The organism is Pseudomonas psychrophila (assembly GCF_001043005.1).
Taxonomy (GTDB): domain Bacteria; phylum Pseudomonadota; class Gammaproteobacteria; order Pseudomonadales; family Pseudomonadaceae; genus Aquipseudomonas; species Aquipseudomonas psychrophila.
This window is the reverse complement of record NZ_JYKZ01000005.1, coordinates 230,685-288,355: the sequence shown is the minus strand read 5'-3', so window position 1 is coordinate 288,355 and position 57,671 is coordinate 230,685. Positions and strand designations below refer to the sequence as shown.

Below are 57,671 nucleotides of genomic sequence, written 5' to 3'. Positions count from 1 at the left end.
CCCATATTCGCCTGGCCAACCCGCGCACCGCGCAAACGCGCAACAGCCTGATCTTGCGCCGCCCCTTCAACTATTCCAATGGCGTCAACAAGAACGGCCAGCTGGACATGGGGCTGCTGTTTATCTGCTACCAACGGGATCTGGAACAGGGCTTCATCGCCGTGCAAACCCGCCTCAACGGTGAGCCGCTGGAGGAGTACCTCAAGCCAGTAGGCGGCGGTTATTTCTTTACCTTGCCGGGGGTGCGCGACGATCAGGATTTCATTGGCCGCTCGCTGCTCGATGCAGCCACACCCCTTACCCGCACCTGAACCTCAATCAACCGGATAAAGTCCCATGAAGAAGACGCCGCTCGCACTGTTACTGGCCATAGGCTTGCTCCACACCCCGCTCTCGGTACTGGCTGCAACCGCGCCACTGGATTTGGTGCAGCCTGTTTCGGACTACAAGATCTACGTCACCGAGCAACTGGACGAGTTGGCCAGCAACACGCAAAAGTTCACAGACGCGGTCAAGAAAGGTGACCTGGCAACGGCCAAAAAACTCTATGCCCCCACCCGGGTGTACTACGAGTCCATCGAGCCCATTGCCGAGCTGTTCAGCGACCTTGACGCGTCGATCGACTCCCGGGTCGACGACCACGAAAAAGGTGTGAAGGCCCCTGATTTCACGGGATTCCACCGCATCGAATACAGCCTGTTCTCCGAAAACAGCACACAGGGCCTGGATCAATTGGCCGACGGCCTGAACAAAGACGTAAAAGACCTGCAAAACCGTGTCGAAAGCCTGACCTTCCCGCCCGAAAAAGTTGTCGGCGGCGCAGCAGCGCTGATGGAAGAAGTGGCTGCCACAAAGATTTCCGGCGAAGAAGATCGTTACAGCCACACCGACCTCTATGACTTTCAGGGCAACGTAGACGGCGCGAAGAAGATATTCGACTTGTTCCGCGCGCAGATAGAACAGAACGACAAAGCCTTTGCCGCCAAAGTCGACAAAAACTTCGCCACGGTGAACTCCATTCTGGCCAGATACAAAACCGCCGACGGTGGTTTTGAAACCTACGACAAGGTCAAAGACAACGATCGCAAGGCACTGATTGGGCCGGTTAATACGCTGGCAGAAGACTTGTCGACCCTGCGCGGCAAGCTGGGATTGAACTAAAAGGCCATTATTCAGCGCCAACCGGTGTGACCTATGTCACACACCCGCAGGTTGGTGCTGTGGCATTTTTGCCATCAACAGTGCACAAAATGCCATTACGGCAGGGCACTGTTACTAAATGTCATACAGCTCTTGATATAAACCACTAACAAGCAATAAGCCCCCAAAACCTTCAAAGATAACGTGAAGACCCTGTAAAACCGTTCCTGAATAGCACCTGTCTACCAATTAGAAACATCCCCTGTTGATCTAACTTTCATAGGTTTTTCACAATTCTGCGTTTACCGTATGTACTTCCTAGCAGACAAAAGATCAGCTAGTTTGTAAGAAAAATCATGCAGATAACGCAGTTCAACAACTTTACCTTTGCCAGTATTGAGCTTTACTCGTGGTGGGCGCAGGTTTCTTGAAGTGCGCCTGAGTGAGGCCGACCAAGACATGTCGTCTTGTACCATTGAAACTGACTGGAACGAATATTTTGAAACCCTACCCAATCCAGTGTGTGTCGATCGTCATCCCGGTCTACAACGAAGAACAGAGCCTGCCTGAACTGTTGCGCCGCACTGAAGCGGCCTGCGCACAGTTGACCCAGGCTTACGAAATCGTGCTGGTCGATGACGGCAGTCGGGATAATTCGGCGCAAATCCTGCAAGACGCCGCCGAGCGCGAAGGCAGCCCGGTAGTCGCTGTTATCCTCAACCGCAACTATGGGCAGCATGCCGCCATCATGGCCGGCTTTGAGCATTCCAAAGGCGACGTGGTGATTACCCTCGACGCCGATCTGCAAAACCCGCCCGAAGAAATCCCGCGCCTGGTCGCACAAGCTGCATTGGGTTACGACGTGGTCGGCACCGTGCGTAACAACCGTCAGGACTCCGCCTGGCGTCGCTGGCCTTCGCGTGTGATCAACCTGGCCGTGCAGCGCTCCACCGGGGTTGCCATGAGCGATTACGGTTGCATGCTGCGCGCTTACCGACGCAGCATCGTCGACGCCATGCTCGCTTGCCGCGAGCGCAGCACCTTCATTCCCATTCTGGCAAACAGTTTTGCCCGCCATACCACGGAAGTAGTGGTCGAGCACGCCGAGCGCGAACACGGCGACTCCAAGTACAGCCCGATGCGCCTGATCAACCTGATGTTTGACCTGATCACCTGCATGACCACAACACCTTTACGCCTGTTGAGCATCATCGGTTTCAGCATGGCGGTACTGGGTGTGCTGTTTGCAATCGCGCTGGTCATGCTGCGCCTGATCTTCGGCGCATCCTGGGCTGGCCACGGTACTTTCGTGCTGTTTGCGGTGCTGTTTGTTTTCACCGGCGGGCAATTTATCGGCATGGGGCTACTGGGTGAATACTTGGGCCGCATGTACAGCGATGTGCGGGCACGGCCACGGTTTTTCATTGAAAAAATCGTTCGCGCCGAACCTGCAACTACTTCCGTTCCAACTAGCAACCCGACTTCTACTACTTCGACACAGGTCCAATCATGAGTTTGAAAGCCGTTGTTTTCGCCTATCACGATATTGGCTGCACAGGCATTGAAGCCTTGCTCAATGCAGGTTACGAAATTGCTGCTGTGTTTACCCATGCTGACGACCCTAAGGAAAATAACTTTTACGGTTCGGTCGCCCAACTGTGCGCCCGTAAAGGTATTCCGGTACATGCACCCGAAGACGCCAACCACCCGTTGTGGATTGAGCGCATCCGCAAGCTGAACGCCGATTACATTTTCTCGTTCTACTATCGCAACCTGCTGGGTGAAGAGCTGCTGGCCAGCGTCAGCAAAGGTGCTTTCAACCTGCATGGCTCGCTGCTGCCGCGCTATCGTGGTCGCGCACCGGCCAACTGGGTTCTGGTCAACGGTGAAACCGAAACCGGCGTCACCCTGCACCGCATGGTCAAGCGTGCCGATGCGGGCGACATCCTGGCCCAGCAACGCATCAGCATCGAGCGTTCGGATACCGCACTGAGCCTGCACGCCAAGCTGCGTGAAACCGCCGCCCAACTGCTGGCCGATGCGTTGCCGCTGTTGCCTCAGGGCAAGCTCACCGAAACCCCGCAAGACGAATCCAAGGCCACCTATTTTGGTCGTCGCACCCCGGCTGACGGCCTGTTGCAGTGGAATCGCCCGGCTGAAGAACTGTTCAACCTGGTGCGTGCCGTGACCCAGCCTTACCCGGGTGCCTTCTGCGCCGTGGGCGAGCACAAACTGATTGTCTGGGGCGCCGAAGTGGTTGCTGGCAATCAGGGCCATGCTCCGGGGCAGGTGATCAGCTGCGAGCCGCTGCGCATTGCCTGCGGCCAGGACTCGCTGGTCATCACTGCCGGTCAGCGCAATGACAACGGCCTGTACCTGAGCGGCCCGCAACTGGCTCGCGAACTGGGTCTGGTTGAAGGCTCACGCTTGCGTGGCAGCGAATCCGGTCGCCCTGCACGTCGCACCCGCGTCCTGATTCTGGGGGTTAACGGCTTTATCGGTAACCATTTGTCCGAGCGCCTGCTGCAAGACGACCGTTATGAAGTGTATGGCCTGGACATTGGCTCCGACGCCATCGACCGCCTGCGCAGCCATCCCAACTTCCACTTTGTGGAAGGTGATATCAGCATCCACACCGAGTGGATCGAATACCACATCAAGAAATGCGACGTGGTCCTGCCGCTGGTGGCCATCGCCACGCCGATCGAATACACCCGCAACCCGTTGCGCGTGTTCGAACTGGACTTCGAGGAAAACCTCAAGCTGGTGCGCTACTGCGTCAAATACAACAAGCGCGTGATCTTCCCGTCCACGTCTGAAGTGTATGGCATGTGCCAGGACAAGAACTTCGACGAAGACACCTCCAACCTGGTTGTAGGCCCCATCAACAAACAGCGCTGGATCTACTCCGTCTCCAAGCAGCTGCTGGACCGCGTCATCTGGGCCTACGGCACCAAAGGCCTGAAATTCACCCTGTTCCGTCCGTTCAACTGGATGGGCCCGCGTCTTGACCGTCTGGACTCGGCACGTGTTGGCAGCTCGCGAGCGATCACTCAACTGATCCTGCACCTGGTGGAAGGCACCCCGATCCGCCTGGTCGACGGCGGTGAACAAAAACGCTGCTTCACTGACGTTGCCGACGGTATCGAGGCCCTGGCCCGCATCATCGACAACAAGGGCGGCAAGTGCGACGGCCAGATCATCAACATCGGCAACCCGGACAACGAAGCCAGCATTCGTCAGCTGGGCGAAGAACTGTTGCGTCAGTTCGAAGCGCACCCACTGCGTGACAACTTCCCTCCGTTCGCAGGCTTCCGAGACGTTGAAAGCCAGTCGTTCTACGGCACTGGTTACCAGGACGTCAGCCATCGCAAGCCAAGTGTTGAAAACGCCCGTCGCCTTATCGACTGGACGCCGACCACCGAGCTGAGCGAAACCATTGGCAAGACCCTGGACTTCTTCCTGCGTGAAGCCATGGTAGAAATCGCGGAAAAACGCTGATGCAAGCAGGACTGCGTATCGATGTCGACACGTACCGTGGAACCCGTGAGGGGGTTCCACAGCTACTCGAACTGCTCGATGAAGCCCAGATCAAGGCCACGTTTTTTTTCAGCGTGGGGCCCGACAACATGGGCCGCCATTTATGGCGGCTTATCAAGCCCCAGTTTTTCTGGAAAATGATGCGCTCCAAAGCGGCCAGCCTGTATGGCTGGGATATTTTGCTGGCCGGCACCGCCTGGCCGGGCAAACCTATCGGTAAGGATCTGGGGCACTTGATGCGCCAGACCCTGGCCGCTGGCCATGAAGTTGGCTTGCATGCCTGGGATCACCATGGCTGGCAAGCCAACACTGCGCGTTGGAGCGAAACACAACTGATCGAGCAAATCCGCCGTGGTGTCGAGACCCTGAGCGACATCACCGGACAAGCTGTCGAGTGTTCTGCCGCAGCAGGCTGGCGTGCCGATGAGCGCGTAGTCCAGGCCAAGGAAACCTTTGGCTTTCGCTACAACAGTGATTGCCGCGGGCACAGTCTGTTCAGGCCCAGATTGGCTGACGGCAGACTGGGTGCGCCGCAAATCCCTGTGGATCTACCCACTTTCGATGAAGTAGTCGGCCCGCATCTGAATGCGGCCGACTTCAATTCATTCATTCTTGATCGCTTCAGCCCACAAAAGCTGAATGCGTACACCATCCATGCTGAAGTAGAAGGGATTCTTATGGCTAACGACTTCCGTCAATTGCTGGCGCAGGCCCGTGCCCGTGATATTCATTTCCATCCCTTGCGGGACTTGCTTCCCGAGGATATTGACAGCCTGCCTGCCGGGCAGCTGAGCCGGGGCGTACTCGAAGGCCGTGAAGGCTGGTTGGGAGTACAGAAGCCATGACTCAGCGCTGGACGATACCACTGCTGGTTTTAGCCTTTATTGCGTTTTACCTGTTGCCATTGGGCACCCACGGCCTGTGGATTCCTGATGAAACGCGCTACGCACAAATCGGCCAGCAAATTCTGGTCGACGGTAATTGGATCACGCCGCACTTCATGGATTTGCGCTACTTCGAGAAGCCGATTGCCGGCTACTGGATGATTGCCATTGGCCAGGCCATTTTTGGTGAAAACCTGTTTGGCGTGCGCATTGCCTCGGCCATCGCCACCGGCCTGAGCGTGTTCCTTGCCTATGCCGTGGCTCGCCGCCTGTGGAATGACCCGCGCAAGAGTTTTGCCTGCGCCCTGGTGTACATGACGTTTGGCCTGATCGCTGGCCAGGCAGGTTATTCAAACCTTGATCCGCAGTTCACCCTCTGGGTCAACCTGAGCCTGGTTGCCTTGTGGTTCGCTGTCGACAGCCGCACCACCCGTGATCGCCTGATCAGTTGGGCCGTGCTGGGCTTTGCCTGTGGCATGGGCTTCATGACCAAAGGCTTTTTGGCCCTGCTGCTGCCGGTGCTGATCGCCCTGCCCTACATGGTCTGGCAAAAGCGTTTCCTGGAACTGGTCAAATACGGTCTGGTGGCCATGCTGGTCGCAGCCTTGGTTTCACTGCCGTGGATTCTCGCGGTTCACGCCCAGGAACCCGATTACTGGAATTTTTTCTTCTGGCATGAGCACATCCGCCGCTTTGCCGGTGAAGACGCCCAGCACGGTCGCCCATGGTGGTTTTACCTGCCGCTGATGGTAGTCGCCAGCTTGCCGTGGGTCGCGTTGCTGCCGGCAACCTTCAAAGATGCCTGGCAGAACAAGCGTCATGCCAGCGTGGTTTTCCTGCTGATGTGGCTGTTGCTGCCACTGGCCCTGTTCAGTTTGAGCAAAGGCAAGCTGCCCACTTACATCATGCCGTGCATGTTGCCACTGGCCCTGCTGCTGGGCCACGCGATGATGCAGCGTGTCGAGCAGGCCAAGACCGGCTCCTTGCGCTTGAACGGTCTGCTCAATCTGCTGGTCGGCGGCGTGGCATTGTTGGCCCTGATCTATTTCCAGATCAAAAAGCCGTTCTATGACAACGAGCCGCAACACATGGCGCTGTTGGTCATGGTTCTGTTGACCTGGATCGTGACCGGCCTGCTCACGTTGTCCAGACCGCTAAAAATGTGGGCAGCCCCTGCCGTGGCAATGGGTGTTCTGGTACTTGCACTGCCAGCGGCCATGCCGACCAGCGTGATTCACAACAAAATGCCCGATCAATTCATCCTTGAGCACATGGACGAACTGTCCCAGGCCAAGACATTGCTCAGCAACGACCTGGGCGCGGCATCGGCCTTGTCCTGGCGTCTTCGCCGCCCTGACGTAACGCTTTACAACACCCAGGGTGAAGTCAAATACGGGCTGACCTATGACGATGCCAAAGGCAAAACCATCAGCCTGGCCGATATTGGCCAGTGGATGACCGACGCCCGTCGTCATGGCCCGGTAGGCGTGGTCATGCGGGTCAAGGACAGCGATGAAAGCGATGAAATGGACCACTTGCCTAAAGATGCCAAGCGCTATGACGAAGGCAACATGGTGATTCTGATTTTCCCGCAGATCACTCCATGACCTTGGCATTACTCCTGTTGGCCTGCTTGCTGACCTGCGCCGGCCAGATCGCCCAGAAGTACGCGGTCGAAGGCTGGCGAGGAGCAGACACCGGGGTGGCGCACAAGCTGCGCTCACCCTGGCTGTGGCTGGCCTTGCTGTGCCTTGGCCTGGGTTTGCTGGTGTGGTTGCTGGTGCTGCAACGGCTTGAGGTGGGGATTGCTTACCCGATGCTCAGCCTCAACTTTGTGCTGATCACCCTGGTGGCCCGCTATCTGTTTAAAGAGTCCATCGACCGGCGTCATTGGATGGGAGTGGGACTGGTGATTGCCGGTGTGATTTTGCTGGGGCAACAAGCATGAGCCTGCGCCGAGGATTAGCTTTTGCTTCAGGCAGCGTGTTGCTGGTCAGCGGTGCCCAATTGGGCATGCGCTGGAGCATGACCCGCCTGCCGGAGCCGGCTCAATGGCTGAACGCAATCAGTCACGGCGATGTATCACTGTCGGCTTTGGCCGTGGTGAGTGCCGCGATCGCCGCGTACGCGCTGTCGATGCTTTTCTGGCTACTGGCCTTGCGGGACCTGCCACTGGGCCGCGCCTATTCGCTGTTGAGCGTCAGTTACGCGCTGGTCTACCTGCTGGCAGCGAGCCTGCCGATTTTCGATGAACGATTCACTTTGTCAAAAACCCTTGGTGTGACGCTCGTCATCCTGGGGGTGCTTACGATCAACTCTCGACGTACCAGGAACTGCGCATGAAAATCAGTGTATTTGGTAGTGGCTATGTAGGCCTGGTGCAGGCGACGGTCCTGGCTGAAGTCGGCCACGATGTGATCTGCATGGACATTGATCAGAAAAAGGTCGAACTGTTGCAGCAGGGCCACGTCAGCATTTTCGAACCCGGGCTTTCCAGCCTGGTGCGTGAAAACATTGAAAGCAAACGCCTGCGCTTTACCAGCGATGAAAAGCTCGCCGTAGAGCACGGTCAGGTGCTGTTTATCGCCGTGGGCACTCCCCCAAGCGAAGATGGCTCGGCTGACCTGGGCCAGGTGTTTTCAGTCGGTGATGCGGTTGCCCGCCACCGTGAAGAACCGCTGATACTGGTCGAAAAGTCTACCGTCCCCGTGGGCACCGGTGACGCACTGACCGCGCATATCAACAAGGCCCTGAGCCTGTCCGGTCGCTCGTTGCAATTTGACGTAGTGTCCAACCCTGAATTCCTCAAAGAAGGTTCGGCAGTCACCGATTGCCGCCGTCCGGACCGCATCATCATTGGCTGCGCCCGTGAAGAAGTTCGCGAGGTCATGCGTGACCTTTATGCGCCGTTCAACCGCAACCATGACCGCATCATTTTCATGGACCTGCGCAGCGCCGAACTGACCAAGTACGCCGCCAACTGCATGCTTGCGACCAAGATCAGCTTTATCAACCAGATTGCAGAACTGGCCGAGCACCTGGGCGCCGACATCGAAGCCGTGCGCCTGGGCATCGGTGCGGATACCCGTATCGGCTATCACTTTATCTACCCGGGCTGCGGCTACGGCGGTTCGTGCTTTCCCAAGGACATGCGCGCGCTGATCCACAGTGCCCAGCAGGTCAATTGCTCAAGCGATCTGTTGCAAGCGGTTGAAGCCATCAACGAACGCCAGAAGCACAAGCTGTTCGATCGCATCAATGCGTTCTTCAAGGGCGACCTCAAAGGCAAGACCTTTGCCCTGTGGGGCCTGGCGTTCAAACCCAATACCGACGACATGCGCGACGCGCCGAGCCGTGTATTGATGGAAGCCTTGTGGGCGGCCGGTGCCCATGTACGGGCCTTCGATCCCGAAGCCATGCAGGAAACCCAGCGTCTGTACGCCAATGAAGAGCGCCTGAGCCTGATGGGCACGCCGGAATCGACCCTCAGCGGCGCGGACGCGTTGATCGTCTGCACCGAGTGGCAGCAATTCAAGGCGCCTGACTTTGACCTGATCAAGCAGCGCCTGAACACCCCGGTGATTTTTGACGGCCGCAACCTGTACGACGGCGAGCGTCTGGCCAAGACCGGCTTGCAGTACTTCCCGATGGGACGGGGTGAATCGTGCAACTTGCCGGTTTCCCACGGTTCATCAGCCATTTGATGATGTGATCACGCCGCCATTGGTAACAATGGCGGCGTTTTTTTTGCGTGCTCCGAGGAGTCAAGGAGACTCGACATGCCGGCCGATTTCACCCGCACAGACCTGCTGACTCAACGCAGGCACTCCCTGATTCTGGGCGCGTTCGCATTACTGCTGTTTATTCTGGGCAATCATCAAGAGGCGGCGATCGGATTTGATTCGCGCTTTGTCATGTTTGCCAACGAAATGCTGCGCAACGGCCCCGGCTTTTTTCCGACAACCTATGGCCAGCCTTACGCTGACTACAGCGCCACCACGACCCTTTTCACCTGGCTGCTGTCGCTGCCCTTGGGCAAAGTGAACAGCCTCACCGCATGGCTGCCTACGGCCATTGCCAGCGCAACGATTGTGACGTTGATGTATCGCCTGGTTGCGCCCCAATCCACGCAATGGGCACTGGTCAGCGTGGCCTTGTTGTTGCTGAGCATGACCTTCGTGACCGAAACCCGGGCCGTTTCGCTGGATCAAATGCTGGCAGCCGTCAGCCTCAGCGCCTTTTACCTGGCTTACTGTCACGATCACTTCGGTGCGCCACGACGACATGTGTGGCTTCTCGCCTTGCTGGTGCTGGGCTTTGCGATTCGCGGCCCGATCGGCCTGGTGATTCCTACCGGTATCCTGTGCAGCTACTACCTGCTGAACGGCCAATGGCGTCGGCTGATCAGCGTCGGGGGGCAAGCGCTGGGATTGCTGGTGGTGTGCATTGGCACCTTGCTGATGCTGGCCTGGCTCAGTGGTGGCGAGGCGTTTGTCCACGAAGTGATCCGCATGCAAGTCACCGGGCGCATGGACGGCACCGAAGGCGCAAGCAGCGTGCTGTATTACTTCACAAGCTCCGTGGGCAACTACGCCCTGGCTTACCCGCTGGCCGTGGTGGTGCTGGTGGCAATCCTGATTGCCGGGCGTAAACAGTCGGGACCGTCGCTGCAACTGGTCAAATACTGCGTCGCTGCTGCGTTGGTGGTCATGATCGGCCTGTCGATTCCTCAAGCCAAGAAAGCTCGATACCTGCTGCCCATGTTGCCTATGGCCGCGATCATTGCGGCTTATCCGTTTCAAGTCATGAGCGGTCGGGTGTTTGGCGTTTTACGTTGCTTTATTCAAGGGCTGTTCTTGCTCCTGCCGGGCTTGCTGATCATCGGCCTGATCGTTGCAGGCAAGCGTTTTGGCGAGCAGTTGCCGCCCTTGACCGCGACCTTCGTCATCCTGGCGGCTCTCCAGGCTCTGGCACTGGGCCTGTTGTTCAAAGCCCGGTGGCGTACTCAAGGGTTGGCGGCGTGTGCCGTGCTGGCACTGTGGAGCAGCTATATCACCGTCTTTGAACCGGCAGAGCGCACTCTGTATGACACGCGCACCTTTACCCTCAAAGCCCTGCAATTGATCGATCAGGCCCCGGCACCCGTGGTGCTTCACGGCATGGGCAAAGACGCCAAGGCGATCAAATTCATGGTCAACGTGGACCGGGATCTGCTTCCGCTTTTCACCCAGTCACCTGCAGAGCTGACAGCACTGCGCGCACCGGCCTGGATCGTGATGGACAGAAAGGACTATGAGGCCTTGCAGGGCAGCGAGCCGGGCAGCATTGCACCGGCACTGAGCGGGCGCTTCGACAAGAATGATTACGTGCTGCTGCATTTGCGTTGATCGTTATTGTGTGACCGCTGTCAGGACAAATCGCAAAATCTCGTCGCGCTGAGTACGAGCCTGTTTGGGATCTCGACCAGCGCGCAAATCTTTACTAGACACATCTTACGCACCTCTCAGATGCCTCCTACGGCCTATCGGTCTTCTACACAATAGACTGCCAGGCCGACAAGAGGGAGATGCATCTATGGCTAACAACGAGTATGTGACGTGTTGCTTATGGGGTGGTTGACTTGAGTTCGTCAGCCTACGGCATTGGCAGAATGGTATTAAAGCCCGATGCCTGGCGTTTGTTCAGGTATGTGAAAACGGACTATGTGAGAGGGTATAAGGTCGCTACGCGGAGAGGGTTCTTCTTCGATAGATTTTCGGACGTTATAACTGCAAGCACTGTGTATGGCGCGTGTGACAGCCTTAATGAGTAACTTTATTTTTTATCCCGTCTTTATACTTATAACGGTGCTTTTATACTGGCCTTCCTTTTGGGCGTACTACGCGTGGTCAGGTCGTCGTTATTCCGCTTTTAAGTTCTGGGGGGGTTGGGAGCTACAACGTACTGTGTGCGACCACTCACAATTTTTTTATGCGAGACAGCACGTTACCATTTATGGGGCATGTCGATAATGCCGTAATGGGTTGGTTGTCCCTTGTTATGATATTTGTCCATATCTCTACATTTCCGGCTGAATGGGAACGAAAACGCTGGTTTTCACGACAGTAAACGCTGAGGAGTGGAACGAACCTGCGTTCGAGTTGGTGCGCCACTGCGACGCAGCGGTTGCAAAACCGGAATACGCAATATGTCTGTTTAACCATGGAAGCAGACTCTACGACTGCTGCGCAGCCGGACGCAGCCTCACACTGAAGTCCATTAAACCCACAACCATCCCCGCTGCAGGTACAATCCCCGCCCTTCACTCTCATCCAAGGAATCCCAATGTCAGGGCTTGAACTGTTTGCCGCCGCGCTCGGCGTCATCGCCGTCTGGTTAACAGTCAAACAAAACCCCTGGTGCTGGCCCATCGGCCTGGTGATGGTGCTGCTGTACAGCTGGATTTTTTTCGAGATCAAACTGTATTCAGGCATGCTCCTGCAGGTGTTTTTTGCACTGCTACAAGTCTATGGCTGGTGGCAGTGGACCCGCGCAGGCACGCAACACGAAGGCCGGGTGGTCTCGCGGCTCACTGTTTTGCAAGTGCTCTTCGGCCTCGCCATGGGCGCGATTGGCAGTGCTGCGTTGGGTGCAGCAATGGCTCATTGGACAGACTCCGGGTTCCCATGGTCTGACGCCACGCTGACCGCGTTCAGTCTGGTCGCACAGCTGTGGATGGCACAAAAACGCCTTCAGTGCTGGGCCCTGTGGTGTGTGATCGATGTGCTCTACATCGGCTTTTTCGTCTGGCAGGATCTGTACCTCACGGCCGGGCTTTACGCGCTGTTTACCGTGATTGCCATTCAAGGCTGGCGTGACTGGTGCCGCGACCCGGCGCTACGCACATGAAGGTGGTGGTACTGGCCGGGCCGGAATCAAGTGGCAAAAGTTGGCTGGCGGCGCTGCTGCAACAGCGGTTTGGCGGCATTCAGGTGGGTGAATACGTCCGCTACTTTATCGAGCAAAACCCTCGCGATACTTGCCTGGCCGATATCCCAGAGATCGCTCGCGGCCAACTCGAATGGGAAGACCAGGCACGCGCCAAACAACCCGAACTGTTGATTCTGGATACTCATTTGTTGAGCAATATCCTGTGGAGCGAGACGCTGTTTGGCGATTGTCCAGACTGGCTCGAAACCGAGTTGCTAAAGCGTCATTACGACCTGCATTTGCTGCTCTCCCCTGACGACGTGGAGTGGACTGCGGACGGCCAGCGTTGCCAACCTTCGCTTGCAGAACGCCAGACGTTCTTTAAGGCCAGCCATCAGTGGCTGGCAGATCATGACCAACCCTTGGAAATTATCACGGGTGATTGGCAGGCTCGACAACAGCATGCCTGCGCAGCGGTAGAACAATTAATCAACCGCCATGAAACTTATTCAATAAGTATTAGTCAGTAAGTAATAGGCCCATTTAAAGTGCACATCATTAACTGGCAACTTAATGGTTTCAGCACTTTTAATATGTCCACTGCTGTTACATGCACACCCCCGCAACACCGCTAAAACACTAGCCTGCGCCATAAACACGAATAGTGTAACGCTCATGAAACAGGCCCTGTCGGCCTCTAAAAATAGCGCCTGCCCAACAGATAAAGGCGCTGACCGGTTCATTGTTATCTCACGCACGTTACACTTCGGCTTAACCCTAATAGCCGTCACGCTGCCAGCTGTTGTTTTACAACATTAAATCAAAAGCGGCACAGCTCATGCTCTTTCCTTATCACGCTGACTAGGGCCAGCGTCGAAAAGGGAGCACAGTCATGGGGCACTTATACCGCGGTAACCGTTACCTGCTGATGGCATGCAGCCTGACCGCCTTGATGGGTGTGTGCAGCGCAGTACAGGCCGCCGGTAATGGCGAGATAGTGCTTGTGCGTACTGTGCAACCCCAGCCGGTGGGTACCCCCGCCATGCACCCCGATCCCGACCCTCTTACCGCCAATGCCAGTCCTTTGGCACAAGTGATGGGCGGCACCCGTGAACTCAATGATGGCGATTTTGCCGGTGTCAGTACCGGTACATCGATCAGGCATAACCTGATGCCAACTGGCAACAGCCTGCCAGGGCTCAATAACAGCAACGGCCTGCCAGGCATGAGCAGCGGTCATGGCGGCGGTAGCGGCGGCACCCTTTCCAACACCATAGGCAACAGCATCAACCAGGGTATGCGTCCGCTGTCTGCACTGAGCCAGGGGAAATAACATGACTGCCTATAGCCTGCCTGTGCTGATCGCCGCGCTACTAGCCAGCTCAAGTGTGCTGGCGGCTTCTGACAACAACGCCGAGATCAATAATTCGGGCGCCAATTACCACGGCAACGTGACGATCAATCAGGCGGCGGGCGACCAGCAGCAGCAAGTCAACATTCGCGCAATTGCCATCGGCACCGAGGCCAAAGCCTCAACTTCAGTGACTCAAAAACTCAATACGCCAGCCGACGCTTCGCTCGATGCCAGGGCAGCCATTGGCGGCAACTCTTTCAGTAATGGCAGCGGTGTGATCGGTATCAACCAGTCCGCCGGCGCCAACAACCAGATGGTCAATGCCGTGCGAGTAAGCATCAGTGCCCAACCGCAAGGCATGGACGACAGCGCCCTGTCACAACAAAACGTGGCGCTGGTACCAAACTCGGGAACCGCATCCCCCGCCAACGGCAGTCGCCAGATCGTTACCAGCGATCAGGCCTTCACCGGCAGCCGAGGGGTGGTGCAGTTGAACCAGAGTGCAGGGGTGGGGAACCGCATGGCTAACACCCTGAATATACGGGTTGCTGACTAACCCGATAACAACGCAGTGCAATTAGAAAGTGCCAACACTTAACACACTAATGAAGCACGGAGAATCACCATGAAACCTTCAAGCGCTCTGAAACCTCTGGCTTTCGCCATGGCTGCACTCCTGTCTGTGGCAGCAAGTGCCAATGGCCCTAGCAACAACCCACCACCTCCATCGAATCCACCGTCCTACACACTGGACCCTTATGCGGCTGCAGCAGCGGTTGTGATTGATGTGCAAAACAGTAATCACAACAAAGTGACCAACAAAGCGATCAAAAACACCGCAACCGTCAAAGATTCGGTCAAAGGTGCTGAAGGTAACATGGGCGTCAACGCCGCAGCCGGCTCGGGCAACCAGCAAGACAACGCCGTTGCGATTGCAACCTCCGACGAGTCATTCGTCTTTGGCACCGCTGCGTCACTGACCAGCGCAACCCAAACCAACAGTCATAACAACGATCACAACTACGGCACACAAAACAACGCCCTGCTCAAAAGCTCGGGCAATGGCAGCTCAGGCAACGTGGGTATAAACGTCGCTGCGGGCGATTTCAACCAACAGAAAAACAACCTGGCCATCGCCGTATCCAATGGCCGCATCGCTTCGGCAGGCGCTACCGCCAGCCAAACCTCCAATAACCTGTCGGTTATCAACGAGGCCGGTGCGTCTTATCTGAGCAACGTGAATACCTGGTCGCAAGGGCCAAGCTGGAACAACAACCATACGCCTGTAGTTAACAATGCCACCATGGACCACTCGTTCAATGGCATCTCGGGTAATGGTGGTGCCAACATCGCAGCAGGTGTGGGTAACCAACAAAGCAACTCGCTGTCCATCGCTGCAGGTTGCAAAGTCTGCATGTAATAGCGACGTTAAAGGAGGGTCTCGTTTACGGGACCCTTTCTCTTAATCCAAGGCGTATCAATCATGCGTATTGTCGCCCTCGCCCTCATGCTCGGTTTGACCGGGATGAGCGGGATCTCCCAAGCCGCACAGATGCCCATCGCCGCCATGCCAGGCGGCAATCTGGTTTTCAAGCAGGTACAGAGCATTCGCGAGCGGCGCTTTGCGGACATCGTCGAACAAAAAACCGACTTCAGTTGTGGCGCGGCGGCATTGGCCACCGTATTGCGTCAAGCCTACTGGCTGGATGTCAACGAAGACGAGATCATTAAAGGGATGCTGCAAAACGCAGATCAGGAGCTGGTCCGCGTCCAAGGGTTTTCAATGCTCGACATGAAGCGCTACGTCGAAAGTATCGGCATGCGCGCCCGGGGTTACCGGATTCCTGCGCAAAGCCTGGAAAGTGTCAACATCCCTGTTGTCGTCCTCCTGGACATCCGTGGCTACAAGCATTTTGTCGTCCTGCAGCGTACCCAAAAAGACTGGGTTTACATTGGCGACCCTGTACTTGGCCATAAGCGTTATTCCCATGAAGATTTTATAAAAGGCTGGAATGGCATCGTGTTTGCTGTCATCGGCCCCGGCTACGACAAAACCAACGCGCTACTGTCCCCCCCGGCTCCCCTGACAGCTAAAAACCAGCTGGACAGTTTTAGTCCGGTCAAAGATGCAGAGCTCATGGATTTTGGTTTTATTCAAAGTGACTTTTTTTAGGTGCGCCAAGCATGACTACGGAGCTGCGTGCTCCTGGAGCAGCACATGAACACTCCAATCTGGCTGATTGCAGCCTGCCTTGCGGCCAGTGTGCCCGTTCAGGCCGCATCGACCTTTAAACCGGTCGAATTGAAAGACAATGAAATGGCCGAGTTGCGTGGACGTTATGTCATGCCCGGACGGATCATCAGTTTCGGCATTGTGATGAACAGTACCTGGACCAGCAGTAACGGCGGCGTCGTAGGAGCCAGTACCTCCATGTATGTGCAAAACACCATTGAGCCCAAGTTTTATGTATCGACCTACAGTTCTGCCGGAAATGGCCCCACCGGCTCACCCGGCACCGGGTCGGTGACCGGCGGCGTGGGCTTGTCCACGGGCCAGGGCGTCACCCAGAGCGTGCGTGCTGCAGGTGACTACAACAGCGCTTACAACAATGTCGATATCAATGTGACAGAGGCCAATCAGGCACCTGTGGTTAACCAGCAAGGCGTGTTGTTGGCCGCCAACAGTCCGGTTACCCAGGCTGGCAGTGCAGGTAATTTGACCGTTTCAGCCGTTAATGGAGGCATCCAACTAGCGATTCAGGCCTCCAATAATCAAGGCCAGTCATTGCAACAAATAGCTCAAGGGGGCGTGTTGCAGAGCACAACAGTGTTAGGGGGCGGCAACATGGTTAATAACATGACGCAACTTAATGTGGTGTTGCGCAATAACATGCCAAGTCCCGGCGCGCTCGACTGCAATCTCAGTCAGCTAAAAGGTCTTCGCAACATGGGATATTGAACTAGGCTCTGTCCTACGACTTGGCTTATCTGGACGGCTTATTTCATGCACCGATCGTTTACCTTTCGCGCAGTTGTATGCATGAGCACTATTTTCCCATCAGCCCTGCTGTATGCAGCACCTGGTTCGGACGTAGAGCTACTAAAACAAGAACTCATGGAGCTACGCCAACGTTACGATCAGCAGCAAAAAGCTTTGGCTGTACTCGAGCAGCGTGTTCGTCAAGTTGAAGATCAACCCGCAACGCCTGCCCCACGGCGCCTGGCCAAATCACCAGCCGACATGAAGGGCAACCAGAACGTTGCAGCAGCCAGTACCGGAGCCGCCGCCGCGGGGGGCAGTTCTTACGGATCGGCCCTCAAGGATGACTCCGCACCCGCGCAGAGCGTGGTCAACCTGTATGACGAGGCCAGCGGGTTCTTCGGCGGTGGCAAGTTCAGTTTCGAAACGGGCGTGACCTATTCGCGCTATGACACACGCCAGCTTATCCTCAACGGGTTCCTGGCCCTGGACTCGATCTTTCTGGGCAACCTGAACCTGGACCGGATCAAGGCCGACAACTGGACACTTGATCTCACCGGTCGCTACAACCTGGATAACCGCTGGCAGTTCGACGTTAACGTACCCGTGGTTTACCGTGAGTCGACTTACCAGTCGGGTGGTGCCAACGGCGGCTCTGCGCAAGCAACTTCAGAAGAAACGGTCACCCGCGACCCGACCATTGGCGACGTCAACTTTGGCGTGGCTTACAAGTTTCTCGATGAATCGGCAAACACTCCGGACGCGGTGTTCAGCGTGCGAGTCAAGGCACCCACCGGCAAGGACCCGTTCGGGATCAAGCTGGTTCAGTCGGTTGACAACACCAACGTATTCACTCCCGAAGACCTGCCCACCGGTAATGGCGTGTGGTCGATCAGCCCTGCCATCTCGCTGGTCAAAACCTTCGACCCGGCCGTATTGTTCGGTACTCTCTCGTACACCCACAACCTTGAAGAGTCGTTTGACGACATCAGTTCAACGCAAAACCTCAAACAACCAGGCAAAGTCAAACTCGGTGATAGCTTCCAGATTGGTGCGGGTGTGGCCTTCGCACTCAACGAAAAGATGAGCATGTCGTTCTCGGTGTCTGACCTGATTCAGAAAAAGAGCAAGCTCAAGCAGGATGGCGAGGACTGGCAAACAGTCACTACCAGTGATGCCAACGCGGGTTACTTCAACGTCGGCATGACGGTTGCAGCCACCGACAACCTGACTATCGTGCCCAACCTGTCCATTGGTTTGACTGACGATGCACCGGACTTCACCTTCAGCCTGAAATTCCCTTACTACTTTTAGACCCTTGGCTGATAGTGCGTAAAAAAGCCCGCAGCGTTTGACCGCTGCGGGCTTTTTTGTGGTCTAGCGGATCTGATGCTTGTGCAACAACCGATAAAACGTTGGCCGCGAAACCCCCAAGACCTTGGCTGCCACACTCAGGTTATCACTGTGCCTGTGTAACACCTCACACAGGGCCTGGCGTTCGGCGCGGTCCTTGTACTCTTCAAGCGTACTCATTTCCCCTACAAACAGCGGACTTGAGTCCAAACCCAGGTCATGGGCCTCGATCTGACGCCCTTCAGCCAAAACCAGCCCGCGGCGTACACGGTTGGCAAGCTCGCGCACATTGCCGGGCCAACCGTGATTGCCCATGGCAATCAATGCATCATCACTGAAAGTGCGCGGCCGACGCCCCGTTTCCAGGCTGTAGTAACGGGCAAAGTGACTCGCCAGCATGGCCAGATCACCATGACGCTCACGCAGTGGCGCGGTGATCACTTGCAATACATTGAGCCGGTAGTACAAGTCCTCGCGGAAACGCCCCTTCACGATTGCGGCTTCAAGATCGACATGGGTGGCTGCCAGTACCCTCACATCAACCGGGATTGGCTGACTGCCACCGACCCTTTCAATGTGTTTTTCCTGCAAAAAACGCAACAGATTGGCTTGCAGCTCCAGTGGCAGATCGCCGATTTCATCCAGGAAAAGCGTGCCGCCATTGGCCGCTTCGATCCGCCCGATCTTACGCTGATGAGCGCCCGTGAACGCGCCCTTCTCATGACCGAACAGTTCGGACTGGATCAGATGGTCCGGAATGGAACCGCAATTGATCGCGACAAAAGGTTTGCCATTGCGCTGAGATTGACGATGCAAGGTGCGCGCGACCAGCTCCTTGCCGGTACCGCTTTCACCCCGAATCAATATGGGGGACTGGGTGGGCGCAAATTTGCTCAGGATTTTTCGCAAATCCCGCATGGATCGGCTTTCACCCAGTAGCTCATCTTCCTGGGGCAGAATCAGCGGTGCAGTCTGGCCACGTAAGCAGGCCATGCCAAAGGCTCGGCCAAGCGTGACCTGAACCCGCGAGACATCGAAGGGCAATGTGTGGAAGTCAAAAAACCATTCACAGACAAAATCGCCCACATTCTTCATTTTCAGGACGTCTGGTGTCAGCACCGCAATCCACTCGGTGCCGCTACGGCTGATCATGTCTTTAACGGCTTCGGGGCGCTCAAGGTGGGAAGGCTGAAGTCTGAAGAGGCCAACATCGCAAGAACGATCAACGACACTAGCCAGCGTGCAACTGTCCACCGCCCAGCCTATGGTTCGCAAACCGGGGAGTATTTCATGGCAATCTTCACAGGGATCAACGACCAACAGACGTCGGGGAGATGACATCGTGAGCATGACTGTTCCTTGGCGCCAAAAAAATAAAAAATCAATAAAAACAGTCCTTTGTTCGACCCAAGCGTAACGTTAGCAAGGCTGTGGGAGCTTTCAGGATCTTTTCTTTATATCCCTAATAGCCAATTAAGCTGTGTGCACTCAATTGAATAATTAAAAGGCGGTTTGCAGGCGCAAAAAATTGATTTGGATCAGTTGGGTAAAAAAACTTTTAAAAAAGTAGGAAAAGTGTGTGACCTGATGCCGGTCTGAAGTCATCAGTACAAGTAACCAACCGAACGGTAAGCCCAGCCGACGGTTAATCACTTGATGGGCATACTTGAGAGAAAACCCTATGAACGCCCCGCTCCGTTTCAACGAAGCACTTTTGATTGCCGGCCACGCCTTTGAACCTTTTCAATGCGTTGCCTGGGCTGCACAAGACGGTCATGGCGAGTTGAGCCTGACTGTAATTGACCGAACCAACACCCGCATCGGCCGCAAACAAATCCCGCGCAGCGCTTGCGCAGACGCTGCCCAGCTCGAAAGTCTGTTGGCTCAAGCCCGCGCCGAGATCAGCAGTGAAGGCTACGCCTTGCAGCCGTGGGTAATGCCAGCGTAAAGCTGCTTGATTGCCCCCTCCCTTCGGGAAGGGCTTGCTGGCGATGGCCTCAGCGCGTTGTACCTGATACGCCGCGCTGAGGCCATCGCCAGCAACCCCGCCCCCACCGCGGCACTTGGTCTCTAGCCATCAATGTGCAGGTATTGTGCATTCAAATCCGCCGCCAATTGAGGCGCGCGACCGAGACGAATCGGGCCTCGCTCGATATCGATCAACAGCCCCGGGCAATTGAACACGGGCAATACCGGCCAGTCTTTCAAGCGACCATCGGTCAACAGTAGAAAACGCTGTTGCTCCTGCGGGAACTGCTTACGCCGCCGATCAAGCCATTTCTCGACTTCCTGCAAGGCCTGGAGCAACGGTGTACCGCCACCGGCACCCAGCTGTGCCAGCCAGTCATTGAGCGCCGCCGAAGCCTTAACCCCGGTGACCTGCCACACTGGCGAACTACCGCTGGCAGTCATTACGGCCACCCGGGCACGCTGGCGATACGCATCCTCGAACAACTGGGCAAGCAGCCCCTTGGCATCACTCAAGGCCTGATGCCGCCGGGTTGAAGCCGATGCATCCACCACCACCAGCCACAGTTCCTGCGCTGCACTGTGCCGGGTTTTATGAACCAGGTCAGCGCGCTGGCGTGGGCGGCCACGGAGCAAGGTTTGCACCCAGTCGATCATCCCGCTGCGGGCACTGCGGCTAGCACCCTGCTTGCCCGTTGCGAGATGCCCGGCCCGGGGTCTGGCATCCGCCCCCGTATCAGATCGGGGACGAATGCCTAGGGCTTTTTTGGCCAGCTCGGCACTTCACGACGCGCACCCATAGCCTGGGCCTGGGCAGGCAACTCGCCCCACTGGCCCTGGCCAGAACCGGACGAAGCGTGACTGGATTGAGGCTGTGATTGCGGCTGCTCTGGCGTCGGCGCCTGCCCCATCTGCTCGCGACGTCGATGGCGCAAGGCAAACTCGGCCACGGCATCGATATCGTCCAGGCTAATGGCAGTGGCACCGCGCCATGCGGCATGGGCTCGTGCAGCCCGCAGCCAGACCAGATCGGCACGCATGCCGTCCACCGCAGCTGCAAAACAGCGCTCGGCGATCACCGCGAGCGATTGATCATCCAGGGCGATGCCGTTCAGCAACTCCCGGGCATGCTGGCAGCGCTGGCGCAACGCCCTTTGCGCCTCTTCCCACTGCGCGCAAAACCCGTGCGGGTCAGCATCAAAGGCCAGACGACGACGAATGATTTCTCCACGTTCGGACGGTTGCGGCTGGCCGCTCATGGCTACATTAAGCCCAAAACGGTCGAGTAACTGGGGGCGCAACTCGCCTTCTTCCGGGTTCATGGTGCCAATCAGCACAAAGCGGGCAGAGTGGCGATGGGAAATGCCATCGCGCTCGACCAAATTGGTACCGCTTGCGGCCACATCCAGCAGCACATCCACCAGATGGTCTGCGAGTAAATTCACTTCGTCGACATACAGCACGCCACCGTCGGCCTTGGCCAACACACCCGGTGAGAACTGCGCCTTGCCTTGCCCGAGTGCGGCGTCCAGATCGAGGGTGCCGACCAGTCGCTCTTCAGTAGCCCCCAAAGGCAAGGTCACGAACTGGCCGCTGGCGAGCAGATCTGCCAGCCCACGGGCCAGGGTAGATTTAGCCATGCCGCGGGGACCTTCAATCAGCACGCCGCCAATCCTGGGGTCGATGGCCGTGAGGCACAGCGCAAGTTTCAACGAGTCCGCGCCGACCACCGCCGATAACGGGAAATGCGGGGTGTCAGTCATGTTTTCGGATTCCAAATCGTAGAATGTTGATCGACTTCAAAAAGCCCTTCACTCTTCTTCTATATCCAGCAGCAAGTTTTCCAGTGCCGCCTGATATTCCCCGGGCTCACTCCAAAGGCCGCGCTGCTGAGCCTCCAGCAAGCGCTCGGTCATGTCACGCAAAGCGTGCGGGTTGTGCTCGCGAACAAACTCGCGGGTATCAGGGTCCAGCAGGTAGGCATCCGCCAGCAAGGCGTATTGATGGTCGTCGATCAAATGCGTGGTGGCATCGAACGCAAACAGGTTGTCCAGGGTCGCGGCCATTTCGAACGCGCCTTTATAACCGTGGCGCTTGACCCCGTCGATCCATTTCGGATTGGCTGCCCGGGAGCGGATTACCCGGTTCAACTCCTCCTTGAGGGTGCGAATCTTCGGCAAGTCCGGCTGGCTGTGATCGCCGTGATAGCTGGCTGCAGCCTCCCCGCGCAACGTCTCCACAGCGGCCAGCATGCCGCCCTGGAACTGGTAGTAATCATTGGAATCAAGCAGGTCGTGTTCGCGATTGTCCTGGTTTTGTACCACGGCCTGCATCTGCCCTAGACGCTGGGCAAACTGACCGCGGGCCGCCGTGCCTTCATCGGCGACACCATAGGCATAACCGCCCCAGTTGAGGTACACCTGGGCCAGGTCATCTCGGCTTTGCCACACACGACCATCAATCGCGTTCTGCACCCCGGCACCATAGGCGCCTGGCTTGGCGCCAAACACCCGCCAGCCTGCCTGGCGCGCGGCCAGTTCGGGTGACAGTCCATCGCGCTCCAGCTGTTCACGCTCACTGCGTACCTTGGCCGCCAGCGGGTTTAGATCATCCGGCTCATCCAGTGCCGCCACGGCTTGCACGGCGGCATCGAACAGGCGAATCAGATTGGCAAACGCATCGCGGAAAAACCCCGAAACCCGCAAGGTCACGTCAACCCGTGGACGGTCCAGAAGGCTTACCGGCAGAATTTCAAAGTCATCCACTCGCTGGCTGCCGGTGGCCCATACCGGGCGTACGCCCATCAGCGCCATGGCCTGGGCGATATCATCACCGCCCGTACGCATGGTCGCCGTGCCCCATACCGACAAGCCAAGCTGGCGCAGATGGTCGCCGTGATCCTGCAAATGGCGCTCAAGAATAAGGTTTGCCGACTGAAAGCCGATTCGCCAGGCCGTCGTGGTCGGCAGGTTGCGCACATCCACTGAAAAAAAGTTGCGACCCGTGGGCAGCACATCGAGTCGCCCGCGACTCGGCGCACCACTGGGCCCTGCCGGTACAAAGCGTCCCTCAAGGGCATCGAGCAGACCCTGCATCTCGGCGGGGCCGCAGGCATCCAGACGCGGCGCGACGACTTCAAGCAGCGCGTCGAAAATCCCCCTGACCTCGACCCATTGCTCGGTGCCAGGCAATTTCAGCGAGCCCTCCAACGCCTGTTCGATCAACTGCGCCGCATAAAGCTCCAGCCGCTCGCGGGTGTCCCCCGCCGTACGCCAACGCTCATCGGTGACGGCTTGCAACACAGCGGGCTGACGCGCAGTCCAGGGCTCGGCCAGTGCGCAGTCCAGCGGATCGAAGCCCAGCTCGAAAGCCTTGGCCAGCGCCCGCAGAATGCTCGATTGCGCGCCACGACCATCGCCGCGAGGGATGCGCAACAACGCCAGCAAGGTGTCGATGCGCAAGCGCCCGGCCGGCGACTCGCCAAAAATATGCAGCCCATCGCGGATTTGTGACTCTTTGAGATCGCACAGATAGGTGTCCAGCCGGGGTAGCCAGATCGCCGCGTCAGCGTCGCTGTCCAGCTTCTCGTCCAGTTGCAGCTCGCGGTCGATACGGGTTTCACGCACCAGGGCGAGAATGTCCCGTTGCAACTCACGGGCGCGTCGGGGGTCGAGCAACTGCGCTTCGTAATATTCGTCGGCCAGCAACTCCAGATCACGCAGCGGCCCGTAGGTTTCAGCACGGGTCAGCGGCGGCATCAAATGGTCGATGATCACCGCTTGGGTGCGACGCTTGGCCTGGGCGCCTTCGCCTGGGTCATTGACGATAAAGGGGTAGACGTTGGGCATCGGCCCCAGAATTGCATCCGGCCAGCAGTTTTCGGACAGTCCGACGCCCTTGCCGGGCAGCCACTCCAGATTGCCGTGCTTGCCCACATGCACCACAGCGTGGGCACCATAGGTGTTGCGCAGCCAGAAGTAGAACGCCAGATAGCCGTGTGGCGGCACCAGATCCGGATCGTGATACACCGCACTGGCATCGACCTGATAACCTCGCGCCGGCTGGATGCCGACAAAGGTCAGGCCAAAACGCAGACCGGCGATCATCAGCCGCCCACTGCGAAACATCGGATCATTTTGCGGCTCGCCCCAACGCTCAATCACCGCCTGGCGATTGACCTGGGGCAATCCATTGAACATCGCCAGGTACTCATCCAGCCCCAGGCTTTGCATGCAGGGGCGGAGATCGAGAGTGTCCAGGTCATTGCTGACGCCCCCCAACAAAGCCTGTATCAACGCGGTGCCGGTCTCGGGCAGCTCGCAGTCCACGGGATACCCCTGAGCCTGCAAGGCACGCAGAATATTCAATGCCGCCGCCGGAGTATCCAGCCCCACACCGTTGCCGATCCGGCCATCGCGGGTCGGATAGTTGGCCAGAATCAGTGCAATCCTTTTTTGCGGGTTCGCCACACGGCTCAACTCAACCCATCGCCGCGCCAGTTCTGCGACAAAATCCATACGCTCGGGATGGGCGCGATAACACACCACATCCGACTGACTGCGTTCGCTGCGCCATGCCAGATCCTTGAAGCTGATCGCACGGCTGATGATTCGCCCATCCAGTTCAGGCAAGGCGATATGCATCGCCAGGTCACGTGGTCCCAGCCCTTGGTCGCTGGCTTGCCAGCCGGGCTCGTTGTCCTGGGCACAAATGGCCTGGATCACCGGGATATTGCGGCGAAACGGACGCAAGTGCGGGGCTTCAGGGCTCGACTGGGCAAAACCCGTGGTGTTGAGGATCACCCCGGCGTCAACGTCGTCCAGCAGATCCTGAACCACCGCCAGGCAGCCAGGTTCCTTGAGGCTGGCCACGGCAATCGGCAAAGGGTTGAGCCCGGCGGCCTGAAGACGCTGGCAAAACACATCGACAAAACCGGTATTGGCCGCCTGCAAGTGCGAGCGATAGAACAACAGCGCCGCCACGGGTTGCCCCACATGCCATTCGGCCTGCCAGTCCTTGAGTTGAGCGTTGGTGTGCTGCGGATGATAAATCGCGGTGCGCGGCAGGGTCTGCGGCTCATCCCATGCATAATCGCGGCCCAGCCATTGACTGGCCAGGTAGCGATAGAGCTGCTGGGCGTTATGCCGCCCGCCCTGGCGCAAAAAGTGCCACAGACGCTCGCCCTGTTCGGCCGGGACGGTGCTCAGCGCGCTGAGTTCCGGGTCGGGACGGTCGTCGCCGGGTACCAGAATCAGGGTGACACCACGCTCAGCCAACTGCACCAGGCGCTCGATGCCGTAGCGCCAATAGCCGATGCCGCCGTGCAGCGACAGCAAAATCACCTTGGCGTGTTGCAGCACCTGATCGACATACAAGTCGACCGAGCCATGGTTTTGCACCTGCATCGGATTGGCCAGACGCAGGCTTGGATAATCTTCAGGCAACTGCTGTGCCGCTTCGGCAAGCAGTGCCAGGCTTGAATCACCACTGCACAGGATCACCAGCTCGGCGGGGGTCTGCCCCAAGTCGGCAATATTGTCATCCGATACAAAGCCACCGGGCTGGGTCCTGAGCAAATGCATGGCTTATACGCTCAACGCTGTGCGCAGGGTGGATTCGAGCAGTGCTGCGTCGAGGTCCTGACCGATCAGCACCAGCTTGGTGGTACGCGCTTCGTCACGGCCCCAGGCGCGGTCGAAGTGCTTGTCAAAGCGCGTGCCCACACCCTGAATCAGCAGGCGCATCGGCTTGCCCGGGATCGCCGCAAAGCCCTTGACCCGCAGAATGCCGTGCTTGACCACCAACTGGGTCAGCGCTTCCATCAGTACACGCTCCTCGCCCTCCGGCAGCTCGATGGAAATCGAGTCGAAAGCGTCGTGGTCGTGATCGTCGTGGTCATCATCGCCGTCGTGGTGATGGTCATGGTGGCTGTGGCGGCCATCGATATGATCTTCAGAGCCTGCGCCCAGACCCAGCAACACGTCCAACGGCAAGCGGCCGCTGCTGGCTTCAATGATCTTGACCGCTGGCGGCAGTTCTTCAGCCACTTCGGCGCGCACTTTTGCCAGGTCTTCAGGGCTGATCAGGTCGGCCTTGTTGAGGATCACCAGATCGGCACTGGCCAGTTGATCAGCGAACAGCTCGTGCAGCGGCGACTCATGGTCCAGGTTCGGATCAAGCTTGCGCTGGGCATCAACCTGGTCCGGGAACGCGGCAAAGGTGCCAGCGGCCACGGCCGGGCTGTCGACCACGGTAATCACCGCATCCACGGTGCAGGCGCTGCGGATTTCTGGCCACTGGAAGGCTTGCACCAACGGTTTTGGCAGAGCCAGACCGGAGGTTTCGATCAGGATATGGTCGATATCGCCACGACGAGCAACCAGTTCACGCATGACCGGGAAGAACTCTTCCTGCACGGTGCAGCACAGGCAGCCGTTGGCCAGCTCGTACACACGACCGTTGGCTTCTTCTTCGGTGCAGCCGATGGTGCACTGCTTGAGGATCTCTCCATCGATGCCCAGCTCGCCGAATTCATTGACGATCACGGCAATGCGACGGCCCTGGGCGTTATCGAGCATGTGGCGCAGCAACGTGGTTTTGCCCGAACCGAGAAACCCGGTAACGATCGTAACGGGGGTTTTGGCCAGTGTTTTCATCGGATGCCCTTGTGCTAAGCGGCGGGCATACGGGACGACGACCGCAGGCAGTGCGCGGTCAGTCTTCGCCACCGGATCACCCCGCCCGGTTGAAGTAAGAATCTGTCACGAGGCAGGTCTCCTGGCTTACGGCTGGGCATCAGTCTGAGCTGAGCCCTACCCTGCGCCTTCCCGCGTATTCAGCAGTGGCGTAGCAAGGTAAATAACCGTTTACAGTTGCGGGGGCAGCCGCGGCATACCGCGTTCCCTTCTTAGCTTCGCGTTGCGAAGAACCTCGAACGCGCAAGGCTACGCAGTGCGTTGTAACAGGTCAACTGACTACTGTGGGAGCCAGCCTGCTGGCGATGGCATCATTGCGGTGTATCTGCAACACCTCACCGCCTGCATCGCTGGCAGGCCAGCTCCCGCAGGAATCGCGCAAAACCTGACTGCAGGGATCGGTGCTGCATGCACTTGTGTTCTAATTGCCACCTTTTTTTAGCCGCCCTGCTTCAAGGATCTGCCCATGCCCTCCACCTGCCCGACCCGCGTCCTGATCATTGGTTACGTGTGGCCCGAACCGCGCTCTTCGGCGGCGGGCGGGCACATGATGCAAATCATCGAGAGTTTCTTGCAGCAAGGCTGGCAGATCACGTTCAGCAGCCCGGCCGGGATTGGCGAGCACAAGGCCGACCTTGCAGCGCTAGGCATCGACGAAGTCACGATCCAGCTCAATAACAGCAGCTTTGATGCCTTTATCACCGAACTGGCCCCGGATATCGTGCTATTCGACCGTTTCATGATGGAAGAGCAATTCGGCTGGCGCGTCGAGAAGCATTGCCCCCAAGCCTTGCGCGTGCTGGAAACCTCCGATCTGCAAAGCCTGCGCGATGCCCGTCACCTGCAACTCAAGGCGCGGCTCAAGCAAAACACCGAGCAGGACGATTTCAGCAGCCTGTTCGCCCCGGCGCAGCGCGACACTTTTGAGCAGATGGCCGACGCCGACCTGGCCCAACGGGAGATTGCCGCGATCTATCGCAGTGACCTGAACCTGATGATTTCAGAATACGAGATCGATCTGCTGGTCGAGCAGTTCAACGTGCCCAAGGCCCTGCTGCACTGGTGCCCGCTGATGGTCGACAGCGTGCCTGAGGCGTTCGTGCCGTATGAACAGCGTCAGCACTTTTTAAGCATCGGCAATTTTCGCCACGCGCCGAACTGGGATGCCGTGCTGTGGATGAAGACCCATGTGTGGCCCTTGATCCGCCAGCAACTGCCCGCCGCCCAACTGCATGTCTACGGCGCCTACACACCGCCCAAGGCCACCGCATTGCATAACCCGGCTCAGGGTTTTCACGTGCTCAACTGGGCAGAAGACGCACTCGAAGTGATGAGCAATGCCCGTGTTTGCATGGCCCCGCTGCGTTTTGGCGCAGGTATCAAGGGCAAAATCGCCGATGCCATGCTGTGCGGTACCCCCAACGTCACCACGCCCGTGGGCGCCGAGGGCATGCACGGTGATCTGCCGTGGGCCGGTGCCATCGAGCAGAGTGCCAGCGCAATCGCGGCGGCTGCGGTCGAGCTGTACCAGAACCCCGAGGCCTGGCATCAGGCCCAACGCAATGGCCAAGCGCTGCTTGAAGCGCGCTACCTGCAAGGGGTACACGGCCCGGCGCTGGTTGCGCGCATCCAGGGGTGCCGCGCTGAACTTGAGCAGCATCGGCGTAACAACTTCACCGGGGCGATGCTGCGACATCACCAGCACAAAAGTACCCAATACATGTCGCAGTGGATCGAAGCCAAGAATCGCCTCTGACTAACTGCGCCTCCAGATACTCAGCAGAACGGCTCTGAAGGACGGCTCAAGCACCCGGTTTCCGTGGCCACTGAGATGGTTCGAGTCAAAAAACAGTGGCAGGCCGTTGGTGTCATAGGCCGAACATACCGCTCCAGGACATAAAAACGGGAACGGGTCCCAGACGGTCAGGCTGGGGTACTCGCGTTGCAACTGGTCAAGCAGCTGCATTTGTGGCGCGCGCAAGCGTTCGAGCTGCCAGCCTTCTACCGTCAGGCCAGCTGCGCACACTGGATTCATTCGATTGAACCAGTCAGAACAGCGATTGGGGGGCGCCCTGAACAGCGGTTTGGGCGCATCCATCAGTATCTGGATTTTGGCGGCTGTCAGCCTGGCCAGCACAACCTCAGCGGACCTTCGGGCCGCATCATGGTTCTCTACTGTCTGCAGGGACAGCGCCTGCTCAAAAGCTACATTTTCCATTTCCGGCATTCTCAAGGATGCCAGAAAGACAATGTCCCCCGGATTGGCTTTGCTCTCGATATCTCGCAAGTCGGCTTCCTGACGAACAGCGCAGCTCGCCGGATCACCAGCCATCAGACTCACCACACTGCACCCGCCCTGCTCGTACTCCACCACCTTGATCCCGAGTTTCAGCGACACGCTGTTAAGCAGCGTTCGGTAGGCCGCCGTATGTGAATCCCCGATCACAAAAAGCTGCCGTCCGTTAACCTGCGGGTCCTCGATCTTTAGCACGTCTTCCCTTGGGTAATGCCTATAGGCATACCAGGTGTAGGTGTCACGGGTTTGGCTCAGGGATAACTGCTCAGTGTTGTCCGCCACCCAAAACGCCGACCACCAGAGCAGGATCACAGCGCTGAAACTGAAGGCGAATGTACTCCAGGCCTGGCGCTGCCACGCTGATTTACCGGTGCGCACGGGGATTTCGATCCAGTGATAGGAGGCTGCCGCCAGCGCCATCACCACCACCGGATACACTAACTGGACGACCAGCAGCTCTGTCCCCGTGGTCCAGCGTAAAAACACCGCAACGGGCCAGTGCCACAAATACAGGGAAAACGACAAACGACCGATGTAGGTCACCCACGGCGCCTGCAGTAGGCGCTGCAACGGCGAGCCGTAACCATCGGCAGGGAGTGCCAGCGCAGCGATCATCAGCACCGCCCCCAGCACCGTCGCTATCGCCCACGGGAAAGGGAAGTCTTGGCCTTCGGCATACACAAACCCTGCCAGTACCAGTGCCAGACCGCTTGCCAGCAGCAGGCTTGCAAGCGGTCTGGAGCGCAGTGAAGCGCGCCGCGTCGCTATCAGTTGGAACAATATGGCGCCCGCGGCCAGCTCCCAGAACCGGCCAGGAAGCAAGTAAAAGGCCGAGAGCTGATCGGTTTTTGTCTCCAGGGCACTGGTCACCAGCGAGGCGATGGCCAATACCGGCAGCACGGCCCACACCAGAGCGCTGTTTTTATTAAAACGAAGCCACAGGAAATACAGCACCGGGAAGACCACGTAATACTGCTCTTCAACCCCTAGCGACCAGGTATGCAAAAACGGGTTGAGCTCGGCGCCCGGAGAAAAGTAGGTATCGGGATTCCAGGCCAGCACGACATTACTGACCCCAAAAAAGGCCGCCAGCCCTGTACGACTGTTCTGTTCACTCAGCCAGGACTGAGGCACAAACAGGGCCGACACCAGGAAAGTAACCACCAGCACAACCAACAGCGCCGGTAAAATACGCAACAGCCGGCGCCTATAAAACGCTTTCAAATAGTCGACAAAACCCGAATGCCCCCGGTCGCAAAGGGACTGGCTGATCACATAACCCGAGATCACGAAGAACAGGTCGACCCCGGTGAAGCCACCGGGGAGCACGTTCAGAAAGTCGGCATGAAAAAGGATTACAGCGATAACGGCGATGGCGCGCAGCCCATCTATTGCCGGGAGGTAAGCCGGGGAAACTTTACGCATCATCGTATTTCCTGCTTTTTGTTTTTCGTCTGAATCGCGAAAGCTACCTCCCACCCAGAATTGACACCGTAATCACGATCCGACTTTGATGTAGGAATCATGTCAATCTACAGGCCGTCTTCTTAGCAGATACGTGTCCATCACCCAGCCTTTGCGCTTTCTGGCCGCGCTGCGGCTCTGCTTGATGTGCTCGCAGACGTCAGCCAGCTTGCCCGCAATCAGGATCTCGTCTGCTGTGCCGATGTAAGCGCCCCAGTAAATGTCGACGTCTTCATCGACGAAGGCCTCGAAGGCACAGTGGGCGTCGAGCATGACCACCACGTTGTCCAGGTCCTGAGCCGTCAGGCGACGCCCCGTGGTGATGCGAATCGGTTGGCCAATATCATTCAGGGGAATCCGATGGCGGGCGGCCAGCGCCTGCACGCTGCTGATGCCCGGGATCACCTGGTAGTCGAAATCGGTGCAACCGTTGGCCCGCACCCGATCCAGGATGCGCAAGGTGCTGTCATACAGCCCCGGTTCGCCCCACAGCAAAAACGCTCCGCACTCGCCGTCGGCCATTTCGTGATCAATCAACTGCGCAAACACGCACGCCCGCTGCTCATGCCAGTCTTCTACGCCCTGGGTATACGAGGGCGTTGAACTGTCGCGCCTGGGGTCGTTAACCTGTACCACCCGATAACGCGGCTCGCGGATGTAGCGCTCGCATATTTCCAGACGCAGACGCACCAGATCGTCAGTGGTCTGGCCCTTGTCCAGAACAAAGAACACGCAGGCCCGGTTCAACGCATTGATCGCCTGCACGGTGATGTGCTCCGGATCGCCTGCCCCCATGCCTATCAACAACAGTGTCTTCATTGCCCTTTATCCTTTGTCTGGCCGTACCGTCGCTGGCAGGAAGTATGAGAAGACGTCATCATCGGCTCAACAAGAACCTTTGAGCAGACAGGCCCATGACTCGACTCGCCAGAGCTACAGACCCGTCTTATGAATTGATGGACGACCACAATGGCTTGTCGATTATTTATCGTCAGCATGGTTTCCCATGCCCTCTGGTTCGCTGGCATTTTCACAAGGAGTACGAGCTGCACCTGATTGTGGCCAGCAGCGGCAAAGTGTTTGTCGGCGACTATATTGGCAATTTCCACCCGGAGTCCTTGTTCCTCACCGGCCCCAACCTGCCCCACAACTGGATCAGCCAGGTGGCCGAAGGCGAAGTGGTTGCCACGCGCGACATGCTGGTGAACTTCACCGATGAGTTGCTCGATAACGCCGCTTCGGTGTTCACCGAACTTAAAACCCTGACGCCGATGCTGGAACGCGCCCACTACGGCATCGAGTTTCGTTGCAAAACCACAATCCGCAAGGCCATGGACCTGATGCAGAGCATTGCCAGCGCCACGGGCGTTACCCGCCTGGGACATTTTTTGATCCTGCTGGAGCTGCTGGCAGAGTGTGATGACTATCAGTTGTTGTCCGGTGTTACCTGCGGGCAGCTGGCAGACGAGCACACCATCGACCGTACCAACCGGGCCGTTGACTACATATTCAGCCACTACGCCCGTGAACTGCCCCTCGAAGAAGTCGCCGAGTACATGGGCATGAAACCCACCTACTTTTCACGGGTGTTCAAGCAGGCCACCGGGCGCTGCTTCATCGAGTTCGTCAATCGCTTGCGAATCAGCAAGTCCTGCGAGCTGCTCGCCGATGGCGAAAAACCCGTCACTGACGTGTGTTTCGAGTCCGGTTTCAACAATATTTCCAACTTCAACCGCCGGTTTCAGCAGCTAAAAGGCATGACTCCATCACACTATCGGCGTCTGGCAGTGCAGCGTTTGACCGAGCAAAACCAGCCGGGACTGACTGAACGTCTGCGCAGTGCAAAATAGTATCGGTTTGAGTGTTGCCAGTGATTTGTCACGACGGTGATTGAGGGCTGTAATCCGCCCAGGCGCTTGCTCCATGCGAGCCGCTATAAAAACAATAACCGTCCTTCAGAAGCCTCAGGCCGATGAAGTGGAGTGCTCAATGAATATTCCTGTCAAAGCGTTATGTGTCGCTACGTGCATGACCCTCAGCGGTTTGAGCCTGGGCGCGCAAACCCTGACCATCGCCACGGTCAACAACAGCGACATGATCCGCATGCAAAAGCTGGCGAAAACCTTCGAGAGCGAGCACCCCGACATCAAGCTCAAGTGGGTGGTGCTGGAAGAAAACGTCTTGCGCCAACGGCTGACTACGGACATTGCCACCCAGGGCGGCCAGTTCGACGTGCTCACCATCGGCATGTACGAAGCCGCACTGTGGGGAGCCAAAGGCTGGCTCGAACCCATGACCGACCTGCCGGCCACCTACGCCATCGAGGATGTCTTCCCTTCGGTACGCGACGGTTTGTCAGTCAAGGGCACGCTCTACGCCCTGCCGTTCTATGCCGAAAGCTCAATGACCTATTACCGCACCGACCTGTTCAAGGACGCGGGCTTGACCATGCCCGAGCACCCTACATGGGAGCAGATCGCCGAGTTCGCCAAAACCCTGAACAAACCGGACCAGGAGCAGTACGGGATTTGCCTGCGCGGCAAAGCGGGCTGGGGCGAAAACATGGCGTTGATCAGCACCATCGCCAACGCCTACGGAGCGCGCTGGTTCAACGAACAGTGGCAACCTGAGTTCACCGGCCCCGAGTGGAAGAACGCCCTCAACTTTTACGTCAATACCATGAAGGCCTCGGGCCCACCGGGCGCTACCAGCAACGGCTTCAACGAAAACCTGGCGCTGTTCAACAGCGGCAAATGTGCAATTTGGGTCGATGCCAGTGTCGCCGGTTCGTTTGTCACCGACAGCAGTCAGAGCAAAGTGTCCGATCACGTCGGCTTCACCTTCGCCCCGCAGGCGGTCACCGACAAAGGCAGTGCCTGGCTCTACTCCTGGGCGCTGGCGATCCCCACCAGTTCCAAAGCCAAGGACGCCGCCAAAACCTTCAGCACCTGGGCCACCTCCAAGGAATATGGCGCGCTGGTTGCCGAAAAAGACGGCATCGCCAATGTTCCGCCGGGCACCCGGTCATCGACCTACAGCGACGCTTACCTCAAGGCAGCGCCGTTTGCCAAAGTCACCCTCGATTCCCTGAAAGTCGCCAACCCCAACGACCCTACGCTCAAGCCTGTGCCCTATGTGGGTATTCAACTGGTGACCATCCCCGAGTTCCAGGCGGTGGGCACCCAGGTCGGCAAACTGTTCAGCGCCGCCCTGATCGGCCAGACCACGGTGGACCAAGCGCTGGCAGCCGCCCAGCAAACCACCGAACGCGAAATGAAACGGGCGGGTTATCCCAAATAGCAGTACCTGCATCCAACCTTGGCTTGCGCAAGGCTCAAGCTCTGTAGGCGCTGAAGTTCCTGTGGGAGCGAGCCTGCTCGCGAATGGCCTTCGCGAGCAGGCTCGCTCCCACTTAAAGCAATTCAGGTGTACTCACGATGACGACTTCAACCGTTATAGCGGCGCGCCGATCGCGGCTGTTCAACCCGGGCTGGTTTCTGGTCACGCCTTCAGTGGCGCTCTTGCTGCTGTGGATGATCGTGCCACTGGGCATGACCCTCTATTTCTCGCTGATCCGCTACAACCTGCTGTACCCCGGTGAAAACCAGTTTGTGGGGCTGGAAAATTTCACCTACTTCCTCACCGACTCCGGTTTCTTGCCCGGAGCGTCCAATACCCTGTTGCTGGTAGGCAGTGTCTTGCTGATCAGCGTGGTGCTCGGCGTATTGATCAGCGCCCTGCTTGAAGCCAGTGAGTTCATGGGCCGCGGCATCGTGCGGGTGCTGTTGATCTCACCGTTCTTCATCATGCCCACGGTGGGCGCGCTGATCTGGAAAAACCTGATTTTCCATCCTGTGTCCGGCGTGCTGGCCGCCGTGTGGAAGCTGTTCGGCGCTCAACCTGTCGACTGGCTCGCGCACTACCCGTTGCTGTCGATCATCATCATTGTGTCGTGGCAATGGCTGCCCTTCGCAATCCTGATTCTCATGACAGCCATGCAGTCGCTGGACCAGGAACAAAAAGAAGCCGCCCGACTGGATGGCGCCGGGCCCATTGCGATTTTCTGGCACCTGACCCTGCCCCATCTGGCGCGCCCCATTGCCGTTGTGGTGATGATTGAAACCATCTTCCTGCTGTCGGTCTTCGCCGAGATCTTTACCACCACCAACGGTGGTCCGGGCTATGCGTCGACCAACCTGGCGTACCTGATCTACAACCAGGCGCTGGTGCAGTTCGATGTGGGCATGGCCTCGGCCGGAGGCTTGATCGCCGTCATCATCGCCAATATCGCGGCCATCATTCTGGTGCGCATGCTCGGCAAAAACCTGACTGACAAGCCGTGAGGGCCCAGTGATGACTCTTCAACAATCCCGCCGCCTGCAAAGCCTGCTGCTCGGCACCCTGGCCTGGGCCATCGCCATCCTGATCTTCTTTCCGATCTTCTGGATGGTGCTGACCAGCTTTAAAACCGAGCTGGATGCATTTGCCACGCCGCCACAGTTCATCTTTACCCCGACTCTGGAAAACTACCTGCACATCGAGGATCGCAGCGGTTACTTCCACTTTGCCTGGAACTCGGTCGTGATCTCGTTCACCGCCACCGCCCTGTGCATGCTGATCGCGATTCCGGCGGCCTATTCGATGGCGTTCTACGAAACCAAGCGCACCAAAGGCACGCTGCTGTGGATGCTCTCCACCAAAATGCTGCCGCCCGTGGGCGTATTGATGCCGATCTACCTCCTGGCCAAGACCTTCGGCCTGCTCGATACCCGCACGGCGCTGATCATCATCTACACCCTGATCAACCTGCCGATCGTGGTGTGGATGATTTACACCTACTTCAAGGACATCCCCAAGGACATCCTCGAAGCCGCCCGCCTTGACGGTGCCACTCTGTGGCAAGAGGTGGTTCGTGTGCTGCTGCCCATCAGCAAGGGCGGTCTGGCCTCAACCCTGCTGTTGTCGTTGATCCTGTGCTGGAACGAGGCCTTCTGGTCGCTGAACCTGACCTCGTCCAGTGCGGCGCCACTGACTGCGCTGATCGCGTCCTACTCAAGCCCCGAAGGCCTGTTCTGGGCCAAGTTGTCAGCGGTGTCGACACTGGCCTGCGCGCCCATCCTGATTTTCGGCTGGATCAGCCAGAAGCAACTGGTACGCGGCTTGTCCTTCGGCGCGGTTAAATAACAATAATGACTGGAGGCTCATCATGGCCAACCTGAAAATCAAGAATCTGCAAAAGGGTTTTGAAGGCTTTTCCATCATCAAGGGCATCGACCTTGAAGTGCATGACCGCGAATTCGTAGTATTTGTCGGGCCATCGGGATGCGGTAAATCAACGTTGCTGCGCCTGATTGCCGGGCTCGAAGAAGTGACTGACGGCACTATCGAGCTGGACGGTCGCGACATCACCCAGGTCAGCCCGGCCAAGCGCGATCTGGCGATGGTGTTCCAGACCTACGCCCTGTACCCGCACATGAGCGTGCGCAAAAACATGTCCTTCGCCCTCGATCTGGCGGGCGTACCTAAAGCCGAAGTCGAGAAAAAAGTCAGCGAGGCGGCACGGATCCTTGAGCTTGCGCCGTTGCTTGAGCGCAAACCCAAACACTTGTCCGGCGGCCAGCGTCAGCGCGTGGCCATTGGACGTGCGATCGTGCGCAACCCGAAAATCTTCCTGTTTGACGAACCACTGTCCAACCTCGATGCCGCCCTGCGGGTGCAAATGCGCCTGGAACTGGCGCGCCTGCACCAGGAGCTGCAAGCCACGATGATTTACGTCACCCACGATCAGGTCGAAGCCATGACCCTGGCCGACAAAGTAGTGGTGCTCAATGCCGGTAAAATCGAGCAGGTCGGCTCGCCCCTGGATCTGTATCACCAGCCGGCCAACCTGTTTGTCGCAGGTTTTCTGGGCACACCTAAAATGGGCTTTTTGAAAGGCAAGATCACTCGCCTCGATAGCCAGGGCTGTGAAGTCGAACTGGACGCCGGCACCCGTATCCAGTTGCCCCTGAGCGGCGCCTCGCTGAGCCTGGGCAGCCCCGTCACTCTGGGCATCCGCCCGGAACACCTGAACCTTGCCAAACCCGGTGAATGTGCCCTCAGCGTCACGGCCGATGTCGGCGAACGCCTGGGTAGCGACACCTACTGCCACGTAATAACCGCCTGCGGCGAACCACTGACTATGCGAATCAGGGGCGATATGGCAAGCCAGTACGGCGAGCAATTGAGCTTGCATCTGGACAGTGAGCATTGCCATCTGTTCGATGCTGACGGGCTGGCTCTCACCCGCCCATTGCGCGCTGCGGCCTGACGCTGACGACCTTTTTTGAGATAGCACCATGAAACTTAATCGCCTGAATCTCGATAACCTCACCGACAAAGTGGCCAAGCCCGCCTATCTTGCAAGCCATACGCAACATGGCATTGCACATATCGGGGTGGGCGGCTTTCATCGCGCCCATCAGGCGTATTACACCGATGCCCTGATGAGCCAGGGCCGTGATCTTGACTGGAGCATCTGCGGCATCGGCCTGCGCGCCGAGGACCGCAAGGTGCGAGACGATCTCGCCAGTCAGGACTACCTCTACACCCTGTTCGAGTTGGGTGATGGCGACGATAACCAAAGCCGGATCATTGGCTCCATCAGTGACATGCTGCTGGCTGAAGACGACATTCGGGCGCTGATCGACAAACTGGCCAGCCCGGCCATTCGCATCGTCTCACTGACCATCACTGAAGGTGGTTATTGCATTGACGACAGCAGTGGAGAGTTCATGGCCTCACTGGCGCCCATCCAGCACGACCTGTCCCATCCCGAAACGCCCACAACGGTCTTTGGCGTGCTCTGTGCTGCCCTCGCCCGACGCAGAGCCAACGGCACCCGGGCATTTACTGTCATGTCCTGCGATAACCTGCCCCACAACGGCGCGGTGGCGCGCAAGGCGCTGCTGGCCTTCGCCGCGCTGAGCAATATGAATTTGCATGACTGGATCGCCGTCAATGTCAGCTTTCCCAATGCAATGGTGGACCGCATTACCCCCATGACCAGCGATGCCCATCGCCAGCAACTGCAGGACCAGTTGGGGATCGAAGATGCCTGGCCAGTGGTGTGCGAACCCTTTATCCAGTGGGTGCTGGAAGACAAGTTCGCCAATGGCCGTCCGGCATGGGAAACCGTAGGTGTTCAGCTCACGGATGACGTCACGCCCTATGAAGAGATGAAAATCAAACTGCTCAACGGCAGTCACCTGGCGCTGACCTACCTGGGGTTTCTCAAAGGCTATCGCTTTGTCCACGAGACCATGAATGACCCCTTGTTCGTAGCCTACATGCGGGCCTACATGGACCTGGACGTGACGCCGCAGCTGGCACCGGTGCCAGGCATCGACCTTGCGGTTTACAAAGACACCCTGGTCCAGCGTTTTTCCAATCAGGCCATTGCCGACCAGTTGGAGCGCGTGTGTTCTGACGGTTCGTCGAAGTTTCCCAAATTCACCATTCCAACCATCAATCGCCTGATCAGCGATGGCGCGCAGCTTAAGCGTGCGGCACTGGTGGTGGCTGCCTGGGCGCTGTACCTCAAGGGTGTGGACGAGAACGGGCAAACCTATGACATTCCCGATCCACGAGCCGTGTTTTGCCAGGCTTTGGTCGCGGAGGATGCGCTGATCGTGCAGCGACTGTTGGGAGTGGAAGAGATTTTTGGCACTGCCATCGCCCAGTCGGCCGAGTTTGTGGCGGCCTTTGAGTGGTGTCTGAACAGCTTGCGTGAAGCGGGCGTGAGCGGGACGCTGGAGAAACTGCTGCATCTTTGAACAGCCCTCACCCCCCCCCCTTTCTCCGAGGCTGGGGGGTGGGTTTTTGATCTGGCCACAAACAGGTTCTGCATGAACACTCGCACCTTATTCCTGGGCATCGACTGCGGCACCCAGGGCACCAAAGCACTGATTCTCGACAGCCACAGCGGCCAGGTGCTGGGGTTGGGCACTGCGCCCCATACACTGACCCAGGGTGAGCACGGCCGCCGCGAGCAGGACACCGAGCAATGGTTGCAGGCATTGACCACAGCCACGCAACGCGCGCTGACCCAGGCCGGTGTCAGCGGCCAGCAGATTCAGGGCATCGGCGTCTCGGGCCAGCAACACGGACTGGTGCTGCTGGACAAGCACGGTGAAGTATTGCGCCCGGCCAAACTCTGGTGCGATACCGAGTCGGCTCCCGAAAACCGCCAGTTGCTGGAATGGCTAGGGGGTGAAACGGGCTCCATGCAGCGACTGGGTCTGGTCATCGCACCGGGCTACACCGTTTCCAAACTGCTATGGACCAAAATCCATCACCCTCAAGTATTTGCGCAGATTGCCCATATCCTGCTGCCCCATGACTACCTGAATTACTGGCTCACCGGCCGCTGTTGCAGCGAGTACGGCGATGCCTCGGGCACCGGCTATTTCGATGTCCGCAGCCGCCAGTGGGACCTCGATATCCTGCGCCATATCGACCCGGATCGCCGTCTTGAACAGGCGCTGCCTGAGTTGATCGAGTCTCACCAGCCAGTGGGCGGCTTGCGCCCGCAGATTGCCCGGTTGCTGGGGCTGAACCCCGACGCCGTGGTGTCCAGCGGTGGTGGCGACAACATGCTCGGTGCCATTGGCACCGGCAATATTGAACCTGGGATCATCACCATGAGCCTGGGCTCATCCGGCACGGTGTACGGCTTTGATCCGCAGCCGCAGGTCAGCCCGGACACCTCGGTGGCCAGCTTCTGCTCGTCAAGCGGTGGTTGGCTGCCCTTGATCTGCACCTTAAACCTGACCAATGTCACAGGCGCCGTGCGCGAGTTGTTCGGGTTGCCACTCGATGCGTTCAATCAACTGGCCAGTCAGGCACCGATTGGCACTGAAGGGGTTAGCCTGCTGCCCTTTCTCAATGGCGAGCGTGTACCGGCCCTGCCCGATGCCAGCGGCAGTTTCCAGGGCCTTACCCTGGCCAACATGACTCAGGCCAATCTGTGCCGGGCCGCCATCGAAGGCACTACCTATGGCCTGCGCTACGGCCTGGACCTGCTGCGCCAAAACGGTTTGCAAAGCCACACCATACGACTGGTGGGTGGCGGCTCGAAAAGCCCGCTGTGGCGCCAGATCGTCGCCGACATCATGAACACCCCGGTGGTCTGCACCGAACAAAGCGAAGCCGCCGCCCTGGGCGCGGCCATCCAGGCTGCCTGGTGTGTGGGTGCAGGTCGTCAAACCCTGGCGCAATTGTGCCAGCGTTGCGTACGCCTCGACCACGCGGGTGAAACCCTTCCCGAGGCGGCGAATTTGCTGGCTTATGAACACTTTTATCTACGCTACCGACAACAGGTCGCGGCCTTAACCGAGTAAACGTTATGTATGTGATTTGCGGAGAAGCACTGTTTGATTTTTTCGCGCAAGCGGACGGCAGCGCGCAAGCGAACAAAGTGGAATTCAAAGCCATTGCCGGTGGGTCGCCGTTCAACGTAGCGGTGGGCCTGCGGCGCCTGGGTATCAACACCGCACTGTTTGCCGGGTTGTCGACGGACTATCTGGGCCAGCGCCTCCAACAAGTCCTCAAGGACGAAGGTGTCAGTGATCAGTACCTGATCCAGATGGACGCCCCTACCACACTGGCCATGGTCGCACTGGATGCCAACGGCTCACCCGCCTACAGCTTTCGCGGCGAAGGCTGCGCCGACCGGCAATTGCATACCCATCATTTACCCGAATTGGGCCCTGAAGTGCGCGGGCTGCATGTCGGGTCTTTTTCATTGGTGGTGCAACCGGTTGCCGATACGTTGCTGGCACTGGTCAAGCGCGAAAGCGGACGTCGCCTGATCAGCCTGGACCCGAATGTGCGCCTTAACCCTGAGCCGGATATTGAGGTATGGCGGCAGCGAATCAATGAACTGATTCCCTATGCCGATGTGATCAAAGTCAGTGATGAAGACCTGGAGCTGCTGTATCCGGGACAAGATCCGCAGCAGATTGCTTGCTCATGGCTGAACCATCGCTGCCAACTGGTGTTTTTGACCCGTGGCAGCCAGGGCGCCAGCGTCTGGAGTCGCGAGCATGGCCAGCGCACGGCTGTGGCCACTCAGGTCAACGTTGCTGACACCGTAGGTGCGGGTGACACCTTCCAGGCAGCAGTGATCGCCTGGCTGACCGAGCATGAGCTGGACTCCGTTGAGGGGCTGCAACAGTTGAGTGCCTCCCAACTCGACACCCTGCTCGACTTCGCCAGCCGCGCCGCCGCCCTCACCTGCAGCAAAACCGGCCCGGACTTGCCGTATCGTGCGCAGCTGATGTAACCGCCGCCTTTATACTTCCACCGTGGGAGCGAGCCTGCTCGCGAAAAGCATTCGCGAGCAGGCTCGCTCCCACTGGGGCCTTGACCTGTAACAGAGTCTTTACGGGCTTGTGTGCGTTGCTTACCAGATCGACAGGTTGTAGCTGACGATCAGCCGCGTTTCATCCACGTCACGGGCGAACTGGGCGTAGTTGGTGCGGTAGGTCGCATTACGCAAGCGCAGGCTGACGTCCTTGAATGTGCCGCTCTGCACGATGTATTTCAGCTCGCTGTCACGCTCCCACTCCTTGCCTTCTTCGGTGCTGCCAAGCACTTTGATGTGGTCGCCGTTCACGTAGCGCGTCAGGAACGACAATCCGTCAATCCCGATGGCCTTGAAGTCATAGTCGTAACGCAGCTGCCAGGAACGCTCCTGGGCGTTGGCAAAGTCATTGACCTGCAAGTAGTTGACCAGATACGGGTTGCTGCCATCCAGATACGGCATCGACGTCTCGCCGTTCATGCGCTGCCAGCCCGCGCTGACTTTATGCCCGCCCACCGAGTAACCGAGCATGGCACCCAGGGCGCGGTTGTCGATGGTCGAAGCCTTGGCAGAACCAGCGTCATCACTTTTCAGTAAGCGCACATCGGCTGAAAACACACCCGGGCCAACGGGCTGGCTGGCCAGCAAACCGACAAATTGCTGCCGGTAGATGTCCTGCAGCTCGGCGTAATGGTACTGCGCGGTCAGACGCTCGTTAACTTTGTAGTCCAGGCCGTACATCGTGAAATGATCGGCAGTCATATTGCATGCGTAACGTTTGTTTTTGCAGTTCAGGCGCAGGTCCTGGCTGTCAGTGGAATCACGGGCGGTATAACGATCAAGGCGCGAAGCCATGAACTTCAGGTCCTTGATTTCCTGTGAGACCAGCATGGCGCCGTTGAACATGTTGGGCAGCAGCCGTCCATCGTTGTACTTGAGCAACGGCAGGTCAGGCAGTAGCGCACCATACTTGAGCACGGTCTGTGACACGCGCATCTTGGCCGTCAGCCCGAACTTGGCATATTGATCCTTGGAACGACGGGGGTCGTTGTCGGTCGAAGGTAGCAGGCCGCTGTTGCTGTCGGCAGGGCTGGAGTCCAGTTTCAGACCCAGCATGCCCAGCGCATCGAGCCCAAAACCGACCGTGCCTTCGGTGTAACCCGATTGCAGGTTGAGGATAAAGCCTTGCGCCGTTTCATCGCGCTTGGACGCGCCTTGGGGATTTGAGCTGCTGCCATCGCGAAAGTCGCGATTGAAATACACCGTACGTGCTTCCAGTTTGGCGCTGCTGTCTTCAATAAAACCGCCGGCTTGTGACTGTGCGGCAAAACCGGCACACACTGCCAGTGCACCCCAGCGAGATACCCGGCTCTGCGCCAACACGGTTAAAGGATGAACCATTTACAAGCTCCAGCAGCCAATCAAGGCAGGATGAAAACGATCGAAGGCGCACTGAGTATCAAGTGAGAAGCTTCAATCCAAAAAAGGGGCGCAATTGTACGAAAGGCTTAGCCTGAGCCTCATTCGACCTTAGTCGCACTGTCAAGAACGGGGCTTGCAGCAACATTGATAGCGTTGAGCCGCTATCCGGCATCCAATAGACTTATCCAGTGATTCACTTCCAGGACTTACCATGGCTACCAAGAGTTCAAGGCGCAACCAACGCTTGCAGGCCAGTGCCACCGAACAGGCATTGCTGGAGCTTAACGAGACCCTTGAGGAACGCGTGGCCGAACGTACCCAGGCGCTGGCCGAGGCCAACCTGCAACTGCAACGCGAGATACTGGAGCGGGCCCGGGCCGAGGAAGCTCTGCGGCATGGGCAAAAAATGGAAGCCGTGGGCCAGTTGACCGGCGGTATCGCCCACGACTTCAACAATATGCTGACCGGAATTATCACCAGCCTGGATCTGATGAAGCGCTACATCGCAGCTGGGCGTATTGACGAAGTCGAACGTTTTGCCGATGCCGCCGTGTCTTCTGCGCATCGGGCAGCCGCGCTGACCAACCGCCTGCTGACGTTCTCCCGTCGCCAGTCACTGGACCGCAAGCCGCTGGATCCCAATCAACTGGTGAGTTCGCTGCAGGCCCTGTTCAGTAACACCACAGGCCCGCACATTGAACTGATTCTGGAGCTTGGGCCAAACATATGGCCCATCAATACAGACACTGGACAACTTGAAAGCGCCCTGCTCAATCTGATGATCAACGCCCGCGATGCGATGCCCGAAGGCGGAACGCTGGTGGTCAAAACAGCCAATCACTATCTCGACGCCAGTGATCTCAGCACCCTGGAGGCGGTCAGTTCAGGTGACTATGTGATGCTTGAGGTGAGTGACGACGGCACGGGCATGACCCCGCAAACCCTCGCCAAGGCTTTCGACCCCTTTTTCACCACCAAACCCGTGGGTCAGGGCACGGGGCTTGGGCTGTCAATGATTTACGGTTTTGCCCAGCAGTCTGGCGGGCATGTCAGCATCAACAGTCAGAGCGGTTGCGGTACCCGTGTGTGCCTGTACCTGCCGCGGTATCACAGCCCAGAAGCGAAAACTCAGGCATAATCCGCGGCCGCGCACTATGCCCTACAGTTTCAAGGTAAAGATCACATGAAAGCTCAAGCCCGCCATATTCTGGTGAAAACCGCCGAAGAAGCCGAATCGCTCAAGCAACGCATCGCCAAGGGCGAAGCCTTCGATGTGCTGGCGAAAAAATTCTCGACCTGCCCGTCGGGCAAACGTGGCGGCGATCTGGGTGAAGTGCGGCCTGGGCAGATGGTGGGCGTTATCGACCAGATCATCTTCAAGAAGCCACTGCGGGTGGTACACGGCCCGGTCAAAAGCAAGTTCGGCTATCACCTTGTGCAGGTGTTTTATCGCGATTGAAACAAGCCCTGTGAGAGCGAGCCGGCTCGTACAAGCGAATCGCGAAGCTTTTGAGAACTTCGCGAGCAGGCTCGCTCCCACACGCATCAGAACATGATGTCAAAGCGCTCAAGCACATTGAACTGCTCATCGACCAGGCAACCCGTGCGCCACTTGTCAAAGGTCAGGCAAGGGTGCGACGTGCCAAAGCTGATGATGTCGCCTATGCGCAACCGGGTATCCGCGGCAACGGTCATAAAGGCATGCTGATCCATCACCGCCGTGATCTTGCACCCGCTGACATCGTCGCCAACCGCCGGTAACACCCCTTCGCGATAACGCTTTAACGGTACCGGCAGGCCAGCGTCAAAGGCCACGTCGCGCTTGCCCAGCGCAATCACTGCAAAGCCCGGCTCGGGCAGCGATTGCACGTGAGCCCAGACTTCCAGCGCTGGACGCAAGCCCTCGTGCAAGTCCTGGCGACGATCCAGTACGCAGCACTGAGCATCCTTGTAGATACCGTGGTCATGAACCACGTAACTCCCAGGGCGCAATACACTGAGAAAACGCCCGCTGGCCGCCTCGGCCTCGAAGCCTTCTGCAATCAGGTCATACCAGGCCGAGCCCGAGGCAGTAATGATCGGTTGATCGAGGGCAAACGCGCCGTCGGCGTGTAATTGCAAGGCCAGACGCACCAGCGAAGCCGCAAACTCGCGAATGCCGTCGACGGCCTGTTCTCCGTGAATCACTCCTTCGTAGCCTTCGATTCCCGTGAGGGCCAATGCGGGCTGTGCCTTGATCGCTGCGGCCAGGGCCATGACTTCCTGCTCGGTGCGGCAACCACAACGCCCGCCTGCTACTCCGTATTCGATCATGACCCTCAGGCGCTGGCCCCGTTCGGCAAAGAAGGCGCCCAGGGCCGCCACGTTGTCCGGGTGGTCGACCATGCAGTGAAATTCGAATGCCGGATCGGTCTGCAAGTCAGCAATCAAGGCCATATTGGCCCGTCCCACCAACTGATTGGCCATCAACACTCGTCGTACGCCACCGGCGTAGGCCGCACAGGTTTGGACCGCAGTCGCCAAGGTCAAACCCCAGGCTCCCTGCTCCAGCTGGCGACGAAACAGTGCCGGTGCCATGCTGGTTTTGCCGTGAGGTGCCAATACCGCGCCGCTACGGGTAACAAAGTCCTGCATCCAGCGAATGTTGTGCTCCAGTGCGTCACGATGAATCACCAGGGCGGGCAGGCTCACGTCATGAACCAGGTTATCGGCGGGGTTGGCTGCACCTTTGAGCACCGGCGGGTTGTTCGAGGTCTTCGACACACTCAACTCCTCAAATTTCAGCGCTTGGCTTTATAGGCGATGCAGTCGATCTCGACCTTGCAATCGACCATCATCATGGCCTGCACGCAGGCCCGGGCCGGTGCATGTTCGCTTTTGAAGTACGAGGCGAACACCTTGTTGAAACTCCAGAAATCACGAGGGTCCTGCAGCCATACGCCAGCGCGGACCACATCTTCAAGGCCATAACCGGCTTCTTCTAGGATGGCGACCAGGTTTTGCAGGGTCTTGTGGGTTTGCTCGACAATCCCGCCGTTGATGATTTCACCGTTTTCCATGGCAACCTGGCCGGACACGTGCAACCAGCCATCAGCCTCTACAGCACGGGCGAAAGGCAATGGCTGGCCACCTGCGCCAACAGCGCCGGTACCGAAACGTTTGATGCTCATAGCAGGGAACTCCGGGGTCAAAAAAGGCGCCTCATGCGCCACAGTCCCAGCAGTTTGCCATAACGTCGGGCCATCAACCCAATTGCCACCAGCGAGGCAAGAGTTGCTGCACCTTGGGCTCGGCAAAACGGTCATCAATCAGATACAGCGTGCCCTGATCACTTTGGGTACGGATCACCCGTCCAGCGGCCTGCACCACTTTTTGCACACCGGGGTACAGGTAGGTGTAGTCATAACCGGCGCCAAACAATGCCGCCATCCGCTGTTTGATCTGTTCATTGACCGGGTTGAACTGCGCCAGCCCCAAGGTCGCGACAAACGCGCCTATCAGCCGGGCGCCTGGCAAATCGATACCCTCGCCAAAGGCTCCGCCCAGCACTGCAAAACCCACGCCCTGGCTCGACAGGGTGAACTGATCGAGAAATCCCTGGCGTGCCGCTTCATCCATACGCCGCGCCTGGGACCATTGGCTGACGTGGGGATAGCGCTCGGCGAGCAATTGGGCAACCTGTTGCAGATAATCAAAGCTGCTGAAAAACGCCAGGTAGTTACCCGGCCGTTGCTCAAACTGACGGGCGATCAGTTCGACAATCGGCTCCAGCGAAGCCTGACGATGGGCAAACCGGGTCGATATCCGGCTGACCACGTTTACGGTGAGTTGCTCAGCCTTGAACGGTGACTCGACGTCCATCCAGACCGTGTCAGCCGGTAACCCCAGCAAGTTGGCGTAATAGGTCTGCGGGCTCAGGGTGGCCGAAAACAGCACATTACTCTGGGCACTCCCCAGGCGCGGGCCGATAAAACCTGCAGGTACGATGTTGCGCAGGTTGAGCTGCGACAGACGCCGCTTGCCGTCTTCACGCAGACTGACGTCGAACAAAAAGTGCGGATCAAACAGTTCGGCCACTCGATTGAACTGCAGAGTTTCAAAGTAGAAGCTTTGCAGATTACCGGTCAGCCCTTGCGGGTGATCATTCAAGTAGTCGCCGATGGCGGTGATGCAAGCCGACAAGGCCGTGAGCCACTTCTCCGGCAGCGTGGGGTAAACCTGATAGGCCCCCGCCTGCTCCTTGTGCAGCGCATTCCATTCACGGTTCAGACGTTTGAAAGGCTTATCGAGCGCGGCCGGTGCCGTGTGACGCACGCTATTGAAAGCCTGCTGGTCCAGACTGGCGCTGTACATCTGCCGCGCACGCTCAACCAGATTGTGGGCTTCGTCCACCAGCGTCGCGACCCGCCACTGGTTTGCCTGGGCCAGGCCATAGAGCAATGCACTGAAGTCGAAGTAATAGTTGTAGTCCGCAACCACCACATCAGCCCAGCGGGCCATTTCCTGACTCAGGTAATACGGGCAAATCCCGTGAGCCAGCGCAACGCTGCGCAAGGTCTGCTGATCGAGGGGGGCCTGGGCGACCGCCGCCAGACGCGCATCAGGCAAACGATCATAAAAACCTCTGGCCAATGGGCATGAATCGCCATTGCACGCGTTCTCGGGGTATTCACAGGCCTTGTCCCGCGCAACCAACTCCAGCACCCGCAACGGCACATTCTGCCCCTTGGGATAGAGCACCTGCGCCGCATCCAGGGCCAGCTTGCGGCCCGGAGTCTTGGCGGTCAGAAACACTACTTTGTCGAGTTGCCGCGCAGGCATGGCCTTGAGCAGCGGAAACAGGGTGCCAATGGTTTTGCCGATCCCGGTCGGCGCCTGAGCCATCAGGCAGCGCCCGGTACTGGCGGTTTTGTACACCGCCTCGGCCAATGCCCGTTGCCCGGTACGAAACTGCTCATGGGGAAAGGCCAGCCTGCGAGCGGCTTCGTCCCGAGCCTGGCGATGGCTCATTTCCTGCTCGGCCCAGGCCAGGAACAACCCGCATTGCTGCTCGAAAAACTGCTGCAAATCCGCAGCCGACCAGGTTTCCTGAAGACGTGTTTCCTTTTCGCTGACAATGTCGAAGTACACCAGCGCCAGATTGACCTGCGGCAATTGCAGACTTTGGCACAGCAGCCAGCCGTAGACGCGGGCTTGTGCCCAATGCAACTGGCGGTGGTTGGCCGCCATTGCGGCGAAATCGCCACGATAGGTTTTCACCTCTTCCAGCACATTGGCCACCGGGTCATAGCCGTCTGCCCGGCCGCGCACGGTCAACGCCCCGTACTGGCCTTCAAGACTCAACTCTGGCTGGTACAGCGCACTGCGCCGCGAGGCCACCGTGCGATGACCGGCAATGCCCTGCTGCGCCGTGGGTGACGGCGTAAAGCGCAGATCCAGATCGCCGACCTTGGCCGTGAACTCGCACAAGGCACGCACCGCAACGCGATAACTCACCCCTGCGGCTCCTGCCATTGCACGTAGCACACAGTTACCGGCATTGCGTGCTCTTCGCAAAAGGCCAGCCAGCGTAACTGGTTATCCTGCAGACGATCACCCGGGCCCTTGACCTCGATCATGCGGTAGGTTTTTTGCGCCGCAAAAAACTGGATCAAGTCAGGCATGCCTGTGCGATTGGCTTTTATATCGAGCAGCAGACGCCGAAACCACAACTTCAAATGTGCGGGCGGCAAGCACAGCAATGCGTCTTCAAGCAGGCTCTGACTCAGATAGCTCCAGGCGACAAAGGGGCTCTGGATACCGAATTTGGCCACGTAAGCTGCACGGATTGTGGCCAGGTAACGCCCGTCATCGAGTTGTGCGAAACAATCCTCGAACATCGCGGCACGCTGCTCGTAGAAGTCATCTTCCAACAAGTCCGCCGGGCCACTCTGATACGGGTGAAAAAACGCGCCCGGCAAGGGCGCAAAAATCGCCGGCCAGCACAGCAAACCGAACAGCCCGTTGATCAAGGTGTTTTCCACGTAATGCACTGGGGCATCAGGGGCCTGCAGATGCGCCACCACCTTGAGTTCAACGCACGTGGTGTCTTCTCGTGGCAGGCTCAGGTCGAGACGGTCAGGGGCTCTTGGCTTTGAAAGGGCGACCGCTGCCAACCCGAGCTTGCGTCGCAGACGCGGGATTATCCGCAGCAAATGCTGGTGTTCGGCATCAGTCAGTGGCGCCTGCAGGGCCGTTTCTGCCAGGCTCAGCGCCCGTTGGTATTGCCCCTGACGCTCCAGCACGCGAATGCCACGCTGCCGCGCTTCGGGGTGCTGGCTGTGCTGATAGACCTGTAGCGCCCGGCTCAAGTCTTCTGTGCGTTCCAGATGCTGACCGATCTGGAACAGCAGGCGTGCGCGTCGTCGTTGCAGCCAGCGGTTATCCGCCTGGTAGTCGAGTACGGGTTGCAGTACATCGTCCACATCCCCAGTGACCTCAAATCGCTCGCGACAGGCATACAGGTGCACATAGCCCTCAATATCGGCACGGGAACGTAGTGCTCGCGATTCATGACTAAAACCGACTTTCTCGTACGTAAACAGGCCCAGATCGGCCAGTACCAGATCTGACCAGCCCTGGCTGAGGTTGCCAAAAAACATCAGGCGCAAACGATCGCACAACGCCCTGTGGTTAAGGGTGTATAGCGGTTCGGCCAGGGCCGGGTGCCACTGGGCCAGGCTCTGCTGCTGGGTAAAGCTGGCCGCCAACTCATCAAGCCATTCCGATTTTTTGGCTTTGGGCCGGCCAATATGCGCGCTGAAGCGAGCAAGAATTTCTGGCTTTTGCAGCACATCAAACACCTCGGGCAGGGCCAAAGGCGCCTGGTCGTCCAGCCATCCCCGTGCAACCAAGGGCTCTGCAGCCAGTGAAGCCTCACCGATTTCCGGATACTTGAGCTTGCTGGCCCTGAAGTGCGCCCCCTTGCGCATCACCATACGTACCCACAACGCTTGTGAAGGGCCGGGCAGTTCAGCGAAACCGGCGATAAACCGCTGCTCCTCGACACTTAGAAGGTCGTCATAACGGGCGGCAATCCAGTCAAGCACATGCTGGAAGTTTTTCAGGTAGTAAAACGGGTCTTCGAGGGGATTGGAAATCACGGGCAGAACGGACCACTGGCTTTTGATACTGGATATGCGTACAGATATCAGTTTGCCCAGTACTCTGGCAAATCCTATTGGATGAGCGGTTTGCAAAGCGCAGGCTCGTCGTCCTGGCTGACGAGCCTTTAATCTGGAGCCTCAATCCCAGGAGCCGTGTGCCAGGCCTGCTTGTTCGGGTCGTGAGCCCATAAGCTGGCAATCAGGGAATTGCATTGCGTGAAGTCGATTTTTTGCATGTGATACAGCGCCTGCAATGACGCCAGGGGTAGCCCGCTAATGGACTCAAGCCAGGCGACATTCGCCTGCAACGGCGCGGGGTTGCCCATTAACACCCGGTGAAAATCCTTAATGCGCTGCACTTTGTCGGGATGGCATTTTTGCAGGAAAGGTTCAAGGCCATCGGCCTGATTGACGAAAGGCGAACAGATCAAACACCCCAGTTGCTCATCGTTAAGCCCATGCAGTTTGCTAAGGTACTGCGCGGCGGCACCGCGTAACTTTTCAAGTTGTTTGGGCGTATCAAACACAGCCCCCAGCTGCTTTATCAGCTGGCCTTTAAACCGGTCATTGCAGGTGTTTTCTCTCGAGGCGCGGCGCAAGTAAGCATCGGCTCCCACACTGTATTCCACACCATATTGGTAAGCCCCGCGCATACCGTGTACGTGGGCCGCCACCAAAACGACTGCAGCTTGGGGCTCTTCAATATTCAGGGCCTTGATATTCCAGGCCCCTTCCATGAACACCAGCACCGGAGAGTGCAACACATCCATTTCGTGGCACAGGCAATCAAATACATTAATCACGTTTATATCGCCCGCCCCCTCGCCGGCGCTGGCTTCACTGCCCGGCGCCGCTGGCAGACGCAACAGCTGTTTATAGTCGTCATCCAGCTGGCTGCACAACTTGACCGCACTTTCAAAACCCTGACGGTGCTCGCCATTGGGACTATGCCCCTGCTGCTTTGCAACCTGCTGAATCCACCTTACGTACTGCCCAAGGTGAGTGGGCGGACGCCGGTCGATCAACGCATCGACTTTGACACCCCAGTTACTGGCTCGTCGGTACAGCTTGGCTCGGGACAACAAGTCGGCATACAAAAATGTCGCCCTGGCATCACCGTGAGTCAGGTGACCCGACATCAATACCTGGGTTCGATTCAGGTCACAAGACAGGCTCTCAAACCCTACCTGCTTATGCAGCCTGGTAGCGGCCTGCTCATCCACCAACAGCAATTCCACACGGCTGTCGTCATACATAAACAACTCACTGCATTGAGCCTGAATACGCTCCATCACATTGGCCGTCATTCGTGGTTGGCGCAGTATCGCAATGCGCAAAATGAAGGTGTGCGGCGAGCGCCCTGAAATACTGAGCTGCGCGGCGCGTAAAAAAGCCAAGGTATACGCGCACTCCTTGCCGCCCTCATGAACCACCATTACCCGGTAACGCTCAATGCGCTCGACTCCCCCCGCGGCCACTAACAAGCGTTGAATCAACAACTGCAAGGCAATGCGCTCGGAACGGCTGAAAAAACCCAGGAGTCGGTGCAACACTTGTTGATAGACAGAGCTCATGGCTTGCTCATGAAAGTTATTCATGGGTTATTCCTCCAGATCGAGACACGCATTATCGGCAGCTCGATTTGACGCGCCCACACTTACCTCAACTCTTCAGGTCAGAACAGACGCGGCGCACGTACGCATAGGAATAGCCCTACAAAAGCACCTCCAAAAAAATACAAATCGTTATAGAGCGCATCCTTATGAATTGATTTAAGGGCTTTTTCCTCTGCTAAAATTCACTTGTCCGCGCCGGGTCATCGCAGTGGTCGCGTCCAAGAGTTTTAGCCAAACAAAAAAAAATGCCCCGGGACGTCGTGTCCAGGGGCATTTTTGGGTACTCGGTGTACCGCGTGACATCAGTCCGTGGTCAGTTGCAGCGCGACTCGTCCGCGGCACGGGCAATCGTCCATGTAGCGATGGGCCTCAACAAAGTTTTCGAAAGGGAAAACCTTTATCTCCAGCGGCAACAGCACACGGTCAGCAGTCAGCTGGTTGATGTCGCGCAAGGCGCGCTTCATGGCCTCCTCGTCCTGGGCGATGCCCAGTTCCGGCTTGCCGGTGAAGTTACCGATGCAATGCACAAAAAACTTGATGTTCTTCTGGAAGCACGCACAACCCGGGAAGCCCGTTTGATTGCCCCCTTGCAAACCGTACAGCACCAGGCTGCCACGGGGCGCCAGAACGTCACCCAGCACAGACATTTGCGGGCCGCCAAGGCCATCGAGCACAACGTCCACGCCTTTGTTGTCAGTGATCTTGTTGACCTGCATCAGCAAGTCCTGCTCTTCGGTGACAATCACTTTGTCAGCGCCCAGGCTCAGCAGGCACTCGCGTTCCGCTGCATCTTTGGTCGCGGCAATGACTTTAAGGCCGAGGGCTTTGCCCAATTGCACAAAGGACGGCCCGGCGCAGTGGCTGGCATCGGTAATCAACACCGTTTGCCCCGGCTTGGCCTGCGCCAGATCGACATAAGCAAAATAGGCAATCAACAACGGTGTGTAATGCACGCTGGCTTCAACCGCAGACAACACGTCCGGGTAACGGGTCAACGTTGAGCGCGGCATCAAGATCAGCTCGCCGTAGGTTGGGTAGTCGTTGGCGCTTTGGCCCGGGAAGCTGGCAACCTTGTCACCAATCGCCAGATCATCCACACCGTCGCCTACAGCGGTGACGATGCCTGCCATTTCATGACCGATACCCGCAGGCAAACGGGCGTGGCTAGGGGCCAGATTTTGCCGCCACAACACGTCATACCAACTGATGCCGATCGCCTGGACACGGACCTGCACTTCGCCAGGCGCAGGCGCGGCGACTTCGTGCTCTTCGCACTTGAGCACCTCGGCCGGGCCAAACTTGTGAAAACGGATCGTGCGCGACATTACAAACCTCGCCTAATTAATCGCTAATACCACGGGACTTTATCCGGGCTTTGTGCGCAAGACTAACAGACAGCATTAATAGTCGACATGCCTGACATTGATCCGCAGACAGGTTGCAAGCAGACGTGCCCCCTGAAAAGCCAGTAAAACCGCAATAAACAGGTGCTAAACATCGCGCACACCAGTAAGAAACAAAATCTACACAGTGACGAAAAAACAATTTTGCCAGTAAGATCCGTTACTTCACTACCTGTTGAACCCCAGCGAAGCCTGCCTGATGAACCGTAACGACTTGCGTCGCGTCGATCTGAATTTGCTGATCGTCTTTGAAACCTTGATGCATGAGCGCAGCGTGACCCGCGCAGCCGAGAAGCTTTTTCTGGGCCAGCCGGCCATCAGTGCGGCCCTTTCGCGCCTGCGCAATTTGTTCGATGACCCGCTTTTCGTGCGCACCGGCCGCAGCATGGAGCCCACCGCCCGGGCGATCGAAATTTTCGCCTTGCTGTCGCCAGCCCTGGACTCGATTTCCACGGCGGTGAGCAGAGCTTCAGAGTTCAACCCGGCCACCAGCACCTCGGTATTCCGTATCGGCTTGTCGGACGATGTCGAGTTCGCCCTGCTGCCCCTGTTACTCAAGCGCTTGCGTGCAGAAGCACCGGGCATTGTATTGGTGGTGCGGCGCGTCAACTACATCCTGATGCCGCCCCTGCTGGCCTCTGGCGAAATTTCAGTGGGTGTCAGTTACACCAGCGACCTGCCCGCCAACGCCAAGCGCAAGGTATTGCGACGCAGCCGTCCCAAACTGTTGCGCGCCGACACCATGCCGGGGGCAATGAGCCTCGACGATTTTTGCGAGCGGCCCCATGCACTGGTGTCATTCGCCGGTGACTTGAGCGGGTTCATTGATACCGAGCTAGAAAAAATGGGCCGCAAGCGTCACGTGGTCCTGGCCGTCCCCCAGTTCAATGGCCTGAGCACCCTGCTGGCGGGGACCGATATCATCGCCACCGTCCCCGACTACACCGCCGAAGCCCTCACTGCAGCAGGCGGCGTGCGGGCCGAAGACCCTCCGCTGGACGTGCAAAGCTTTGAGCTGCACATGGCCTGGCGCGGCGCCCAGGACAACGACCCCGGCGAACGCTGGTTGCGGTCACGGATTCAGATGTTTTTTGGGGATCCGGAGAGTCTTTGACAGAAGCGTCTGGAACCGCTCTGGAATGCCTGCTTCAGAGGGTTTCAAAAGCTCATTTTGATCCACTGCCATCCGTCGAATTCTGCTGAAATCCACTCACTCTGGGGGCATATTTGGGGGCACGTCTACCACTAAAAAAATGGCGTGCCCCCAAATATGAATACCGAACGTGAAACCGTCCCAAGGCGTTAGCTCAGCGACGCGCGTTTGAGGACCTTAACTCAACCCGGTAAATACGCCGATGGCGACGTGCCCGGCCTTTATCTGGAAGTAAAAAAACCGCAGAAGAGTGGCAAGCCTGGCTCGAAGCTTTGGCGGGTTAAATATCGACTTGATGGCAAGGAAAACCGATTTGCAATCGGTGCCTATCCCGCCATCGGGTTGAAGGAGGCCCGGGAGCTGGCGTGGGCGGCCAAACGCGAGATCGCCAACGCGGTCTCACCGAGACAAGCCAAACTTGCCAAAATTGACGCTCAGCACCTCACCCAAGCTCGAACCTTTGAGTACGTGGCCCAGCAATGGCTGCAACTCAAGGCGCCCGACTTGGTTGAAAAGTCCTTGGCCGGCTTCAAAGGCGCACTGGCTAATCATGTTTACCCCGTGATTGGTCAAAGACCTGTCAGTGACATCCGGCTGGAACACATCACTCAAATCATCACTTCGCTCAAAACCCAAGGCAGCATGGCCATGGCCAAGCGCGTACGGACCATAATCCGCTCCGTACTGGGCTTCGCTGAAGGACGCGGCTGGGTTGAACGCAATGTCGCGCTCAGTAACAGCGAAGAACTGAAGATCCGTCATGTGGTGAACAGCAATCCCGCTATCGAAAAACCTGATGATCTGGGTGTGTTCATACGCCGTCTGGACGACCTTAATGACAACAACGTATCGATGGCCCTGCGTTTATTGGTAATGCTACCCGTTCGGCCCGGGGAGCTTGCGGTAATGCGCTGGGAAGACATCGACCTGACCGGTGCCGATTGGCGGTTCATTGTCGGTAAAACCCGACACCTCAGCAAAACCAAGCACATTGTGCCGTTGCCTACGCAAGCTGTTGCAATCCTTAGACGCATGCAAAAGCACGCAGTACTGGATGATCAAGGCAAAGGCTGGGTATTTGTGTCTCCGGTCTACCCTGCCCACCCCATCAACCCCACCTCTTTACTCAAGGCGCTGCAACGTATGTGGCAAGAGCACGACATCACTGCCCATGGGTTTCGTGCAACTTACAGAACCATCGCTCATGAGCGGCTGGGAATAGATCCTGTCGTTCTGGAGTTGTCGCTGTCACACAGAATGCCGGGCGCGCTTGGGGCCGTTTATGCGCGGGCGCAGTTACTGGAGCAACGACGCGAGGCGGCGCAGCAATGGGCTGACTATTTGGATTTACTCAAGCAGAAAGTGCTTGACCGGTATTCAGATCAATTTGCTGGTAACTCGGATTTGGTAACAACTGAATTACCCTCAAACCGCTGATAAAACCGCTCCCCAACCTCAGGCAACTCCCCTCCAGCCACCTCCAGCGAATCAACCAGCCACTCCTGCGACCTCTCCCAGACCAACTTGTAAATATTGCGGCACAGCAATCTAGCCGCCTTACCTTCCCAGTCGGCCGGCAAGAGTTCGTCAGGCAGTTGCGGGTCGCGCAATAACAGCTTGCGGTATTCATGGATCAATAGAAGTCGGGCCAGAAAGCAATGAATCGCCCCGGGTTTCCTAGACACCTCTTTGCCTTAAAATGAGGCCAATCAGGAGGTGCCATGAGCAACCCACGTTATCCCGAAGAATTCAAAATCCAAGCAGTCAATCAAGTGATCGAAAAGAAGCTGCCTGTCGCTGATGTGGCAGCACGTCTCGGTGTATCGACTCACAGCCTTTATGCGTGGGTAAAGCGCTACAGCAAGCCACAGGAAGAACGACAGCAAGGCGATGATCAGCAGGCTGAACTTCGACGTCTTAGGGCGGAGCTCAAGCGGGTCACTGAAGAGCGAGACATATTAAAAAAGGCCGCCGCGTACTTTGCCAAGGAGTGCGGTTGAAGTACGCCTTTATCAAGCAGCAGACTGCCGACTACTCCGTTCGACGGCTTTGCCTGACGCTCAAAATCCACCCCAGTGGCTATTACGCTTGGTTATCCGAACCGCAATCTGCGCGCGCCAAAGACGACCAGCGCCTGTTGGGGCTGATAAAACATTCATGGCTGGAGAGCGGCGGCGTTTATGGCTATCGCAAAATCCATGATGACCTGCGTGAAATCGGTGAGGCTTGCGGTCGCCATCGGGTTGCCAGATTGATGCGTATTGAAGGTCTGCGCTCTCAGACAGGGTACCGCCGACGTCCAGGGAAGTACGGAGGTAAACCTGCGGTGGCCTCACCCAACTTATTGAAGCGTCAGTTTGATGTGGTGGAACCCAACACGGTTTGGGTCACTGACATCACCTACATCCGCACGTACGAAGGCTTGCTGTATTTGGCAGTGGTACTGGACTTGTTTTCTCGCCAAGTAGTTGGCTGGTCAATGAAACCGCAGATGACAAGCGATTTGGCCATTGATGCATTATTGATGGCCGTTTGGAGGCGTAAACCAAAACAAGAGGTGATGGTTCACAGCGACCAAGGCAGCCAGTACAGCAGCTCCGATTGGCGTAGTTTCTTGAAGGCGAACAATTTGGTTGCCAGCATGAGTCGTCGAGGTAACTGCCACGATAATGCTGTCGCAGAAAGTTTTTTCCAGCTTTTGAAGCGAGAACGGATCAAGCGAAAAATCTACATCACACGGGAAGATGCTCGTGGTGATGTATTCGATTACATCGAGATGTTTTACAACGCAAAACGTCGTCATGGTTTCAACAATCAGCTGTCCCCGGTAGAGTTTGAAAAGCGTTACGCAGCGAGCTTGGAGAGTGTCTAAAGAACCCGGGGCGATTCAAACGCTAGCGAGTCGGAAGGTGCGGTGTAATATTTTTTCTAAGGTAAACGCATTGGTTTCAGATACTAGGCGAAGGCCAAATGACTGATGAAAATCAATCGATTCCCACCGAAAACTCCGCACTCTAGCGAGGATTTTGTTCGCTTTACCAATCTTGAATCTAAGGTGTTTTAGGTCTCGCAGAATGTAAACGTTTCTCGCCGTTCCTCGGCATCGCGTACCAGGAGATCTGCGGCTAGCTCACGTCGAACTCCATCGCTGAATCATTTTTAGGTTCTTAATTGAAGAAGTTTTCAGGCCATAAGAACGCCGGCAAATACCGGCGTATCGAATCAGCTTGAGCTTGAAAACCCCGAGCCTCAAGCTCGCGTACAAATATTGGCCAAGGCGGAATGTTGCTCATGTAGACATTACCAGAGGCGGTAGACATGCCACCTCCTTGAGCAGTCGAAAGGCCTCCGTATTGAGCAGTCGAGAGACCGCCGTATTGTGATGTGGATAGACCACCATACTGAGAGGTTGAGAGGCCGCCATATTGCGATGTGGATAGGCCTCCGTACTGCGAAGTCGACATGCCTCCATACTGGGATGTAGACATACCCCCGTATTGTGAAGTCGACATGCCCCCATACTGAGAGGTAGACATTCCTCCGTATTGAGACGTGGAGAGGCCGCCACGTTGCCCGGTGCACAAATTGCGCGGCCACAACCGCATGTTTGGAATTTCTGGCCTAGGCATTGTGTTTCTTCCTCAATAAATGAAAAATCCGACGTCAAACGCTTGTCCTATGAAAGACTCCGATATGGCAGCATAGAAGGTTTTTCTCGGAGGGGTGCCCTATTGAGGCTCCTCTCCTTACCCCCCTATTGCAGCGCCTTCTGCCCTTTGGCTATCAGGGACAAGATCACGACGGGGATTCTGCCTGAGAAGCTGATCATGCTGCATCGACTCTTTTTGTACTAGACTCCGCTCGCTGAATTCTGTCTACCACTTTAGGAATCCCATGTTGAAACACGAGCAACTGATCAAGGAGATCGCGCTTCATATCACTCATCTTAGCGCATCCGTACAGGTTCTCGGGTCAATGCACTTTTTTGACCTCAATATCGCAGC

Annotated in this window: 49 protein-coding genes, 3 pseudogenes and 1 riboswitch (2 of these 53 cut by a window edge); of the genes and pseudogenes, 35 read left to right on the top strand and 17 right to left on the bottom strand. The window is 57.6% G+C overall.

All coding sequences use genetic code 11. The features are described from left to right. The 19 genes from efeB to TU76_RS14345 all read left to right on the top strand — a co-directional run. Positions 1 to 311, top strand: partial view of an iron uptake transporter deferrochelatase/peroxidase subunit gene (gene efeB / locus TU76_RS14430; protein WP_048351918.1) — the 3' end only. It extends 1,009 nt beyond the left edge of the window; the window shows 311 of its 1,320 coding nt (coding positions 1,010–1,320); the start codon falls outside the window, past its left edge; its stop codon occupies positions 309 to 311. Positions 312 to 336: 25 nt separating this feature from the next. Beyond that, positions 337 to 1,161 (top strand): iron uptake system protein EfeO, encoded by an 825-nt coding sequence (gene efeO, locus TU76_RS14425; protein WP_019827151.1) that lies wholly within the window; start codon positions 337 to 339, stop codon positions 1,159 to 1,161. A gap of 478 nt (positions 1,162 to 1,639) precedes the next feature. Then, on the top strand, positions 1,640 to 2,653 hold the full coding sequence (gene arnC / locus TU76_RS14420) for an undecaprenyl-phosphate 4-deoxy-4-formamido-L-arabinose transferase (protein ID WP_019827152.1): 1,014 nt from the start codon (positions 1,640 to 1,642) through the stop codon (positions 2,651 to 2,653). After that, positions 2,650 to 4,641 carry a bifunctional UDP-4-amino-4-deoxy-L-arabinose formyltransferase/UDP-glucuronic acid oxidase ArnA gene (gene arnA, locus TU76_RS14415; protein ID WP_019827153.1) on the top strand — a complete coding sequence of 664 codons (1,992 nt, stop codon included), beginning with the start codon at positions 2,650 to 2,652 and terminating at the stop codon, positions 4,639 to 4,641. Before arnC ends, arnA begins: the two co-directional genes overlap by 4 nt. Then, positions 4,641 to 5,525, top strand: a complete 885-nt coding sequence (gene arnD, locus TU76_RS14410; protein WP_048351917.1) for a 4-deoxy-4-formamido-L-arabinose-phosphoundecaprenol deformylase — start codon at positions 4,641 to 4,643, stop codon at positions 5,523 to 5,525. Before arnA ends, arnD begins: the two co-directional genes overlap by 1 nt. Beyond that, positions 5,522 to 7,171: a lipid IV(A) 4-amino-4-deoxy-L-arabinosyltransferase gene (gene arnT / locus TU76_RS14405; protein ID WP_048351916.1), complete on the top strand. Its 1,650-nt coding sequence runs from the start codon at positions 5,522 to 5,524 to the stop codon at positions 7,169 to 7,171. The genes arnD and arnT overlap by 4 nt, the downstream gene beginning before the upstream one ends. Next, positions 7,168 to 7,512 (top strand): 4-amino-4-deoxy-L-arabinose-phosphoundecaprenol flippase subunit ArnE, encoded by a 345-nt coding sequence (gene arnE / locus TU76_RS14400; RefSeq protein WP_019827156.1) that lies wholly within the window; start codon positions 7,168 to 7,170, stop codon positions 7,510 to 7,512. The genes arnT and arnE overlap by 4 nt, the downstream gene beginning before the upstream one ends. After that, on the top strand, positions 7,509 to 7,907 hold the full coding sequence (arnF, locus tag TU76_RS14395; RefSeq protein ID WP_019827157.1) for a 4-amino-4-deoxy-L-arabinose-phosphoundecaprenol flippase subunit ArnF: 399 nt from the start codon (positions 7,509 to 7,511) through the stop codon (positions 7,905 to 7,907). The genes arnE and arnF overlap by 4 nt, the downstream gene beginning before the upstream one ends. After that, a complete protein-coding gene (locus tag TU76_RS14390) occupies positions 7,904 to 9,268 on the top strand; it encodes a UDP-glucose dehydrogenase family protein (protein WP_019827159.1) in 1,365 nt (454 codons plus the stop codon). Before arnF ends, TU76_RS14390 begins: the two co-directional genes overlap by 4 nt. A gap of 75 nt (positions 9,269 to 9,343) precedes the next feature. Next, a complete protein-coding gene (locus tag TU76_RS14385; protein WP_048351915.1) occupies positions 9,344 to 10,951 on the top strand; it encodes an ArnT family glycosyltransferase in 1,608 nt (535 codons plus the stop codon). Positions 10,952 to 11,214: 263 nt separating this feature from the next. Further along, positions 11,215 to 11,376: a DUF4225 domain-containing protein gene (locus TU76_RS25775; protein ID WP_401013900.1), complete on the top strand. Its 162-nt coding sequence runs from the start codon at positions 11,215 to 11,217 to the stop codon at positions 11,374 to 11,376. Positions 11,377 to 11,888: 512 nt separating this feature from the next. Beyond that, positions 11,889 to 12,452 (top strand): nicotinamide riboside transporter PnuC, encoded by a 564-nt coding sequence (pnuC, locus tag TU76_RS14380; protein WP_046810782.1) that lies wholly within the window; start codon positions 11,889 to 11,891, stop codon positions 12,450 to 12,452. Beyond that, positions 12,449 to 13,003, top strand: a complete 555-nt coding sequence (locus tag TU76_RS14375; protein ID WP_019827162.1) for an AAA family ATPase — start codon at positions 12,449 to 12,451, stop codon at positions 13,001 to 13,003. Before pnuC ends, TU76_RS14375 begins: the two co-directional genes overlap by 4 nt. Positions 13,004 to 13,365: 362 nt before the next feature. Then, a complete protein-coding gene (locus tag TU76_RS14370) occupies positions 13,366 to 13,806 on the top strand; it encodes a hypothetical protein (protein WP_019827163.1) in 441 nt (146 codons plus the stop codon). A 1-nt stretch (position 13,807) separates the two neighbouring features. After that, the gene (locus TU76_RS14365; RefSeq protein WP_048351914.1) at positions 13,808 to 14,383 is read left to right on the top strand and encodes a hypothetical protein; all 576 of its coding nucleotides are present in this window, start codon (positions 13,808 to 13,810) and stop codon (positions 14,381 to 14,383) included. Positions 14,384 to 14,452: 69 nt separating this feature from the next. Beyond that, the gene (locus TU76_RS14360) at positions 14,453 to 15,247 is read left to right on the top strand and encodes a hypothetical protein (protein WP_046810784.1); all 795 of its coding nucleotides are present in this window, start codon (positions 14,453 to 14,455) and stop codon (positions 15,245 to 15,247) included. A gap of 63 nt (positions 15,248 to 15,310) precedes the next feature. Then, the gene (locus TU76_RS14355) at positions 15,311 to 16,000 is read left to right on the top strand and encodes a C39 family peptidase (RefSeq protein WP_019827166.1); all 690 of its coding nucleotides are present in this window, start codon (positions 15,311 to 15,313) and stop codon (positions 15,998 to 16,000) included. Positions 16,001 to 16,045: 45 nt separating this feature from the next. After that, a complete protein-coding gene (locus tag TU76_RS14350) occupies positions 16,046 to 16,786 on the top strand; it encodes a hypothetical protein (protein ID WP_048351913.1) in 741 nt (246 codons plus the stop codon). Between the two features lie 45 nt (positions 16,787 to 16,831). Further along, a complete protein-coding gene (locus TU76_RS14345; RefSeq protein WP_048351912.1) occupies positions 16,832 to 18,121 on the top strand; it encodes a transporter in 1,290 nt (429 codons plus the stop codon). Positions 18,122 to 18,184: 63 nt separating this feature from the next. Here the strand turns inward: TU76_RS14345 and TU76_RS14340 are convergent, their stop codons facing one another. After that, a complete protein-coding gene (locus tag TU76_RS14340) occupies positions 18,185 to 19,510 on the bottom strand; it encodes a sigma-54 dependent transcriptional regulator (protein WP_019827169.1) in 1,326 nt (441 codons plus the stop codon). Positions 19,511 to 19,841: 331 nt separating this feature from the next. Here TU76_RS14340 and TU76_RS14335 point away from each other — a divergent pair, with 331 nt between their 5' ends. Next, positions 19,842 to 20,108 carry a hypothetical protein gene (locus tag TU76_RS14335; protein WP_016780868.1) on the top strand — a complete coding sequence of 89 codons (267 nt, stop codon included), beginning with the start codon at positions 19,842 to 19,844 and terminating at the stop codon, positions 20,106 to 20,108. A 122-nt stretch (positions 20,109 to 20,230) separates the two neighbouring features. Here the strand turns inward: TU76_RS14335 and TU76_RS14330 are convergent, their stop codons facing one another. From TU76_RS14330 to cobW, 4 genes are all read right to left on the bottom strand, one after another. Further along, the gene (locus TU76_RS14330; protein WP_019827171.1) at positions 20,231 to 20,785 is read right to left on the bottom strand and encodes a vWA domain-containing protein; all 555 of its coding nucleotides are present in this window, start codon (positions 20,783 to 20,785) and stop codon (positions 20,231 to 20,233) included. A 98-nt stretch (positions 20,786 to 20,883) separates the two neighbouring features. Further along, positions 20,884 to 21,891 (bottom strand): magnesium chelatase ATPase subunit I, encoded by a 1,008-nt coding sequence (locus TU76_RS14325; protein WP_048351911.1) that lies wholly within the window; start codon positions 21,889 to 21,891, stop codon positions 20,884 to 20,886. A gap of 48 nt (positions 21,892 to 21,939) precedes the next feature. Then, entirely contained in the window at positions 21,940 to 25,710 is a 3,771-nt protein-coding gene (gene cobN / locus TU76_RS14320; RefSeq protein WP_048351910.1) for a cobaltochelatase subunit CobN, read from the bottom strand. Positions 25,711 to 25,713: 3 nt separating this feature from the next. Continuing rightward, complete coding sequence (cobW, locus tag TU76_RS14315) at positions 25,714 to 26,784, bottom strand: cobalamin biosynthesis protein CobW (RefSeq protein ID WP_019827174.1); 1,071 nt, start codon at positions 26,782 to 26,784, stop codon at positions 25,714 to 25,716. A gap of 94 nt (positions 26,785 to 26,878) precedes the next feature. After that, positions 26,879 to 27,076, bottom strand: a riboswitch (cobalamin riboswitch). A gap of 213 nt (positions 27,077 to 27,289) precedes the next feature. Between cobW and TU76_RS14310 the strand changes: the two genes are divergently transcribed. Further along, entirely contained in the window at positions 27,290 to 28,579 is a 1,290-nt protein-coding gene (locus tag TU76_RS14310) for a glycosyltransferase (protein ID WP_048351909.1), read from the top strand. Here the strand turns inward: TU76_RS14310 and TU76_RS14305 are convergent, their stop codons facing one another. Together TU76_RS14305 and cobF are read right to left on the bottom strand one after the other, a co-directional pair. Continuing rightward, entirely contained in the window at positions 28,580 to 30,547 is a 1,968-nt protein-coding gene (locus TU76_RS14305) for an acyltransferase family protein (protein ID WP_231984097.1), read from the bottom strand. It lies immediately after the preceding gene. A gap of 99 nt (positions 30,548 to 30,646) precedes the next feature. Then, positions 30,647 to 31,402 carry a precorrin-6A synthase (deacetylating) gene (cobF, locus tag TU76_RS14300; protein ID WP_048351908.1) on the bottom strand — a complete coding sequence of 252 codons (756 nt, stop codon included), beginning with the start codon at positions 31,400 to 31,402 and terminating at the stop codon, positions 30,647 to 30,649. A 95-nt stretch (positions 31,403 to 31,497) separates the two neighbouring features. Here cobF and TU76_RS14295 point away from each other — a divergent pair, with 95 nt between their 5' ends. The 8 genes from TU76_RS14295 to TU76_RS14260 all read left to right on the top strand — a co-directional run bounded on the left by TU76_RS14295 (position 31,498) and on the right by TU76_RS14260 (position 40,907). Next, a complete protein-coding gene (locus TU76_RS14295; RefSeq protein WP_046810876.1) occupies positions 31,498 to 32,433 on the top strand; it encodes an AraC family transcriptional regulator in 936 nt (311 codons plus the stop codon). Between the two features lie 139 nt (positions 32,434 to 32,572). Beyond that, the gene (locus TU76_RS14290; protein WP_019827179.1) at positions 32,573 to 33,883 is read left to right on the top strand and encodes an ABC transporter substrate-binding protein; all 1,311 of its coding nucleotides are present in this window, start codon (positions 32,573 to 32,575) and stop codon (positions 33,881 to 33,883) included. A 137-nt stretch (positions 33,884 to 34,020) separates the two neighbouring features. Continuing rightward, positions 34,021 to 34,926: a carbohydrate ABC transporter permease gene (locus TU76_RS14285; protein WP_048351907.1), complete on the top strand. Its 906-nt coding sequence runs from the start codon at positions 34,021 to 34,023 to the stop codon at positions 34,924 to 34,926. Positions 34,927 to 34,933: 7 nt separating this feature from the next. Next, entirely contained in the window at positions 34,934 to 35,767 is an 834-nt protein-coding gene (locus TU76_RS14280) for a carbohydrate ABC transporter permease (protein ID WP_037032568.1), read from the top strand. A 22-nt stretch (positions 35,768 to 35,789) separates the two neighbouring features. Next, positions 35,790 to 36,893: an ABC transporter ATP-binding protein gene (locus TU76_RS14275; protein ID WP_019827182.1), complete on the top strand. Its 1,104-nt coding sequence runs from the start codon at positions 35,790 to 35,792 to the stop codon at positions 36,891 to 36,893. Between the two features lie 28 nt (positions 36,894 to 36,921). Further along, positions 36,922 to 38,397 (top strand): mannitol dehydrogenase family protein, encoded by a 1,476-nt coding sequence (locus TU76_RS14270; protein WP_046810102.1) that lies wholly within the window; start codon positions 36,922 to 36,924, stop codon positions 38,395 to 38,397. A gap of 72 nt (positions 38,398 to 38,469) precedes the next feature. Beyond that, positions 38,470 to 39,963, top strand: coding sequence for a xylulokinase (xylB, locus tag TU76_RS14265; RefSeq protein WP_048351906.1), 1,494 nt, complete (start codon positions 38,470 to 38,472; stop codon positions 39,961 to 39,963). Between the two features lie 5 nt (positions 39,964 to 39,968). After that, on the top strand, positions 39,969 to 40,907 hold the full coding sequence (locus tag TU76_RS14260) for a carbohydrate kinase family protein (RefSeq protein WP_019827185.1): 939 nt from the start codon (positions 39,969 to 39,971) through the stop codon (positions 40,905 to 40,907). 120 nt (positions 40,908 to 41,027) lie between these two features. Here the strand turns inward: TU76_RS14260 and TU76_RS14255 are convergent, their stop codons facing one another. Beyond that, entirely contained in the window at positions 41,028 to 42,329 is a 1,302-nt protein-coding gene (locus tag TU76_RS14255; RefSeq protein WP_048351905.1) for an OprD family porin, read from the bottom strand. Positions 42,330 to 42,609: 280 nt separating this feature from the next. Here TU76_RS14255 and TU76_RS14250 point away from each other — a divergent pair. Together TU76_RS14250 and TU76_RS14245 are read left to right on the top strand one after the other, a co-directional pair. Beyond that, positions 42,610 to 43,461: pseudogene (locus TU76_RS14250) on the top strand (ATP-binding protein); the annotation flags it as partial. Positions 43,462 to 43,533: 72 nt separating this feature from the next. Next, a complete protein-coding gene (locus TU76_RS14245) occupies positions 43,534 to 43,809 on the top strand; it encodes a peptidylprolyl isomerase (RefSeq protein ID WP_019409622.1) in 276 nt (91 codons plus the stop codon). 86 nt (positions 43,810 to 43,895) lie between these two features. Here the strand turns inward: TU76_RS14245 and TU76_RS14240 are convergent, their stop codons facing one another. From TU76_RS14240 to TU76_RS14215, 6 genes are all read right to left on the bottom strand, one after another. Next, positions 43,896 to 45,113, bottom strand: a complete 1,218-nt coding sequence (locus tag TU76_RS14240; protein ID WP_048351904.1) for an amino acid deaminase — start codon at positions 45,111 to 45,113, stop codon at positions 43,896 to 43,898. Positions 45,114 to 45,130: 17 nt separating this feature from the next. Further along, positions 45,131 to 45,520 carry a RidA family protein gene (locus TU76_RS14235; RefSeq protein ID WP_019827189.1) on the bottom strand — a complete coding sequence of 130 codons (390 nt, stop codon included), beginning with the start codon at positions 45,518 to 45,520 and terminating at the stop codon, positions 45,131 to 45,133. A 73-nt stretch (positions 45,521 to 45,593) separates the two neighbouring features. Beyond that, complete coding sequence (locus TU76_RS14230) at positions 45,594 to 47,846, bottom strand: ATP-dependent DNA helicase (RefSeq protein ID WP_048351903.1); 2,253 nt, start codon at positions 47,844 to 47,846, stop codon at positions 45,594 to 45,596. After that, a complete protein-coding gene (locus TU76_RS14225) occupies positions 47,843 to 49,492 on the bottom strand; it encodes a VRR-NUC domain-containing protein (RefSeq protein ID WP_048351902.1) in 1,650 nt (549 codons plus the stop codon). The genes TU76_RS14230 and TU76_RS14225 overlap by 4 nt, the downstream gene beginning before the upstream one ends. Before the next feature lie 128 nt (positions 49,493 to 49,620). Then, positions 49,621 to 51,093 (bottom strand): hypothetical protein, encoded by a 1,473-nt coding sequence (locus tag TU76_RS14220; RefSeq protein ID WP_048351901.1) that lies wholly within the window; start codon positions 51,091 to 51,093, stop codon positions 49,621 to 49,623. 320 nt (positions 51,094 to 51,413) lie between these two features. Beyond that, complete coding sequence (locus TU76_RS14215) at positions 51,414 to 52,436, bottom strand: zinc-dependent alcohol dehydrogenase family protein (RefSeq protein ID WP_046810108.1); 1,023 nt, start codon at positions 52,434 to 52,436, stop codon at positions 51,414 to 51,416. A 277-nt stretch (positions 52,437 to 52,713) separates the two neighbouring features. On the opposite strand from TU76_RS14215, the gene TU76_RS14210 reads away from it, so the two are divergent. Both TU76_RS14210 and TU76_RS14205 read left to right on the top strand, forming a co-directional pair. Further along, complete coding sequence (locus TU76_RS14210; protein ID WP_048351900.1) at positions 52,714 to 53,628, top strand: LysR family transcriptional regulator; 915 nt, start codon at positions 52,714 to 52,716, stop codon at positions 53,626 to 53,628. Between the two features lie 192 nt (positions 53,629 to 53,820). Further along, positions 53,821 to 55,104, top strand: a pseudogene (locus TU76_RS14205) (tyrosine-type recombinase/integrase); the annotation flags it as partial. Here TU76_RS14205 and TU76_RS24815 read toward each other — a convergent pair. Then, positions 55,050 to 55,325: pseudogene (locus TU76_RS24815) on the bottom strand (PaaX family transcriptional regulator C-terminal domain-containing protein); the annotation flags it as partial. The pseudogenes TU76_RS14205 and TU76_RS24815 overlap by 55 nt on opposite strands. Positions 55,326 to 55,388: 63 nt before the next feature. Here TU76_RS24815 and TU76_RS14195 point away from each other — a divergent pair. Continuing rightward, positions 55,389 to 56,539, top strand: a protein-coding gene (locus tag TU76_RS14195) for an IS3 family transposase (RefSeq protein WP_088500109.1) whose coding sequence is annotated in 2 segments (ribosomal slippage) — positions 55,389 to 55,626 and positions 55,626 to 56,539 — 1,152 coding nt in all. Because the reading frame shifts where the segments join, the coding sequence is not laid out codon by codon here. Positions 56,540 to 56,554: 15 nt separating this feature from the next. On the opposite strand, the gene TU76_RS25965 is transcribed toward TU76_RS14195, so the two are convergent. Together TU76_RS25965 and TU76_RS25630 are read right to left on the bottom strand one after the other, a co-directional pair. Then, entirely contained in the window at positions 56,555 to 56,740 is a 186-nt protein-coding gene (locus TU76_RS25965) for a hypothetical protein (RefSeq protein WP_478212692.1), read from the bottom strand. 94 nt (positions 56,741 to 56,834) lie between these two features. Further along, positions 56,835 to 56,987, bottom strand: coding sequence for a hypothetical protein (locus TU76_RS25630; RefSeq protein WP_231984095.1), 153 nt, complete (start codon positions 56,985 to 56,987; stop codon positions 56,835 to 56,837). Between the two features lie 574 nt (positions 56,988 to 57,561). Between TU76_RS25630 and TU76_RS14190 the strand changes: the two genes are divergently transcribed. Continuing rightward, positions 57,562 to 57,671, top strand: the beginning of a protein-coding gene (locus tag TU76_RS14190; protein WP_048654699.1) for an SMEK domain-containing protein. It continues 832 nt past the right edge of the window; 110 of the gene's 942 nt are visible here — the first part of the coding sequence; its start codon is at positions 57,562 to 57,564; the stop codon falls past the right edge of the window.

Coding starts and splice junctions, on each gene's coding strand:
- TU76_RS14235 (WP_019827189.1), bottom strand. CDS start 45,520: ATGAGCATCAAACGTTTCGGTACCGGCGCTGTTGGCGCAGGTGGCCAG.
- TU76_RS14245 (WP_019409622.1), top strand. CDS start 43,534: ATGAAAGCTCAAGCCCGCCATATTCTGGTGAAAACCGCCGAAGAAGCC.
- TU76_RS14275 (WP_019827182.1), top strand. CDS start 35,790: ATGGCCAACCTGAAAATCAAGAATCTGCAAAAGGGTTTTGAAGGCTTT.
- TU76_RS25630 (WP_231984095.1), bottom strand. CDS start 56,987: ATGTCTACCGCCTCTGGTAATGTCTACATGAGCAACATTCCGCCTTGG.
- TU76_RS14310 (WP_048351909.1), top strand. CDS start 27,290: ATGCCCTCCACCTGCCCGACCCGCGTCCTGATCATTGGTTACGTGTGG.
- TU76_RS14260 (WP_019827185.1), top strand. CDS start 39,969: ATGTATGTGATTTGCGGAGAAGCACTGTTTGATTTTTTCGCGCAAGCG.
- TU76_RS14295 (WP_046810876.1), top strand. CDS start 31,498: ATGACTCGACTCGCCAGAGCTACAGACCCGTCTTATGAATTGATGGAC.
- TU76_RS14210 (WP_048351900.1), top strand. CDS start 52,714: ATGAACCGTAACGACTTGCGTCGCGTCGATCTGAATTTGCTGATCGTC.
- arnF (WP_019827157.1), top strand. CDS start 7,509: ATGAGCCTGCGCCGAGGATTAGCTTTTGCTTCAGGCAGCGTGTTGCTG.
- TU76_RS14305 (WP_231984097.1), bottom strand. CDS start 30,547: ATGATGCGTAAAGTTTCCCCGGCTTACCTCCCGGCAATAGATGGGCTG.
- TU76_RS14375 (WP_019827162.1), top strand. CDS start 12,449: ATGAAGGTGGTGGTACTGGCCGGGCCGGAATCAAGTGGCAAAAGTTGG.
- arnE (WP_019827156.1), top strand. CDS start 7,168: ATGACCTTGGCATTACTCCTGTTGGCCTGCTTGCTGACCTGCGCCGGC.
- TU76_RS14255 (WP_048351905.1), bottom strand. CDS start 42,329: ATGGTTCATCCTTTAACCGTGTTGGCGCAGAGCCGGGTATCTCGCTGG.
- TU76_RS14355 (WP_019827166.1), top strand. CDS start 15,311: ATGCGTATTGTCGCCCTCGCCCTCATGCTCGGTTTGACCGGGATGAGC.
- cobN (WP_048351910.1), bottom strand. CDS start 25,710: ATGCATTTGCTCAGGACCCAGCCCGGTGGCTTTGTATCGGATGACAAT.
- TU76_RS14370 (WP_019827163.1), top strand. CDS start 13,366: ATGGGGCACTTATACCGCGGTAACCGTTACCTGCTGATGGCATGCAGC.
- TU76_RS14330 (WP_019827171.1), bottom strand. CDS start 20,785: ATGATCGACTGGGTGCAAACCTTGCTCCGTGGCCGCCCACGCCAGCGC.
- arnA (WP_019827153.1), top strand. CDS start 2,650: ATGAGTTTGAAAGCCGTTGTTTTCGCCTATCACGATATTGGCTGCACA.
- arnT (WP_048351916.1), top strand. CDS start 5,522: ATGACTCAGCGCTGGACGATACCACTGCTGGTTTTAGCCTTTATTGCG.
- TU76_RS14350 (WP_048351913.1), top strand. CDS start 16,046: ATGAACACTCCAATCTGGCTGATTGCAGCCTGCCTTGCGGCCAGTGTG.
- efeO (WP_019827151.1), top strand. CDS start 337: ATGAAGAAGACGCCGCTCGCACTGTTACTGGCCATAGGCTTGCTCCAC.
- TU76_RS14215 (WP_046810108.1), bottom strand. CDS start 52,436: ATGTCGCGCACGATCCGTTTTCACAAGTTTGGCCCGGCCGAGGTGCTC.
- TU76_RS14220 (WP_048351901.1), bottom strand. CDS start 51,093: ATGAATAACTTTCATGAGCAAGCCATGAGCTCTGTCTATCAACAAGTG.
- cobF (WP_048351908.1), bottom strand. CDS start 31,402: ATGAAGACACTGTTGTTGATAGGCATGGGGGCAGGCGATCCGGAGCAC.
- TU76_RS14290 (WP_019827179.1), top strand. CDS start 32,573: ATGAATATTCCTGTCAAAGCGTTATGTGTCGCTACGTGCATGACCCTC.
- pnuC (WP_046810782.1), top strand. CDS start 11,889: ATGTCAGGGCTTGAACTGTTTGCCGCCGCGCTCGGCGTCATCGCCGTC.
- xylB (WP_048351906.1), top strand. CDS start 38,470: ATGAACACTCGCACCTTATTCCTGGGCATCGACTGCGGCACCCAGGGC.
- TU76_RS25775 (WP_401013900.1), top strand. CDS start 11,215: ATGGTATTAAAGCCCGATGCCTGGCGTTTGTTCAGGTATGTGAAAACG.
- arnD (WP_048351917.1), top strand. CDS start 4,641: ATGCAAGCAGGACTGCGTATCGATGTCGACACGTACCGTGGAACCCGT.
- TU76_RS14335 (WP_016780868.1), top strand. CDS start 19,842: ATGAACGCCCCGCTCCGTTTCAACGAAGCACTTTTGATTGCCGGCCAC.
- TU76_RS14345 (WP_048351912.1), top strand. CDS start 16,832: ATGCACCGATCGTTTACCTTTCGCGCAGTTGTATGCATGAGCACTATT.
- TU76_RS14390 (WP_019827159.1), top strand. CDS start 7,904: ATGAAAATCAGTGTATTTGGTAGTGGCTATGTAGGCCTGGTGCAGGCG.
- TU76_RS14385 (WP_048351915.1), top strand. CDS start 9,344: ATGCCGGCCGATTTCACCCGCACAGACCTGCTGACTCAACGCAGGCAC.
- cobW (WP_019827174.1), bottom strand. CDS start 26,784: ATGAAAACACTGGCCAAAACCCCCGTTACGATCGTTACCGGGTTTCTC.
- TU76_RS14360 (WP_046810784.1), top strand. CDS start 14,453: ATGAAACCTTCAAGCGCTCTGAAACCTCTGGCTTTCGCCATGGCTGCA.
- TU76_RS14365 (WP_048351914.1), top strand. CDS start 13,808: ATGACTGCCTATAGCCTGCCTGTGCTGATCGCCGCGCTACTAGCCAGC.
- TU76_RS14285 (WP_048351907.1), top strand. CDS start 34,021: ATGACGACTTCAACCGTTATAGCGGCGCGCCGATCGCGGCTGTTCAAC.
- TU76_RS14270 (WP_046810102.1), top strand. CDS start 36,922: ATGAAACTTAATCGCCTGAATCTCGATAACCTCACCGACAAAGTGGCC.
- TU76_RS14325 (WP_048351911.1), bottom strand. CDS start 21,891: ATGACTGACACCCCGCATTTCCCGTTATCGGCGGTGGTCGGCGCGGAC.
- TU76_RS14340 (WP_019827169.1), bottom strand. CDS start 19,510: ATGCTCACGATGTCATCTCCCCGACGTCTGTTGGTCGTTGATCCCTGT.